Genomic DNA, 55,578 nt, shown 5'->3' with positions numbered 1-55,578 from the left:
TGCTGGTGGATGCCGCCACCGTGCTTGACGTCGTGGCGATCGCGCTCACACTGCAGCTGGAGTCCTGCGTCGGCGTCGGCGCCGGTTGAGCGTTGGCGACCGGTGTGACGATCGCGGCGGACCCAAACGCGAGCAGGCCGCCTGCAAACATGCCGTACAGGCCGCGTCGAACGGTCGTTGCGGACAGGTTCATCGAATCACTCCTTCGGTCTGCGGCCACGTGGCCGCTCCACGAAGGCGTAGCCGCTGCCGGGGGCAGGCTAAACAAACCCCAGCTCAGCTCGTGCTGGCCAGCGCAAACGGCAGCACCTCGGTCGCCCCAGCGGCCCTGACCACCCGCGACGCCATCGTCAGCGTCCAGCCCGTGTCGGTCACGTCGTCCACCAGCAGCACCGGGCCCGTGACCCCGGACAGGTCGGGCGGCTCCCACGCACCGTCCAGCGCAGCTACGCGGTAGGCCGAGTTCGCCGCGGTCACCGGCCGGCGCCCGGGCGCGTAGCGCAGCACTCCCAGATCGGTCAGCCGGCCGAGGCGGGCGAGCTCGCGGGCCAGCGAGGCGATCAGCAAGGGGTGGGTGTCCGAATCCAGCGCCATCACCGCGGTCGGGCGGGTCTGCCAGTTCCACGAGGCCAGCACCTGCACCGCCGCGTCGACGACTTCGGCGGGCACCTGCGCATCGGGTTCGTCGAGCAAGCGGCGCAACCGCGCACCCCATCCGAGATCGGTCAGCCGCCCCAGCACCCGCCCGATTTCCGGGCCGTCGCCGATTCGGCCCTTCAGATCCAGCCCGAGCCTGCTCAACGCCGTGGGCCACTGCTTGCGCGGCGTGAGCTCCACCCCGGGCCGCATGAGCCGCGCCTTGACGTCCTGTTCGGCCGTGGCGTCGACGACGGTGTCGTAGCGCGCGCCCGTGCAGTTGTCGCAGCGGCCGCAGCGTTCGTCGCGGGCAAGTTCGGGATCGTCGAGTTGGGCCCGCAGGAACGCCATCCGGCAGCCGTCGGTGGCCTGGTAGTCGAGCATCGCCTGCTGTTCGCGTTTGCGCGCCTCGTCGAGCTTTCGGTAGCGCGCTTCGTCGTAGGTCCACTCCTGCCCGGTGCCCAGCCAGCCGCCCTTGACGCGGCGCACCGCACCGTCGACGTCGAGCACTTTCAACACCATTTCCAGCCGGGTCCGGTTGAGGTCGACGAGTGGCTCCAGGGCCGCGCTCGACAGCGGCCGATCCGCATCGAGTTCCCGGATAACCTTGCGCACCAATGCTTCCGGCGGAAACGCCACGGATGCGAAGTACCGCCAGACCTCCTGGTCCTCGCTCCCGGGCAGCAACACCACCTCGGCGCTCTCGGTGGACCGGCCAGCGCGCCCGACCTGTTGGTAGTAGGCGATGGGCGAGGACGGCGCGCCGAGATGCACGACGAACCCGAGGTCGGGTTTGTCAAAGCCCATGCCGAGCGCCGACGTGGCGATCAGCGCCTTGACCCGGTTGGCCAGCAGGTCCGCCTCGAGTTGTTCACGCTCTGCGGCCTCGGTCGAACCGGTGTAGGCCGCGACCGGATGCCCCTGTTCGCGCAGCAGTGCGGCGATGTCGTGGGCCTGGGCGACGGTGAGCGTGTAGACGATGCCCGAGCCGGGCAGCGAAGCCAAATGCGCGGCAAGCCAAGCCGCACGTTGCGCGGGGCTTCCCGCCTTGACCACCGAGAGCCGCAGGGACGCGCGGTCAAGGCCGCCGCGCAACACCAGCGTGTCACCCCCGCCGACGCCCAGCTGCGCCGCGACGTCCTCGACCACCCGGTCGTTGGCGGTCGCGGTGGTGGCCAGCACCGGGATGTCGGCGCCCAGTTCGGCGATCAGCGTGCGGATCCGCCGGTAGTCGGGCCGGAAGTCATGGCCCCAGTCCGATACGCAGTGCGCCTCGTCGACCACCACCAGCCCGGCGTCCTTGGCCAGTGCGGGCAGTACCGTGTCACGAAAGTCGGGGTTGTTCAACCGTTCCGGGCTTACCAGCAGGACGTCGAGTTCACCGGCGTGTACCCGGCGGTGGATGTCGTCCCACTCGGCGACGTTGCTCGAGTTGATGGTCGCGGCGTGGACACCCGCCCGGTCGGCGGCACCCACCTGGTTGCGCATCAGCGCCAGCAGCGGTGAGACGATCACCGTCGGGCCGTGGCCGGCGGCACGCAACAGCTTGGCGGCGATGAAGTACACCGCGGACTTACCCCAGCCGGTGCGCTGCACGACGAGCGCGCGCCGCCGGTGCACCACCAATGCCTCGATGGCCGTCCACTGGTCGTCGCGCAGCGCGGCGTGCGGCCCTGCCAGCTGCCCGAGGATCGCCTGGGCCTGCTCTCGCGTTGTCATCGCTTCATCGTGCAACTAGGCAACGACAAGCCAGATCGCGACGAAGTGGCAGACCGCGGCGGCCGCGGTGAACGCGTGGAAGAACTCGTGGTGCCCGAAGGTCTGCGGCCACGGATCGGGCCAGCGCACGCCGTAGACGACGGCGCCGACGTTGTAGAGCACCGCGCCCGCGACCAGAAGGGCGACCACCGCGAAACCTGCTCCGTCGAGCAGGGTTTCGGCGAACCAGATGGCGACGTAGCCGAGCATGAGGTACAGCGGCACGCCCACCCACCGAGGAGTCGACGGCCACACCATCTTGAGCGCAACGCCGCAGGCCGCCCCCGTCCAGACGATCGCCAACATCTTGGATCCCGCCAGCGGCGGCATCGCCACCAACGCCAGTGGTGTGTAGGTGGCGGCGATGAAGACGAACACCGTCGAATGGTCCAGCCGCATCATCCAGCGGTGCGCGCCGACCGAGACCCAGCGGACCCGGTGATAGGCGGCGCTCACGCTGAACATGGCGACGATGGCGGTGACGTAGACCAGCGCCGACCATCCGGCCCGCGGTGTGCCCGAACTCCACGCGACGGGCACCAGTGCGGCACCGGCGACGACGGCCAACGCCGCGAAGACGAGATGGATCCAGCCCCGCGCGCGCGGCGGCCCGGCGAGGGTGCCGGCCGAACTCGCTAGCCGGCGGTCGACGCTGCGTCTCCGCGTGGCTGCGCCGGGGCTGCCCCCAGTTCGCGCTTGATCTCCAGCGCGATGTCGATGAGCTGATCTTCCTGGCCGCCGATCAGCTTGCGCTGCCCGGCGCGGTGCAGCAGCTGATGTGCGGGCACGCCGTAACGCTCGGACTGGCGGATCGCGTGCTTGAGGAAGCTGGAGTACACCCCGGAGTAACCCATGATCAGCGCGTTGCGGTCGAGCAGGCACTCGGCGGGCATCGCGGGGGCCACCACCTCTTCGGCGGCGTCGGCGATATCGAAGAAGTCGATGCCGGTCTTCACACCGATCTTGTCGAACACCCCGATCAGCGCCTCGACCGGGGCGTTGCCCGCACCGGCGCCGAACCGGCGGCACGACCCGTCGATCTGCTTGGCACCCGCGCGCACGGCCTCGATCGAGTTGGCCACCCCGAGGCCGAGGTTCTCGTGACCATGAAAACCGACCTGCGCGTCGTCACCGAGTTCGGCGACCAAGGCCGCGACCCGATCCCGCACGCCCTCGAGCACCAGCGCGCCCGCGGAGTCGACGACGTACACGCACTGACAGCCGGCGTCGGCCATGATGCGGGCCTGCGCGGCCAGCTTCTCCGGCGGAATCGTGTGGCTCATCATCAAGAAGCCGACGGTCTCCAACCCGAGTTCGCGCGCAAGGCCGAAGTGCTGGATCGACACGTCGGCCTCGGTGCAGTGGGTGGCGACGCGGCAGATCGAACCGCCGTTGTTCTGCGCCTCCTTGATGTCCTCCTTGGTGCCGACACCGGGCAGCATCAGAAAGGCGATCTTGGATTCCTTGGCCGTCTCGGCGGCCACCTTGATCAGCTCCTGCTCCGGGGTCTTGGAGAACCCGTAGTTGAAGCTGGATCCGCCGAGACCGTCGCCATGGGTCACCTCGATGACCGGCACCCCCGCCGCGTCCAGCGCGGCGACGATCGCATGCACCTCGTCCTTGGTGAACTGGTGACGTTTGTGGTGGCTGCCGTCGCGCAGCGAGGTGTCCGTCATCCGGACATCCCAGATCGGATTGAAGTAGATCTCGTCGGTAACACTCATGCCTGACCTCCTGCCGTTGTGGCGAGGGATTCTTTCGCGATCTCCTCGCCCACCTTGGCCGCCGCGGCGGTCATGATGTCCAGGTTTCCAGCGTAGGGCGGCAGGTAGTCACCCGCACCCTCCACTTCGACGAACACGGTCACCAGATGGTTTCCGCCGTTGACCACCGACGGCTCGTCGAACTGCGGCTCGTTGAGCAGTCGGTATCCGGGCACGTAGGTCTGCACCTCGGCGACCACATCCTTGATCGACTCGGTGATGGCCGCGTGGTCGGCATCCTCGGGAATCGCGCAGAAGATGGTGTCGCGCATGATCATCGGCGGTTCGGCCGGGTTGAGGATGATGATGGCCTTGCCGCGCTGCGCGCCGCCGATCACCTCGACGCCGGCGCTGGTGGTCTTGGTGAACTCGTCGATGTTGGCCCGTGTGCCGGGGCCCGCGGACGCCGACGACACCGACGCGACGATCTCGGCGTAGGGCACGCCGACCACCCGCGATACCGCATAGACCATCGGGATGGTCGCCTGCCCCCCGCAGGTCACCATGTTCACGTTGGGCGCATCGAGGTGCTCACGCAGATTGGCCGGCGGGATCACGCCCGGCCCGATCGCCGCCGGGGTCAGGTCGATCGCGCGGATACCGGCCTCGGCGTATTTCGGCGCCGCATCGCGGTGCACGTAGGCGCTGGTGGCCTCGAAGACCATGTCAGGTTTCTCGCTCTGGGCCAGCAGCCAGTCCACACCTTCATGCGAGGTTTCCAGCCCGAGCTTGCGGGCGCGCGCCAGACCCTCGCTCTGCGGGTCGATGCCGATCATCCACCGCGGTTCCAACCACTCCGAGCGCAGCAGCTTGTAGAGCAGATCGGTGCTGATGTTGCCCGATCCGACGATCGCGACAGAGGCCTTGTTCGGCATTAGTAGCTCCTCGACTATTCGAAATTCAAACGCACCGAGCCGAGCCCGGCGAAATCTGCGACGTATTCGGCGCCGGGGGTGGCGTCGAACGCCTTCGTGCACGAACCCGGCAGCACGATGTCACCCGCCTTGAGACGGACACCGAAGCCCTCCACCTTGCGGGCCAGCCAGGCCACCGCGGTCACCGGGTTGCCCAGCACGGCGTCGCTGCGGCCCTTCGCTACCACCTCGCCGTTGCGGGTCAGCACCGCATCGATGTTGCAGATGTCGATGTCGGAGGGTGCGACGCGGTTCTCCCCGAGCACCCAGCCCGCGGAGGACGCGTTGTCGGCGATCGTGTCGCAGAGCTTGATCTTCCAGTCGCTGATCCGGGTGTCGATCAACTCGATGGCAGGAGCGAACGCGGCCGTCGCGGCCAGCACGTCCGCCTCGGTGCAGTCGGCGCCCGGCAGGTCCTCGGCCAGGATGAAACCCACCTCCACCTCGACGCGCGGATAGAGGTAGTCGGCGGATTTCACGGGCGTGTGCTCGAACACCGCCATCTGGTCGAGCAGGTGTCCGTAGTCGGGTTCGTCGACGTTCATCATCTGCTGCATGGCCTTCGACGACAGGCCGACCTTGTGGCCGATGACCTTCGCCCCTGCCGCGACCCGCTGCCGGATGTTGATCAACTGGATCTCGTAGGCGTCAACGACGTCGATGTCCGGGTGGCGGTCGGTCAACGGTGCGATCGGCACCCGGCTGCGCTCGGCGTCGGCCAGCTCAACGGCCAGTTGCTCACGAACCTCGGAACTGAGCATCTACGTGAAGTCCCCTCGTTTCGTCGACCGGCGCAGTTGTGGGTCGGCCGGGCAATTCTATAACGTGTTCTACATGACCGGACAGGAGTACGACGTCGTCGTGGTGGGCAGCGGCGCCGCCGGCATGGTCGCCGCCCTTACCGCCGCTCACCAGGGACTCTCGACGATAGTCGTTGAGAAGGCGCCGCACTACGGTGGTTCCACTGCGCGGTCAGGCGGGGGCGTGTGGATCCCGAACAACGAGGTACTCAAGCGCGACGGGGTCAAGGACACCCCCGAGGCCGCCCGCACCTACCTGCACAACATCATCGGCGACGTCGTCCCCGCCGAGAAGATCGACACCTACCTCGCGCGCGGCCCGGAGATGCTGTCGTTCGTCCTCAAGAACTCGCCGCTGAAGCTGTGCTGGGTGCCCGGCTACTCCGACTACTACCCGGAGACCCCAGGCGGTAAGCCCACCGGGCGCTCCGTGGAGCCCAAGCCGTTCAACGCCAACAAGCTGGGCCCCGACCTGCCCGGCCTGGAGCCGCCCTACGGCAAGGTGCCGATGAACATGGTCGTCATGCAGCAGGACTATGTCCGGCTCAACCAGCTCAAGCGCCACCCGCGCGGGGTGATCCGCAGCCTCAAGGTCGGGGTTCGCGCCACCTGGGGCAAGGTCACCGGCAAGAACCTGGTCGGCATGGGCCGCGCGCTGATCGCGCCGCTGCGCATCGCGCTGCGCAAGGCCGACGTTCCGGTGCGCCTGAACACCGCGCTGACCGACCTCTACGTCGAGGACGGCCGGGTTTGTGGAATCTATGTCCGGGACACCAACGCCCCGGAATCCACTGAGCCCGAACTGATCCGGGCCCGTCGCGGCGTGATCCTCGGCTCGGGTGGCTTCGAGCACAACGAGCAGATGCGGGTGAAGTACCAGCGGGCGCCGATCAGCACCGAGTGGACGGTGGGCGCGGTGGCCAACACCGGCGACGGCATCCTGGCTGCCGAAAAGCTCGGCGCCGCACTGGACATCATGGAAGACGCTTGGTGGGGTCCGACGGTGCCGCTGGTCGGTGCGCCGTGGTTCGCGCTGTCGGAGCGCAACTCGCCGGGCTCGATCATCGTGAACATGGCGGGTAAGCGGTTCATGAACGAATCGATGCCGTATGTCGAGGCCTGCCACCACATGTACGGCGGGCAGTACGGGCAGGGGCCGGGGCCGGGCGAGAACATCCCGGCGTGGCTGGTGTTCGACCAGCAGTACCGCGACCGCTACATTTTCGCCGGCTTGCAGCCGGGACAACGCATCCCGAGCAAGTGGCTGGAATCCGGAGTCATCATCAAGGCCGACACCCTCGAAGAACTCGCAGCCACGGCGGGCCTGCCCGCCGACGCGTTCAAGGCCACGGTCGAGCGGTTCAACGGGTTCGCCCGCTCCGGTGTCGACGAGGATTTCCACCGCGGCGAAAGCGCCTACGACCGCTACTACGGCGACCCCACCAACAAGCCCAACCCCAACCTCGGTGAGATCAGCCACGGTCCGTACTACGCAGCCAAGCTGGTGCCAGGCGATCTGGGCACCAAGGGCGGTATCCGCACCGACGTGCACGGGCGCGCACTGCGCGACGACGGCTCGGTGATCGAAGGGCTATATGCTGCAGGCAATGTCAGCGCACCGGTGATGGGACACACCTATCCCGGCCCGGGCGGCACCATCGGTCCGGCGATGACGTTCGGATACCTGGCAGCACTACAAATAGCGGGGAAGAACTGATGCCGATCAATCTCGACGAGGCGCTGGGCGCCGAACTGCCCGCCGCTGAGTTCTCTTGGTCCAGCAGCGATGTCCAGCTCTACCATCTCGGCCTCGGCGCCGGGCTGGATCCGATGGACAAGCGCGAATTGCGGTATCTGGTCGACGACACCCCGCAGGTGCTGCCGACGTTCGGCAACGTCGCACAGAGCTTTCACATGACCGAACCCCCGAGCGTGCAGTTCCCCGGGATCGACATCGAGCTGTCCAAGGTGCTGCACGCCAGCGAGGCGGTGTCGGCGCCGGGCCCGATTCCCGCGTCGGGCACCGGTCGTGCGGTCACCCGGTTCACCGACATCTGGGACAAGGGCAAGGCCGCGGTGATCTGGTCGGAGACGACGGTGACCGCGCCGGACGGCACGCTGCTGTGGACGCAGAAACGGTCGATCTTCGCCCGCGGCGAGGGGGGTTTCGGTGGCGAGCGTGGGCCCTCGACTTCCTCCGAGCCGCCGCAGCGGGCAGCCGACTTCGAACTGGCAATTTCGACGTCACCGCAACAGGCCTTGCTCTACCGCATGTGCGGGGACCGCAACCCGCTGCACTCCGATCCCGATTTCGCGGCGGCTGCAGGCTTTCCGCGCCCGATCCTGCACGGGTTGTGCACCTACGGCATGACGTGCAAGGCGATGGTGGACACCCTGCTCGACGGTGACACCGCGCGCGTCGCAAGCTACGGTGCGCGCTTCGCCGGTGTGGTGTTTCCCGGCGAAACGTTGCAGGCGCGCATCTGGAAAGAGGGTGACCGTTTCATTGCGGTGGTCACCGCGCCGGAGCGTGACGACGCGGTGGCGCTGGCCGGGGTGGAGTTGATTCCGGCCTGACGTCGCCGGATCGACTTTGCCAGCAAAACACCATTCGCAGGTCGGCTTAGGTATACCCCGCTGCCCTTACGATGTGCGGCGTTGCTGAACATGCACGCCCATAACGCATCTCACGTTCGGGCGGGCTGACGACTTTCCACAATCACCTGGCAATTTGTTAGGTTCGGGTTTGGAAAAACCGTCCCCACGGGTAGGGGATGCCGAAAGTCGGACGACCAGGAGTGCATCACCTTGAACAAGATGACCAAGATATCGCTATCGGCAACCGCCACTTTCGCCGCGGCCGGAGTCATCGGCGTTTTCGCCGCGCCGGTCGCAGCCGCGGACGTCGAAGCCGAAGCCACCACACAGACGCAGACTCAGCCGCAGATCCAGGTTCAGACATTGACGCTCGGAAACCAGGGGAAGCTGGTTGACGGAAACGTTGTTCAGGGCTGGACCGTCGATAACCTTCAGCCGAGCAGCGACCCGATTCCTTACACCGTGCAGGGGACGCTGTGGGAGGTCACCGCCAACGATCAAGCGATCCAAGGCACCGTGATCCCGATCGTGTCGAACCTCAACGCCCGCGCCAGCGACGGCCAGACGTACCGCGCCTTGTTCGGTGTCGCCACCCCGCAGGGGGTCAACCCGGCCGCGCTTCCGCAGGGTGAACAGACCACCGGCAAGGTGTATTTCGACGTCACCGGCGCCGAGCCGAACAGCATCGTCTACAACGCGGGCGGCCAGGACCTGATCGTCTGGGTCCAGGCGCCGAAGTCGACATCCAGCGGTGCCGCGTCGACGTCGTATCCGTCGACTCAAAGCCCCACCCAGGCCGCACCGGCGGCCGAGGGCACGTCGGCCGCGCCGGCCGCGATGGGGACCGAAGCGCCCGAGGGCAGCCAGGGCACCCCGCTGCCGGAAGGCACACCGGCCGAGGGCACACCCGCCGCAGCGCCGGCTGAGGGTGCGCCGGCTCCCGCCACCGCGGAAGGGACTCCGCAGCCCGCAGGCAGCCAGGGAACTCCGGTCCCCGCGGGTGATCAGGCGCCGACACCGACGACCTACACGCCGGCCCCGACGCCCTGAACCGCTGTCACGAGTGCGATGACCACCAGGCGTACAACTGCGGGAAGGTCGGCCCCTGCGGGCCGCTCTCGACGGCGCTGACCACAAGTCGATCGTCGTCGGTCCAGACCACCGTGGGCTGACCTTCCCGAAGCCCGCAGAACAACGTGCCGCTCACCCGGTCCGGCGTGGCGTTGCGCCGCCACGGGCCCGGTGACTGGATGTTGCCGGGGCACACCACCCGGTTGGCGGACTGCAGCGCCTTTCCAAACGCGGCGTCAAGCGCAGCCTTGTCGGCGACCAACGTGTAGACGCCCGACAGCGGACCGTCCGGATCGATGTTGTTGGTGCAGTTGACCTGTGCCAGAACGCTTTCCGGGGCGTTGACGGCTTCACATGAGCCGGCTGGGTAGCCGCGTGGCAGCATCTGCATAAGGCGGGCGTCATGGTCAAGACGTGGCGCCGGCTCCGGTGACGTGGTGGTCGGGGACAACGTCGTCGGCAACGTCGTCGGCGGCGCGGCAGGCGGCTCGGCGGCGGAACGCTCGCCGTCTGTTGTCGGCCGCAACAACCAGAACACCAGCCCGCCGATCGCGACCACGGCGACGACTACGGTCAGCGCAACCGGCACCAGTTTGGGCACCGAACGCGGTTGCACCGGCCGGGGGTTCACGGTGAGCGGGGCGTCGAAGCGGCGCGGCCAGTCGCCGTCGGCGTCCGGCGGCTTGGCGGACGGATCCGGTGGCTGCGGCGAACTCACGGGTCCGAGGGTAGTGGCCGCGCCACGCCCGGTGGCGGGGTCAGCCCAGGATCAGACCCGATGTCGGCACGCCGGTGCCTGCGGTGACAAGCACGTGCTCGACGTTCGGCACCGGGTTGACCGACGTGCCGCGCAGCTGCCGCACCCCTTCGGCGATGCCGTTCATGCCGTGGATGTACGCCTCACCCAATTGGCCGCCGTGAGTGTTGATCGGCAGCCGTCCGCCGATCTCGATGGCGCCGTCGGCGATGAAGTCCTTGGCGTCGCCTTGATCGCAGAAGCCGAGCTCCTCCAACTGAATCAGCGTGAACGGCGTGAAATGGTCGTAGAGGATCGCGGTCTGGATGTCGGTCGGCTTGAGACCGGACTGCTCCCACAGCTGCCTACCCACCAACCCCATTTCCGGCAGGCCGAGCTCGGGCCGGTAGTAGCTGACCATTGAATATTGGTCTGCACTGGAACCCTGGGAGGCCGCCTCGATGATCGCGGGCCGGTGTTTGAGGTCTTTGGCCCGCTCGGCGGAGGTGATGACCAGCGCCACCCCACCATCGGTTTCCTGGCAGCAGTCCAGCAGCCGCAGCGGTTCGGCGATCCACCGCGAATTCTGGTGGTCCTCGATGGTGATCGGCTTCTGGTAGAAGTACGCCTTCGGGTTGTTGGCCGCGTGCTTGCGGTCCGCGACCGAAACCGCACCGAAGTCTCTGCTGGTGGCACCGGACTGATGCATATACCGCCTGGCGATCATCGCCACCTGCGCTGCGGGTGTGGACAGCCCGTGCGGATAGGAGAACGAGTTGTCCACACCGGTGGAGTCGGCGTTCTCGACCAGCCGCATCTGCACCTGACCGAAGCGGGTACCCGAGCGCTCGTTGAAAGCCCGGTACGCCACAACGCAATCCGCGACGCCGGTCGCGACCGCGATCGCGGCCTGCTGGACGGTGGCGCAGGCCGCTCCGCCGCCATGGTGGATCTTGGAGAAGAACTTCAGCTCCGGGATGCCGATCGCGCGCGCGATGGCTACCTCGGTGTTGGAGTCCATCGTGAAGGTGACCATGCCGTCGACGTCGGCCGGGGTCAGGCCGGCGTCGGCGAGCGCGTCGAGAACGGCTTCCGAGGCGAGCCGAAGCTCGCTGCGACCCGAGTCCTTGGAGAAGTCGGTGGCGCCGATCCCGACGATCGCCGCCTTGCCGGACAGCGCGCTCTTGCTCATGCTCGGCTCCCCGCTCGCTCCGGTCCTCGCTCGTTCCTCGCTGCGATCCTCACTCCCGGTCGCCTTCGCGGCATCAGTTACCTCCGATGGTGAGCGTCGCGTTGGCGATGACATGGTCGCCAAGGCTGTTGCTGCCAGTGATTTTCAGCGTGATGAGCCCGTCGTCGACGGCGGTGACCTCACCTCTGAACGTCACGGTGTCGTAGGCGTACCACGGCACCCCGAGACGTAGACCGATCGACTTGATGACCGCGGTGGGGCCCGCCCAGTCGGTGATGTAGCGCTGCACCAGGCCGGTGTCGGTGAGGATGTTGACGAAGATGTCCTTTGACCCTTTGGCCTGCGCCTTGTCGCGGTCGTGGTGGACGTCCTGATAGTCCCGGGTCGCGATCGCCGTCGACACGATGAACGTCGGATCGCCGTACAGCGCCAGTTCGGGCAGCTTGGCGCCTACTTCGACAGTCGGTGTGCTCACACTGTTCGTCATTCGTCAGGCTCCCATGCGTACAGTGTCCAGGCCGGGCCTGAATCGCCTTCGGGAAAGTCGATAAACGTTGCGCGGACCGGCATTCCGATCTCCACCGCGGCGGGGTCGACATTGCGCAGCTGCCCGAGCATCCGAACGCCCTCTTCGAGTTCGACGAGCGCGACGACGAACGGCAGGGTACGGCCGGGCACCTTCGGGGCGTGGTGCACCACGAAACTGAACACGGCGCCCTTGCCGCTGGCCACCACATAGTCGGTGGGCTGCTGTTTGTCCTGCCACAGCGCCGGCACCGGCGGATGCTGCAGCGTGCCGTCGGGACGCTTCTGGATGCGTAGTTCGTGCGCGTTGACCCCGTCCCAGAAGAACTTGGTGTCCCGCGACGACGCCGGCCGCATCATCGAGTCGGCGTCCAGATCGTCGGGCACCTGGCTAGCCGCACCACCTTGATCGTCGGCAGGCCTGAACTTCATGATGCGCCACATCATCTCGGCGATATCCTCATCGCCCACCTGCCAGGTGATCTTCTGCGTGATGAAGAACCCCTCGCCGAGCGCGGTGTTCTTCGGACCGATGACGTCGGTCAGTTCGGCGGTGACGCTGACCTGTTCGCCGACCCGCAGATACCGGTGATACGTCTGTTCGCAGTTGGTCGCGACCACCCCGATATAGCCTGCGTCGTCGAACAACTCGATGATCTTGCCGAGCGGGTCGTCGTCGGGGCGCACACCGCCGAGACCCATCATCGTCCACACCTGGATCATCGCGGGCGGGGCGACGGTGCCGGGATGACCGGCCGCCTTCGCCGCGGCCTCGTCGACGTAGATCGGGTTCTTGTCGCCCATCGCGTCGAGCCAGTGCTCGATCATCGGCTGGTTGACGGGATGGCGGCCCACCCGCGGCTTGCTCTTGCCTTCGGCCTTGACCCGCTCGGCGGCGGCCTTGATGTCGTCGACGCTCATCGGTGCCCTCTGCTCTTCGCGCAAGCGCTCATCGGCGTCCTCTGCTCTTCGCGCAAGCGCTCATCGGCGTCCTCTGCTCTTCGCGCAAGCGCTCATCGCGGCACCCTCGGAACCTTCAGGCCCGCGGCCGCGATCATCTCCCGCATCACCTCGTTGACACCTCCACCGAACGTGATCACCAGGTTCCGTTTGGTCTGGCTGTCGAGCCATTCCAGCAGCTCCGCCGTCTCCGGATCTGCCGGGTTGCCGTACCTTCCGACGATCTCCTCGGCCAGCCGGCCCGCGTACTGGATCCGTTCGGTGCCAAACACTTTGGTCGCCGCAGCGTCGGCGACGTCGATGGTCTCACCGGATGCGGCGACCTGCCAGTTCAACAGCTCGTTGATGCGCCACATGGCCTTGAGTTCACCCAGCGAACGCTTGACGTCGTCGTGGTCGAGCGGGGCGGCCCCGTTGCCGCCCGGCTTGGAAGCCCACGCGTGCACGTGGTCGTAGAGCGACGCGAAGCGGCCCGCCGGACCCAACATCACCCGCTCGTTGTTGAGCTGGGTGGTGATCAGCTTCCAGCCACCGTTCTCCTCGCCGACGAGCATGTCCGCGGGGACCCGCACGTCGTTGTAGTAGGTGGCGTTGGTGTGGTGGGCACCGTCGGACAGGATCATCGGCGTCCACGAGTAGCCGGGATCCTTGGTGTCGACGATGAGGATCGAAATACCCTTGTGCTTGACCGCTTCTGGATCCGTTCGGCAGGCCAGCCAGACGTAGTCGGCGTCGTGCCCGCCGGTGGTGAAGACCTTCTGCCCGTTGACGATGTACTCGTCGCCGTGTCGCACTGCGCTGGTGCGCAGCGACGCCAGGTCGGTGCCTGCTTCCGGTTCGGTGTAGCCGATCGCGAAATGCACCTCGCCCGCGAGGATTCCGGGCAGGAACTTCTTCTTCTGCGCATCGGTCCCGTACTGCTGCAGCGTGGGTCCCACGGTCTGCAGTGTGACGGCAGGCAGGGGCACGTCGGCGCGCTGCGCCTCGTTGACGAAGATCGACTGCTCGATGGGCCCGAAGCCCAGGCCGCCGAACTCCTTGGGCCAGCCGACGCCGAGCTTGCCGTCCGAGCCCATCCGCTTGATGACCGCCCGGTACGCCTTGCCGTGGCGGTCCTTCTCCATCTCCTTGGCCTCTTCGGGGGAGATGAGGTTCGAGAAGTACTCCCGCAGTTCTGCTTGCAGCTGCTTTTGTTCGGGCGTCAGCTCGATGAACATTCCTGCCTCCCGTCGTTCCCTGGCGTCCGGCCGTGGCCCGTTCGCTCGCCCAGTGCTGCTCCCACCAAGTCGAGGCGGTGTGACGGACCGCCGACCAGACGGGTGAGGTCCTTGATCGTGGAGTAGTAGCGATCCATCGGGTAGGTGATGTCCATACCCATACCTCCGTGCAGGTGATGACACAGCTGCATCACCGGGGGCGCCTGCGAGGCCAGCCAGTAGCCCAGGATGTCGAGATCCTCGTCGGCTTGCGGATCATCGGGGCGGCCTTCTGCGAGCCGCCACGCCACCGACGTCGCGACCAACGTCAAAGTGCGAGAGGCGATGTAGACCTCGGCGAGCTGCGCTGCCACCGTCTGAAACGTCGACAACGGCTTGCCGAACTGCTCGCGGTTGGCGACGTAGTCGGCGGTGAGCCGCAGCGCACCGGCGACCAGGCCGGCGGCGTAGGCGCCGATCGCTGCCAACGCCAACTGGTTGACCCGGCGCGGCAGCGCGCCCTCGAGCACCCCGTCGACCTGCGCATCGGTGAACGTGACCGTGTACTCGTCGCCGCCGTTGGAGGCCGGGGTTTTGGTCACCTGGACACCGTCGGCCTTGGGGGACACCACGGCGACGCCGGTGTCGGCGGTCACCAGCATCCAATCTGCTTGTCCCGCATAGGGAACGGCGACCTTGGTGCCGCTGAGCCGGTAGCCGTCGGCGGAGTGCGAAAGGACGGTCGCGGGCCGGTCGGGCAGCGGCGCGCCGGGTTCGTTGAGCGCGGCTGTCAGCACCGCACCCTTGGCCACCCCGGCAAGGTAACGGTCCTGCTGCTCGTCGGAGGCCAGGTCCCGCAGCGTCAACAGGCCCAGACCCAGCGTGGCCAGCGCGGGACTGATGGTGCCGTGACGGCCGACCTCGGTCAGCGCCGTGGCCACCTCGGGTAGCCCGACGCCGTCACCGCCGAGGCGTTCGGGCACCGCAAGGGCGGTGACTCCCCCGGCAACCAGCGCGTCCCAGCTGTTGTCCCGATCGAGCACGGACGTCACCACGTCGGCGACAGCCTGCTGCTCCGGGTTGGGCGTGAAATCCACCCGTCCTCCTTATTGCAAACGACGCGCCCCGCGCGGGTGATCCGGTTTCGTGCCGATCAGTGCTTGACGGGGCACTTACCGGTGTAGTCAACCTGCCAGTGTTTGATGCCGTTGAGCCACCCCGACTTCAGCCGCTCGGGCTCGCCGATCGACTTGAGGTCGGGCATGTGGTCGGCGATCGCGTTGAAGATCAAGTTGATGGTCATCCGCGCCAGGTTGGTGCCGATGCAGTAGTGCGCACCGGTGCCGCCGAACCCGACGTGCGGGTTGGGGTCGCGCAGGATGTTAAAGGTGTGCGGATCCTCGAAGACGTCTTCGTCGAAGTTGGCCGACCGGTAGGACATCACCACCCGCTCGCCCTTCTTGATCTTCACCCCGCCCAGCTCGACATCCTCGAGGGCGGTGCGCTGGAACGCCGAAACCGGGGTCGCCCAGCGCACGATCTCGTCGGCGGCGGTCGACGGACGTTCTTTCTTGTACAGCTCCCACTGGTCGGGGTTCTGCGAGAACGCGATCATGCCGTGGGTGATCGAGTTGCGGGTGGTCTCGTTGCCCGCCACCGCCAGCATCACCACGAAGAAGCCGAACTCGTCGTCGGTGAGCTTCTCGCCGTCGATGTCGGCCTCGATCAGCTTGGTGACGATGTCCTCGGTCGGGTTCTTGGCGCGCTCCTCGGCCATCTTCATCGCGTACTGGATCAGCTCGACCGATGACATCGCGGGATCGACGTCGGCGTACTCCGGGTCCTCACCGGCGGTCATCTCGTTGGACCAGCGGAAGATCTTGTCGCGGTCCTCCTGCGGGACACCGAGCAGCTCGGCGATGGCCTGCAGCGGCAGCTCGCAGGACACCTGTTCGACGAAGTCGCCGCTTTCCTGTGCGGCCGCGGTCTCGGCGATCTTCTGCGCGCGGGCGCGCAGTTCGTCCTCGAGGCGCCCGATCGCCCTGGGGGTGAAGCCACGGGAAATGATCTTGCGCAGCCGGGTGTGCTGCGGCGCGTCCATGTTGAGCAGCACGTTGCGCTGCAGGTCGATGGCCTCCCGCGTCATGTCCTGCGGCCAGACCGGGATGGCGCCGTCCGGCGAGCTGCCGAAGATCTCGTTGCGCAGAGACACTTCCTTGACGTCGGCGTGCTTGGTGACCAGCCAGTACCCTTTGTCCCCGAAGCCGCCCGTACCCCCGGGGACGTCGACCCAGTGGATGGGGTCGGACTTGCGCAGTTCGGCGAGCTCGGCGACCGGCAGACCCTTGAGGTTCAGGTCGGCATCGAGGGGATCGAATCCCTTGGGCAGGTTCGGACCAGACATCCGGTGGGCTCCTTTGCAACACTTCTGCAACGTGTTCTAGTGCCAGTAAAACATGCCTTCTGCGCAGATGAAAGGCAGGTAAGCATCCTCGCTTGTCAGGGTAATGAAACGTGTTCTAGCCTGACGTAATGGGTAACCCTGTCATTGTTGAAGCCACTCGCAGTCCCATCGGTAAGCGGAACGGATGGTTGTCCGGCCTGCACGCCACGGAGTTGTTGGGTGCCACTCAGAAGGCTCTCGTCGAGAAGGCCGGGATCCAAGCCGGCGACGTCGAGCAGGTAATCGGCGGCTGCGTCACCCAGTTCGGTGAGCAGTCCAACAACATCACCCGGGTGAGCTGGCTGGTAGCGGGCCTGCCCGACCACGTCGGCGCGATGACGGTGGACTGCCAGTGCGGCAGCGGGCAGCAGGCCAACGGGTTGATCGCGGGCCTCATCGCGGCGGGCGCCATCGACATCGGCATCGCCTGCGGCGTCGAGGCGATGAGCCGGGTGGGGCTGGGCGCCAACGCCGGACCCGACCGCAGCATTCTGCGGCCGGCGTCCTGGGACATCGATCTGCCCGATCAGTTCACCGCCGCCGAGCGCATCGCCAAGCGCCGCGGCATCACCCGCGAGGACATCGACGAGTTCGGCTTCCAATCGCAGGCCAAGGCCAAGCAGGCGTGGGCGGAGGGTCGTTTCGACCGCGAGATCAGCGGCATCGAGGCGCCGGTGCTCGACGAACAGAAGCAGCCGACCAGCGAGCGGCACGTCGTCACCCGCGACCAGGGGCTCCGCGACACCACCCTGGAGGGCCTCGCCGCGCTCAAGCCGGTGATCGAGGGCGGTATCCACACCGCGGGTACCTCGTCGCAGATCTCCGACGGTGCGGCCGCGGTGCTGTTGATGGACGAGGACAAGGCGCGCGCGCTCGGCCTGAAGCCGCGGGCGCGGATCGTCAGCCAGGCCCTGGTCGGCGCCGAGCCGTACTACCACCTCGACGGCCCGGTGCAGTCGACGGCCAAGGTGCTGGAAAAGGCCGGCATGAAGATGGGTGACATCGACATCACCGAGATCAACGAGGCGTTCGCCTCGGTCGTGCTGTCGTGGGCCCGGGTGCACAACCCCGACATGGACAAGGTCAACGTCAACGGCGGGGCCATCGCGCTGGGGCACCCCGTGGGCAGCACCGGTAGCCGGCTGATCACCACCGCGCTGCACGAGCTCGAGCGCACCGACAAGAGCACGGCGCTGATCACGATGTGCGCTGGCGGCGCGCTGTCCACCGGCACGATCATCGAACGGATCTAGCCGGCCCAGTGTCGGGTTTGTGTCACGCAACCAGCGTTACCACCGTGGCATAACCCAACGTTGGGTCAGCCGCGTGCGATGCGCGGACGGATCCGCGCTCGAATGTGGTGGATTCTGCCGTCGGCGGCCGGGATCAGAAACGTCTCGTCGACGTCGGCGACGACGCGGCGGCCCGCCAGCGTCGCCTTGGTGACGACGGTGAACGTCGCGTGCACGTGATCGCCGTCGACGCGGAACTCGCGGTCGGTGGTTGCGTCGATGACGCGGTACTGCGGTCCGCGGTTCAGGCTGCGGCGCAAATGATTTCCGGAGAACCCGGTTTTGAGCCCCACCTCGATGCGGACGCAGGCCGGCGCGAACGGCACCTGCTCGGCGCGATGGCTGGCGAGCGCCTCGATGTATGCATCAGCGGCCGCGATACGGTCGGTGTCCGACACGATGTCCATTGCCCGAGCATAGGATGACCGCCATGGCAAAGTCGCGCCCCCGGTTCATGGACACCAAGCCCGCGGACTTCTTCATCAAGTGGATGGCGAAGGTCAACACCTACATGTACCGCCGCAGCGACGGTGAAGGCTTCGGCAGCGACTTTCAGGGCATCCCGGTGGCGCTGCTGACCACGACCGGCCGCAAGACCGGTCAGCCGCGGATCAGCCCGTTGTATTTTCACCGCGACGGCGACGTGGTCGTCGTGGCCGCGTCCAAGGGCGGCAGCGACAAGCACCCGATGTGGTACCTCAACATCAAGGCCAACCCGAAGGTGCAGGTGCAGATCAAAAAAGAAGTGCTGGATCTGACCGCACGCGATGCCACCGACGAGGAACGCGCCAAATACTGGCCGAGGCTGGTCGAGATGTATCCGACCTACGAGGACTACCAGTCCTGGACCGATCGGGTGATCCCGCTCGTGATCTGCGAACCCTAGCGCCTGGCCGGTTGGCCTGGCCGGCAGGATCCGCAACTCACGGCCGCTCGCGCTGATCATGAAATACTTTGCGCGCGCCCATATCTGGATCTACCGGCGCACCGGGGCGCCATCCCACTGGTGCTGTGCGAACCCGGTTGACCCGGTCCCCGGTTTGTGGATTTGCCCGGTTGCCGACCGCCACCGGACGTAGTGTGAACCGCACCACCGGGTTACACCTACGGAGCGTCGATATGCAGGCTGCCTCCACGCGGCGAATCCTCCGCGTCGTCTTCACGGCGATCATCGCCGCGGTCCTCTTCTTCGTTTCCGCGCTGCCGGCGTGGGCTGCCGAGTCGATGACGTTGACCTTCGTCCGCCACGGGCAGTCGCAGGCCAACGCCGACGACCGCATCGACACGTCGGTACCGGGGCCAGGGCTGACCACGCTGGGCCAGCAGCAGGCGGCGGATATCGCAATAGCCCTGGCCGACAGGGACTTCGACGGTATCTATGCGTCCAACATGGTGCGCACCCAGCAGACCGCTGCGCCGCTGGCGGCCATGCTGGGCCAACCGGTGGTGGTCTTGCCGGGTCTGCGCGAGATCAACGCGGGAATCTTCGAAGGCTCACCGGAGTCCGGCGGTCTGGGCCGGCTGGGGTATGCCGTGTCGCCGGCGCTGTGGACGCTGGGCGCCCGGTTCGTGCCGGTGTTGGGCGCCCCGGACGGCAACGCGTTCGACGCCCGGGTGGACAACGCGATCCGGACGATCTACGACAGCGGCGACCGCAACGCCGTGGCATTCGCGCACGGCGCCACGATCATGTTCTGGGTGATGATGAACGTCGACAATCCGGACCTGGGACTGATGCTGCGTCGCCCGTTGGGTAACACCGGGGTCGTCGTCGTCACCGGCAACCCCGACGACGGCTGGGTGCTCACCGAGTGGGACGGCGTGGCGGTCTCTGCGAATCCGCCGCTGCTGACCAAGTTGTTCGTCGACGTCCGCGACCTCGTCACAGCACCGCAGACCGCGCTGTACAACATCGGGCAGGCGTTCGCGAGCGGGGACATCGCAGCGCTGGCGAACGCGGTGCGAGACGGGGTGATCGACGTCGTCAAGGCCGTCGTCGAGTTCGTACCCAACGTGGTCCGCGACGTCGTCGACGAGTTCAGCAGGTCGTCCGCGCGCACCGTCGACGAGCCGGTGAACATCAATGCCACCGATGACAGCTCGCCTACTGAACTGGTCGACGGGACGGGCGAACCCGATCCGGCGCCCACCGCCGAGACAGCCGAGACCGCCGACGAGCCCGAAACCGCGTCGCTGCTCACCAAGGTCAAGAAGCGCGCCGGGGCAACGGATCTGACAAGCGGCAACAAGGTGAACCCGGGCGACACCATCGAAACCACCGGCACCGACGCCGATGCGGATGCCGATGCCGATGCCGTGGCCGCGCCCGGCGATCTCAAGGGTGTGGTCACCTCGCTCACCGACCGCCTCCGTGCCACCCTGGCTCCCGACAAGCCCGAGGCGGCCGATACCGACACCGGCGCGGAGCAGCAGCCCGCGGCCTGACCCGCAGCGGTCACGCGCCACGGGGCTCGGCGGCTCGGTTCCGCGTCGAAAGCAGGTTCACCGCGGCGGCCACCGACAGCAGGGCGACGCCGACGCCGATGGTCACCGGGCTCAGATAGAGCAGCAGCGCGGCGGCGGGTGCGCACAGCGCCCGCTCCGGCCAACCCGCCGGCCCGAACATCCACCGGCCGGTGACCACTGCCAGCGCGGCCACCGCCAGCGCGGCCACCGCCGCCGTCCACACCATGTCAGACAACGACCGCAACCCGAGCAGGCCCTCACCGTTACCGGTCAGCACGAACGCGAACGGCACCAGAAACGCCGGCAGCGTGTACTTCCAGGTCTGCATCATCGTGGGTATCACCCGGCCGCCGGTGATGGCCGACGCCGCGACCGCGGCCAGCGCCGTCGGCGGTGTCACCTCGGAGAGCACAGCGAAGTAGAAGACGAACATCGCCACCGCAGGCGCGGCGACGCCGAGGTCCTGCAACGCGGGTCCGACGATCACCCAGCTGATCACGAACGACGCGGTGACCGGGACCGCAAGGCCCAGCACCGACACCGCGAGCGCGGCAAAGATCGCCGTGAAAATCAGGACGGCAGTGGGGTTTTCCGAGATCGCTCGGGCGGTGTTGACGAGGATGGAGTTCAGCTGCAGGCCGAGTCCGGTCCGGGTGATCATCGCGGCGATGAGCCCGGCCGCGGCGCACACCGCCGCCACCGCGAGCACGCTGCGCACCCCGGCGGCCAGCGCGCGGTAGAGCCGCACCGGGGTCATCCGGTGGTCGCGGTCCAGATACGACAGCACGATCTGCACGGCGGTGGCGTAGACGACGGCGCGCATCGCCGACATGTCCAGCGCGAGGAACACGACGATCATCGCCAGCGAGATCAGGTGATAACCGAACCTGCCCAGCAGGCGCAGGGTCGATTCGGCCTCGGTGTCGACTTCGCCTGTGCCGTAACGCCGGGCGTCGATCTCCACCGCGCACAGGATGCCGAGGTAGTACAGGATCGTCGGCACGATCGCCCAGATCAGCACGGTCAGGTAGGGCACGCCGAGGTACTCGGCGATGATGAACGCCGCGGCGCCCAGTGTCGGTGGCGACAGGATCGCGCCGATACCTGCGGCGGCCAGCATTCCGCCCGCGTTCTCGGCAGGGTAACCGGCCCGGCGCAGCACCGGCCACGTCACCGATCCCAGGCTGACCGTCGTCGCGGTTCCCGACCCCGAGACGCTGCCCATCAGAAATCCCGCCAGCGTCACCGTCCGTCCCGGCGCGGCGCGGGAACGGCGGAATGCGGAGAAGGACAGGTCGATGAAGAACTTGCTGGCGCCGGTCGCCTCGAGCACCGCTCCGTAGATGGTGAACAACACGATGTAGGTGGCCGCGACGTCCAACGGCACTCCGTAAAGGCCCGTCGACTGCAGGAACGATGCGCTGACGATCTGGTCCCAGTCGACCCCGGCGTGCGCGATCGCCGCGCTCTGCGGCAGATAACCGCCGTAGTACGCGTACCCCAGCGCCAGCACGGACACGATCGGCAGCGCCGCACCCGTGGTGCGCCGGCAGGCCTCCAGGACGAGGAGCACGACGAGTGACCCGACGAGCACGTCGACCACACCGGGCGTGCTCTGGCGGCTCAGGAACTCATCGAATCCGCCACCGCCGTCGCCGATCTGGAAGGGCAGGATGGGATACAGACAGGCCACCAGCGCCACCAACGCCAACAGCCAGTCCAGCAGCGTCGGATTGTCCCTCGGCGGGTCGGTGGTCTTCGTGCGGCGTAACCTCAGCCCCGACCGGTAACACAGGAGGGTCAGCGGCAGCACCGCCGCCAGGAACAGGATCAGCGAGACCTGATTGCCCTGCGCGAGCGGAAAGAACACCTGATACAGCGCGAAAAGCCCGATCAGAACACAGCCGAGGGCAACCAGATGGTGCACCCAGCCGGTCAGCGCGCGGGCCGGCTTGTCTTCCTCATATCCGGTCGGTTGTCCCGCCGCTTCGGCTGCGGCGGTCAGCTGGGCGCACCGAGCTCGTCGAGCGCCCGCTGCGCACCGGGATGCAGCGGCACCGGGCTGGTCTGTCGAGCGGTCTCGAGCGAGATGCCGTCGGCCGCCCGGTTGACCTTGACCAGCTCGGCCCTGTGGTCAAACAGCGCCTTGGTCAACACGCAGGCGGTGTTGCCGTCCATATCGTCTTTGACCAGAAGCACATTGGGCACCACGACGGTGTCGACGTCGGCAGCCGTCGCATACGTGCTGGCGGGGATGACGCCCTCTTCATAGATCGGGTTGAGCTCCCGGAGCTTGGGCAAAAGGTCGGTCACGTCGATGAACTTGACCTGGTCGCGTTGGCTCACAAACAGATCGGTGATGCCACCGGTGGGTAGCCCGCCCGACCAGAACATGGCATCGATCGAGCCGTCCTTCATCCCCTCCACCGTCTTGCCGAGTTCGGTGCGCTGGGCCGCCACGTCCTTGCCCGGGTCGAGTCCGGCGGCCTCGAGCATGCGGTTGGCGATGACCTCGGTGCCCGAGTTCGGCGACCCGGTGGACACCCGCTTGCCGCGCATGTCGGCGACCGTGTCGATGCCCGCGTCGGCGCGGGCGATGACCTGCGTGTAGTTGGGATACAGCCGCGTCAGCGCCGCGATCGGCTGCTTCTCGTCAAACGACGCCGTCCCGCTGACGGCGTCAGAGGCGGTGTCGGCCAGCGAGAACGCCACCTGATGGATGCCCGCGACGAGCTGCTGAATGTTCTGCACCGACGCGGAGGTCTCCGCGGCGGTGGCCTTCAACGTGCCGCCGGTCTGCTGGCTGATCGCTTCGGCGTACGCGCCGCCGAGCGCGTAGTAGACCCCGGTCGTGTTGCCGGTCGCGATGCTCAGCCGACTGTCGGCGGTGACCTGGCAGGACGTCGGTTCGGCAGCCGCCGGCCCGTCGTCGCCACCGCGCTGGCCACCACAACCGCCCGACACCAACAACATTGCGCCGAGAACGGCGCACCACCCGCGACGCGTCACTTGCCCATCATGAAGTGCCGGTCGGTGGTTCACCGGCGTTTCGCCCGAGTTCTCTACAAACCTAGGCCCCGTAGACGGGTACCGGCGGACGCGCCTTGGCCAGCAGGTCATTGACCACCGGGCCCAATTCGGCGGGATCCCACCGGGCGCCCTTGTCGGCCTGCGGTCCGTGCGCCCAGCCCTCGGCCACCCGGACGATGCCGCCCTCGACCTCGAACATCCGGCCGGTGACGTCCTTGGATTCGACGCTGCCGAGCCAAACCACCAGCGGCGAAACGTTTTCCGGCGCCATCGCGTCGAAGTCCTTGTCCTGGGTCGCCATCATGTCGGCGAACACGGTCTCGGTCATCCGGGTTCGCGCCGACGGGGCGATCGCGTTGACGGTGACGCCGTAGCGCCCCATCTCCGCGGAAGCGACCAACGTCAGGGCCGCGATCCCGGCCTTGGCGGCGCTGTAGTTCGCCTGCCCCACGCTGCCCTGCAGACCGGCGCCGGAACTGGTGTTGATGATGCGGGCATCGACCGTCTCGCCCGCCTTGGACTTGGTCCGCCAGTACGACCCGGCGTGGCGCATCGTGGCGAAGTGGCCCTTGAGGTGTACGGCGACGACGGCGTCGAACTCCTCTTCGCTGGTGTTGGCGAACATCCGGTCGCGCACGATGCCGGCGTTGTTGACCAGCACATCGAGCCCGCCGAACGCGTCGACCGCCGACTGGATCAGGCCCTCGGCTTGCGCCCAGTCGGCCACGTTGGCCCCGTTCGCGACGGCTTCGCCTCCGGCGGCAGTGATCTCGTCGACGACACCTTGTGCGGCGCTGCCGCCGCCCGCGGGCGAGCCGTCCAGGCCGACGCCGATGTCGTTGACCACGACCCGCGCGCCCTCGGCGGCGAACGCCAGCGCATGCGCCCGTCCGATCCCGCCACCTGCACCCGTCACGATGACCACGCGGCCGTCGAGCAGTCCCATATCCGTTGTCTCCTTTATTGTTTGATGTCAGCTGTGGTGGTGGACAGATAGTGCGGCGGCTCGCCGCCGCCGTGCACCTCCAGCGACGCCCCGCTGATGTACGACGCGGCGTCGGATGCGAGGAACGCCGCGGCCCACCCGACGTCAGCCGGAGTGGCCAACCTGCCCAGCGGCACGTTCTTCGAGATCGCGGCGATGGAATCCGCGTCGCCGTAGAACAATTCAGACTGTTCGGTCTCGACCATCCCGACGACCACGGAGTTGACCCGCACCTTCGGGGCCCATTCCACCGCGAGCGTGCTGGTGATGCTCTCCATGCCCGCCTTGGCCGCGCCGTAGGCGACGGTGCCGGGCGTCGGACGTCTGCCGCTGACGCTGGCCACGTTGATGATCGAGCCGCCGCGCGCCTGACCCTGCATGACGGCGTTCGCGTGGGTCGAGACTGAAAGCGGCCCAAGCAGATTGAGCTCGACGATCTTGGTACTGAACTTCGCCGACGCCTCCGCGGCGGGCACGTACGGCGACCCGCCCGCGTTGTTGACCACCACGTCGAGGCGGCCGTGGCGATCGGCGATGGCCTTGATCAGGGCAGCCACTGAGTCGTCGTCGCGCACGTCGCAGCTGTGGAACTCGTAGGGTGAACCCTCCACTGGCCTGCGCGCGCAGGTGACGACGGTGGCGCCCTGGGCGGCGAAGACGGCGCTGATGCCTGCGCCGACGCCGCGGACGCCGCCGGTCACCAGCACGACCCTGTCGTGAAGTCCGAGGTTTATCTCTGGGCGGTCGGTCACTGTGCTAGCGTACCAAGCAAGTGCTTGCTTTCCTACCGTACCCAGGAAGTGCTCGGGAGCTTTGATGACCATCACTCATACGATTACCGAACCGGGCATCGTCTCGGTCACCGTCGACTATCCGCCGGTCAACGCGATCCCCTCGCGTGGCTGGTTCGAACTCGCCGACGCCGTCACCAAGGCCGGCCAGGACCCGACGACGCACGTCGTGATCCTGCGCGCCGAGGGGCGCGGGTTCAACGCCGGCGTGGACATCAAGGAGATGCAGCGCACTCAGGGCTTCACCGCGCTGATCGACGCCAACCGCGGCTGCTTCGCCGCCTTCAAGGCCGTCTACGAATGCGCGGTTCCCGTGGTGGCCGCCGTCAACGGCTTCTGCGTCGGCGGCGGCATCGGCCTGGTGGGCAACGCCGACGTCATCGTCGCCTCCGACGACGCGACGTTCGGCCTGCCGGAGGTGGAGCGCGGCGCGTTGGGCGCGGCCACCCACCTGTCGCGGCTGGTGCCCCAGCACATGATGCGCCGGCTGTTCTTCACCGCGGCCACCGTCACCGCCGACACGCTGCACCACTTCGGCTCGGTGCACGAGGTGGTGCCGCGCGCCGAACTCGACGAAGCCGCGCTGCGCGTGGCCCGCGACATCGCCGCCAAGGACACCCGGGTGATCCGCGCCGCCAAGGAGGCGCTGAACTTCATCGACGTCCAGCCGGTGAACGCGAGATATCGCATGGAGCAGGGCTTTACGTTCGAGCTGAACCTCGCCGGTGTGTCCGACGAGCATCGTGACGCGTTCGCCGGTACTGACAAGGGATCGAAATGACCGACAAGAGAACAACTCTGGACCAGGCTGTGTCCTCGGTCGAGAGCGGGATGACCATCGGAATAGGAGGCTGGGGGTCGCGGCGCAAGCCGATGGCGTTTGTGCGGGCACTGCTGCGCACCGGAGTCACCGACCTGACCGTGGTCAGCTACGGCGGCCCCGACCTGGGGTTGCTGTGCTCGGCGGGCAAGGTGCGGCGCGCGTACTACGGCTTCGTGTCGTTGGACTCGCCGCCGTTCTACGACCCGTGGTTCGCCAAGGCCCGCAAGTCGGGCTCGATCGAGGCACGCGAGATGGACGAGGGCATGCTGCGGTGCGGGCTGCAGGCGGCCGCCCAGCGGTTGCCGTTCCTGCCGATCCGGGCAGGGCTGGGCAGTGACGTGCGGGCGTTCTGGGGTGACGAACTCAAGACCGTGAAGTCGCCCTACCCGACCGGCGACGGCTATGAGGAGCTCATCGCGATGCCCGCGCTGACGCTGGATGCCGCGTTCGTGCACATGAACCTCGGTGACGCACAAGGCAATGCCGCCTACACCGGCATCGACCCGTATTTCGACGACCTGTATCTGATGGCCGCCGAGAAGCGGTTCCTCTCGGTCGAACGGGTGGTGTCCACCGAGGAACTGGTCAAGGCCGTGCCGCCCCAGGCGCTTCTGGTCAACCGGATGATGGTCGACAGCGTGGTGGAAGCCCCCAACGGCGCCCACTTCACCACCGCCGAACCCGATTACCGCCGCGACGAGAAGTTCCAGCGGCACTACGCCGAGGCCGCCGCATCCGATGAGTCGTGGCAGCAGTTCACCCAGACGTATCTGTCCGGCAGCGAGGCCGACTACCAGGCCGCGGTGCGCAAGTTCGCGGAGTCGGTCAAGGAGGCAGGAAAGTGATGTCCGTGAGCCGTCCCGAAGTGTGCGCGGTGGCGTGCGCGGACCTGTTCCGCGACGCCGGCGAGATCATGGTGAGCCCGATGACGACGATGGCGTCGATCGGCGCGCGGCTGGCGCGGCTGACGTTCTCCCCCGACATCCTGCTCACCGACGGCGAGGCCCGCCTGCTGGCCGACACCCCCGCGATCGGCGCCGCGGGCGCCATCGAGGGCTGGATGCCGTTCGGCCGCGTCTTCGAAACGCTGACCTGGGGTCGTCGCCATGTGGTGATGGGCGCCAACCAGATCGACCGCTACGGCAACCAGAACCTGTCGGCGTTCGGGCCGCTGCAGCAACCCACCCGACAGATGTTCGGCGTGCGCGGCGCGCCCGGCAACACCATCAACCACGCCACCAGCTACTGGGTGGGCAACCATTCCACGCGGGTCTTCGGCGACACCGTCGACGTGGTGTCTGGCATCGGTTGGGACAAGGTGGATCCGGACAACCCCGCCTACCGGTTCGTCAACGTGTACCGGGTGGTGACCAACCTCGGCGTTTTCGACTTCAACGGGCCCGATCACCAGATGCGAGCGGTATCGCTGCATCCCGGCATCAGGCCCGATGAGGTGGCCGAAAACACCGCCTTTGAGGTGCACGACCTGGACAAAGCCGAGCAGACCCGGTTGCCATCCGAACGCGAGCTGGAGATCCTGCGCACGGCGATCGACCCGAAAGGCCTGCGGGACAAGGAGATAAGGTGACTCCGTCGAGTAAGCTGCGCACGCCGCTGACCGAACTCATCGGCATCGAGCATCCGGTCGTGCAGACCGGTATGGGCTGGGTGGCCGGTGCGCGGCTGGTGTCGGCGACCTCCAACGCGGGCGGTCTCGGCATCCTGGCGTCGGCGACCATGACCCTCGAGGAATTGCAGGCCGCGGTCACGAAGGTGAAGAGCTCGACCGACAAGCCGTTCGGCATCAACATCCGCGCCGACGCGGGCGACGCGAACGAGCGCATCGACCTGCTGATCCGCGAGGGCGTCCGGGTGGCATCCTTCGCGCTCGCCCCCAAACCGGACCTGATCGCCAAGCTCAAAGAGGCAGGCGTGGTGGTGATTCCGTCGGTCGGGCTGGCCAAGCATGCCAAGAAGGTCGCCGGCTGGGGCGCGGACGCCGTGATCGTGCAGGGCGGCGAAGGCGGCGGGCACACCGGCCCGATCGCGACGACGCTGCTGCTGCCATCCGTTCTCGACGCGGTGGACATTCCGGTGGTGGCCGCGGGCGGCTTCTTCGACGGGCGCGGGCTTGCGGCGGCGCTGTCCTACGGGGCGGCAGGCGTTGCGATGGGAACCCGGTTCCTGCTCACGGCGGACTCCACGGTGCCCGATGCGGTCAAACGGCGCTACCTGGAGTCGGGGCTGGACGGCACCGTTGTCTCCACGCGCGTCGACGGCATGCCGCACCGCGTGCTGCGCACCGGTCTCGTCGAGAAGCTCGAGAGCGGCTCACGGCTTCGGGGCTTCACCGCGGCAGTGCGCAACGCCCAGAAGTTCAAGAAGATGTCCGGGATGACGTGGCGGTCGATGGTCAAAGACGGCCTGGCGATGCGGCACGGCAAGGAGTTGACGTGGTCGCAGGTCGTGATGGCGGCCAACACCCCGATGCTGCTGAAGGCCGGCCTGGTGGAAGGCAACACCGACGCGGGCGTGTTGGCGTCCGGGCAGGTCGCGGGCATCCTGGACGACCTCCCGTCGTGCGCCGAGCTGGTCGCATCGATTGTCGACGAGGCGGTCGAACACCTGCGGTCGGCCGCCGCCTTCATCGGGTAGTTTCCTGCCGCGCGGCGACGTTGTCGGCTCACGCCTCGTCGCGGACCGCGGCGTCGCGCACCGCGCGCTGAACTCCGCGCTGGCCGATGTCGGATCAGGGACATCCCGTGAGCGCGCTGGCGGTGATGTTCATCGCGATGGGCGTTGCCGACATCGTCCGGCGCCTGTCGCGGCCAAGAGCATCATCCGGTTCCCCGAGATCAACGCCCAGAAGGCCCGGGCTGGACTCGCGCAGTAGAGCGATTCGGCGACTTCTGCTGCCGCCCCTTCCTACACTCACCGCATGAAGACGAAGGCAGCGGTTTTGTGGGAGTTCGGCGCGGGCTGGAGCATCGAGGAGCTCGACTTGGATCCGCCCCAGTCGGGCGAGGTGCTGGTGGCGTGGGAAGCCACTGGGCTCTGCCATTCCGACGAACACGTCCAACGAGGTGATCTGCCTGGGCCGCTGCCGCTCGTCGGCGGCCACGAGGGCGCGGGCGTCGTGCAGGAGGTCGGCCCGGACGTGCCTGGTTTGGCGCCCGGCGACCATGTGGTCGCATCGTTCCTGCCGGCGTGCGGTCGCTGCCGGTGGTGTTCCACGGGCCAGCAGAACCTGTGCGATCTCGGCGCGATGATCATGACCGGCACCCAATTGGACGGCACCTACCGTCGTCATCTCAACGGCACGGATGTCGGGGCGATGGCGCTCGTCGGCACCTTCTCCCAATACGGCACGGTGCCCGAGGCCTCCGTCGTCAAGATCGACGACGACATTCCGCTGTCGCGGGCCTGTCTGCTGGGCTGCGGGGTGACGACGGGCTGGGGATCGGCGGTCAACACCGCCAAGGTGCGCCCGGGCGACACCGTGGTGGTCATCGGATGCGGGGGGATCGGCAGCGGCGCGATCCAGGGTGCGCGGCTGGCCGGTGCGGACAGGATCATCGTCGTCGATCTCGTGGAGAGCAAGCGGGACAAGGCTTTTCTGTTCGGCGCCACCCACTTCGCGACGTCGACAGCCGAAGCGATGCAGCTCGTCGGTGACCTCACCCGCGGCGTGATGGCCGACTCGGTGCTGCTGACCATGGGGTTGCTGGAAGGCCCGATGATCGAGGACGCGCTCAACCTCGTGCGCAAGGGCGGTGCGGTGGTGATGACCGCGATCGCGGCGATGACCGACATGACACCGACCCTGCCGATGATGATGTTCACGCTCTTCCAGAAGCGTCTGCTCGGCAGCCTCTACGGCGAGGCCAACCCGCGCGCCGACATTCCCCGGCTGCTCGACCTCTACCGCGACGGCAAGCTGCTGCTCGACGAGACGGTGACCCACGAGTACAAGCTCGACGAGATCACCGACGCCTACGACGATATGCTCGCCGGCCGCAACATCCGCGGCGTCGTCATCCACGATCATTCTTGACCGGCTCGCGGAAGGGGCCGTCGCGCTGGGCGTCTCATCTGCGGTCGGTGCTGCGCGCTGAGATCGACACCGTCCGTCATCGCAAGCTGGACCTCAATCCCGCCGACCTGACCCGGTTCACCTTTCCGCTGGTGCTGCGGCTGGTGGGGGTGCTGGCCTTTGGCGCGGTGCCGCTGCTGGTCATCCGCTCCGGCGTGAACACCGACGACGTGGTGGTGCCGCTGCTGGGTTCGGTTGCGCTGACGGCCGTGGGCACGGCGGTGGTGACGTGGGCGATCGCCACCGCGGTCTCAGGACTGGTGCTCGTGGTGTTCTACCGGACCAGTCCGACGGAATCGTCGCGGCTGGTGGTGCGCACCGTCGTGGACTCGTTCGATCGGGTCAGCGACACCACCGCCAGGCTGGCGACACTGGCCCTGCTTGCGGGCGTCGTGGCGCTGGCGATCGGGCTGCCGACACGTCGTGACGCGGACTTAGCGCATTCGGTGCTCGACGACCTGCTCGCCGCGCAGATCGGGGTGCTGTTGGCCGCCCTGGGCTTCGCTTTCCTCGCGGAGACCGTGCGCTGCGCAGCGGATCTCGTCGACAAGCAATCGCTGTTGCTGGCGTGGCCGTGGGCGCTGGGGATCGGCTGGTTCAGTTGGGTTATCGCAACCACCCTCGGACCGTTCGAGACCACCCGACTGCTCGAGACGTTGCTCAACGACTGGCTGCCCGCCACGGTGAACGGAACGCCGCGGGCGCAGGTGATCGCCGACTTGCTACCCGCGGGCGCCAACTGGTGGGCGGCGTTGGCGCCGCTACCGGTGATCGCCGTGATCTGGGCACTGGAGGCCCAGCGGCACAACGGGTTCGCCCAGTTGGGCCAGCTCATCGCTGCCGAGCGTTGAAGTCCCCTACCCCGCGAGCAGGTCAGCTGATCAGAGCCGCTCGATGATGGTGACGTTGGCGGTGCCGCCGCCCTCGCACATGGTCTGAAGGCCGTAGCGACCGCCGGTGCGCTCCAACGTGTTCAGCATGGTGGCGAACAGCTTGGCGCCGGTAGCGCCGAGCGGGTGGCCGAGCGCGATCGCGCCGCCGCTGGGGTTGACCTTGGCCGGGTCGGCGCCGGTTTCCTTCAGCCACGCCATCACCACCGGTGCGAACGCCTCGTTGATCTCGACGGTGTCGATGTCGTCGATCGACAGGCCCGTCTTCTTCAGCGCGTACTCGGTGGCCGGGATCGGTCCGGTCAGCATGAACACCGGATCGGCGCCGCGGGCGCTGATGTGGTGGATGCGGGCGCGGGGCTTCAGATTATGTGCCTGTACTGCGCTTTCCGAGGCCAGCAGCACCGCGCTGGCGCCGTCGGAGATCTGGCTGGCCATCGCGGCGGTCAACCGGCCGCCTTCGGTGAGCGTCTTGAGCCCGGCCATCTTCTCCAGCGACGTGTCCCGCGGCCCCTCGTCGGTGACGAACGTGCCGCCGTCCACCTCGACCGGAATGATCTCGTTCTCGAAGTGGCCGGCGCGGATCGCCTCCTGCGCGCGCTGGTGGCTAGTCAGCGAGAACTGCTCCATCTCCTCGCGCGAGATACCCCACTTCTCCGCGATCAGTTCCGCGCCGCGGAACTGCGAGATCTCCTGGTCGCCGTAGCGGTGCAGCCAGCTCTTGGATTCGTTGGTTGGCGAGGTGAAGCCGAACTGCTCGGCTACGGTCATCGCCGAGGAGATCGGGATCTGGCTCATGTTCTGCATGCCGCCTGCGACGATCAGATCGGCGGTACCGGACATGATGGCCTGGGCGCCAAAGGAAATCGCTTGCTGGCTGGACCCGCACTGGCGGTCGACGGTGACCCCGGGGACCTCTTCGGGGTAGCCCGCGGCCAGCCACGACAACCGGGCGATGTTGCCGGCCTGCGGGCCGATCGCGTCCAGACAGCCCGCGATGACGTCGTCGACGGCACCCGGGTCGACGTCGTTGCGGTCGAACAGCCCGCGCCACCCGATCGCGCCGAGGTCGACGGGGTGCACCGCGGCCAACGACCCGTTGCGCTTACCGATGGCGGTGCGGACGGCGTCGATGACGTAGGCCTGTGACGTTGGAGTCATGATCTCCTCATTTCTTCGTGATGCCACCGAGAACGATAGCGAGGTATTGCCGGCCGACTTCCTCGGCCGTGAGCGGTCCGCCGGGCTGATACCAGCGGACCGAAACCCAGGTGGTGTCGCGGATGAACCGGTACACCAGGTCGACGTCGATGTCGGGGCGGAAATAGCCCTGCTCGACGCCGTCGTTGAGCAGATCCAGCCACATTCTGCGCTGCTCTTTGTTGCGCTCGTCGACGTAGGAGAACCGCTCCTGCCCGGACAGCCGCTTGGCTTCGTCCTGGTAGATGACGACCTGGGCGTGCCGGTGCTCGATCGCTTCGAACGAAGCCATGAACAGGCCCTTGAGCCGCTCGAGCGGGTTGGGCTCGGTGTCGACGATCTCCTGGTAGCGGGTGAACAGCCAGTCCAGGAAGCTGCGCAGCACCTCGTCGACCATCTCCTCCTTCGAGGAGAAGTGGTGGTAGAGGCTGCCGGACAAGATGCCCGCGCTGTCGGCGATGTCGCGCACCGTGGTGGCGCGCAGACCGCGCTCGGCGAACATCGCCGCGGCGAGCTCGAGAAGCTCGTCGCGTCGGCTCACCGGTTGACTGCTCATGGGTGCTGGCTCGACACCGAGATCACTTCTCCAGTCAGGTAACTGGAGTACTCGCTGGCCAAGAACGCGATGGTGGCCGCGACTTCCCACGGTTCGGCGGCCCGACCGAACGCCTCGCCCTGCGAGAGCCGGTCCAGCAGGTCCGAGCTGCTGGTCTTCTCGAGGAACTTGTGCCGCGCGATGCTGGGCGACACCGCGTTGATCCGCACCCCGTATTCGACGGCCTCGATGGCGCTGCACCGCGTCAACGCCATCACCCCGGCCTTGGCCGCCGCGTAGTGTGACTGGGAATGCTGTGCGCGCCAACCAAGTACGCTGGCGTTGTTGACGATCACGCCGCCATGGCCGGCATCGCGAAAGTAGCGCAGCGCCGCGCGTGTCGCGCGCATCACCGACGTCAGCGTCACGTTGAAAACGCGGTCCCACTCCTCGTCGGTCATGTCGATCACCGGCGTCTGCCCGCCGAGGCCGGCGTTGTTCACCAGCACGTCCAGCCGTCCCATCCGGGCGGTCGTGGAGGAGATCAGCGCGTCGACCTGGGCGGTGGAGGTGACATCACACACCACGCTCTCGACCCGGCCCAGGCCGAGCTCGCTGAGCTGGTCGCGGGTTTCGCCCAATCGGCGTTCGTGGTGGTCGGAGATGACGACGTCGGCACCTTCGGCCAGCGCTCGGCGTGCGACCGACGAACCGATGCCGGTGCCTGCGGCCGCCGTCACGACGACGACCTTGCCAGCGAGAAGGCCGTGTCCCTCAATCTCTTTCGGGGCTTCTGACAGGTTCACGAAGGCCTGGCCTCCCTCGGTAGGCCGAGCACCCGCTCGGCGATGATGTTGCGCTGGATTTCGTTGGAGCCGCCGTAGATGGTGTCGGCTCGGGAGAACAGGTACAGCCGCTGCCATTCGTCGAAGTCACCGTCGGTCAGCGTCAGCGCGTCGCGACCGAGCACGTCCATGGCGATCTCGCCGAGCTCGCGATGCCAGTTGGCCCACAACAACTTCGACACATTATCTTGCCCTGGCTGCTCGACGTCCATGGTCGCCAGCGCGTAAGACCGCATGGTCCGCAAGCCCACCCACGACCGGGTCAGCCGCTCACGGATCAGCGGATCATCGGCTGCACCAGTCTGTTTCGCCAAGTCCGCGACACCGGAGAGTTCACGGGCGTATTCGATCTGCTGGCCGAGCGTCGACACGCCGCGCTCGAACGTCAGCGTTCCCATCGCCACCCGCCAGCCGTCGCCGGGCTCGCCGACCACCAGCGACGCGTCGGTGCGGGCGTCGTCGAAGAACACCTCGTTGAACTCCGAGTCGCCGGTGAGCTGCACGATCGGGCGGATCTGCACACCGGGCTGATCCAGCGGCACCAGCAGATACGACAGCCCCGCATGCCGTTTGGAGCCCTTCTCGGTGCGCGCGACCACAAAGCACCATTGCGCCCAGTGCGCCAGCGACGTCCACACCTTCTGCCCGTTGATGACCCACTGATCCCCGTCGAGTTCGGCGGTCGTCGACACGTTGGCGAGGTCGCTGCCCGCGCCCGGCTCCGAGTAGCCCTGGGACCACAGTTCGGTCACATCGAGGATCTTCGGCAGAAACCGTTGCTGCTGCTCGGGTGTGCCGTAGGCGATCAGCGTCGGCCCGAGCAGCTCCTCACCGAAGTGGTTGACCTTCGCGGGGGCGTTGGCGATCGCGTACTCCTCGTAGAACGCCACGCGGTGGGCCACCGACAGACCACGCCCGCCGTGTTCTTCCGGCCACCCCAGACAGGTCAGCCCGGCGGCGGCCAGATGCTGGTTCCACGCGTGTCGTTGCTCGAAGGCCTCGTGTTCGCGACCTGGGCCGCCGAGGCCCTTGAGCGCGGCATACTCGCCGACCAGGTTGGCCGTCAGCCAGTCGCGGACCTCGGCCCGGAACTCCTCGACCTCAATCACCCTTGTAGGCTAACCTACCAAGCACTTGCTTTGTTGAGGGAGCGTCGATGAGTTCGGATCCAAGGACCATTCCCCAGGTCTTGGACCACATTGCCGACCGATTTCGGGACCATCCCGCACTGGTCACCGGCGGTGCCGTCAATTCAGCCGGAGACGGCCGCACGTTCACGTTCACCCAACTGCGCGACGAGGTCCGCACCGCCGCGGCGGCGATGATCGACCTCGGCATCCAGGCCGGGGACCGGGTCGCGATCTGGTCGCCCAACACCTGGCACTGGGTGGTGGCCTGCCTGGCCACCCACTACGCGGGCGGCGTCGTGGTGCCGCTGAACACCCGCTACACCGCCAGCGAGGCGGCCGACGTGATCGAGCGCACCGGCGCACCGCTGCTGTTCGCCTCCGGGGAGTTTCTCGGTGTGGACAAGGCCGCCTCCGTCGACCGCAACGCGCTGCCTCAGTTGCGCCACATCGTGCGGGTGCCGATCGAGAAGGACGACGGCGACTGGGACGAGTTCATTGCACGGGGAACGGACCTGACGCGCGTCGACTCCCGCGCGGCGGCCGTCACGCCCGACGACGTCTCCGACATCCTGTTCACCTCCGGCACCACGGGGCGCAGCAAGGGCGCGCTGTGCGCACACCGGCAGTCGCTGGCCGCGCCCGCGGCGTGGGCCGAATGCGGCCAGCTCACCAGCGCCGACCGCTACCTCTGCATCAACCCGTTCTTCCACAACTTCGGTTACAAGGCCGGCATCCTGGCCTGCCTGCAGACCGGCGCGACGCTTATCCCCCAACTGACCTTCGACCCGGAGCAGGCGATGCAGGCCGTCGCGCAGCACCGCATCACCGTGCTGCCCGGCCCCCCGACGATTTACCAGATGCTGCTGGACCACCCACGCCGCGGTGACTACGACCTGACGTCGCTGCGGTTCGCGGTCACCGGCGCCGCGACGATCCCGGTGGTGCTGATCGAGCGCATGCAGAACGAGTTGGACATCGACATCGTACTGACCGCGTACGGGCTAACGGAGGCAAGCGGTTTCGGCACCATGTGCCGCGCCGACGACGACGCGGTCACCGTTGCGACCACCTGCGGGCGCCCGATCGCCGACTTCGAACTGCGCATCGACGCCCCCGACGAGCACGGCGCCGGCGAGGTGCTGCTGCGCGGCCCCAACGTCATGCTCGGCTATCTCGACGACCCGGAAGCCACCGCCGCGGCCATCGACGCCGAAGGTTGGCTGCACACCGGCGATGTGGGCCGCGTCGACGACCGGGGCAACCTGCAGATCACCGACCGTCTCAAGGACATGTACATCTGCGGCGGGTTCAATGTGTACCCCGCGGAAATCGAGCAGGTACTGGCCCGGCTGGACGGTGTCGCCGAGTCCGCGGTGATCGGTGTGCCCGACGAGCGGCTCGGTGAGGTGGGCAAGGCGTTCCTGGTCACCAAACCCGGTGCCGAACTGGACGAACAGACCGTAATCAACTACACGCGACAACATTTGGCCAACTTCAAGGTTCCGCGGTCGGTGGAGTTTCTCGACATCCTGCCACGCAACCCGGGTGGCAAGGTGGTCAAACCGCTTCTGAGGGAAAGAAACTGATGGATCTGAGTTTCGACGACGCGACGCGCGAATTCCGGGCCGAGGTGCGCGAGTTCCTTGCGGCGAACCGGGATTCGTTTCCGACCAAGTCCTACGACACCGCAGAGGGATTCGAACAACACCGGCGCTGGGACAAGGTGCTGTTCGACGCGGGCCTTTCGGTGATCACCTGGCCCCAGAAGTACGGTGGGCGCGACGCTTCCCTGCTGCAGTGGGTGGTGTACGAGGAGGAGTACTTCCGCGCGGGCGCCCCGGGTCGCGCCAGCGCCAACGGCACGTCGATGTTGGCCCCGACGTTGTTCGCGCACGGCACCGAGGAACAACTCGACCGCGTGCTGCCCAAGATGGCCAGCGGCGAGGAGATCTGGGCCCAGGCGTGGTCGGAACCCGAATCCGGAAGCGACCTCGCGTCGTTGCGCTCGACGGCGACCCGCACCGACGGCGGCTGGCTGCTCAACGGCCAGAAGATCTGGAGTTCGCGGGCACCGTTCGGGGAGCGCGCGTTCGGGCTGTTTCGCTCCGATCCGGAGGCTGAGCGGCACCGCGGCCTGACGTACTTCATGTTCGACCTCAAGGCCAAGGGCGTGACGGTGCGGCCCATCGCCCAACTCGGCGGCGACACCGGCTTCGGGGAGATCTTCCTCGACGACGTGTTCGTTCCCGACAACGATGTCATCGGCGATGTGCACGACGGATGGCGTGCAGCGATGAGCACGTCGAGCAACGAACGCGGCATGTCGCTGCGCAGCCCGGCCCGCTTCCTGGCGCCCGCCGAACGACTTGTCGCGCAATGGAAACAGAACCCCGACCCGGCCTACGCCGACCGGGTGGCCGACGCCTGGATCAAGGCCCAGGCCTACCGGCTGCACACCTTCGGCACTGTAACGCGGGTGACCGCGGGCGGCGAGTTGGGTGCGGAGTCCAGCGTGACCAAGGTGTTCTGGTCCGACCTCGACGTGGCCATCCATCAGACCGCGCTGGACATGCGCGGCGCTGACGGAGAGCTTTCCGACCCGTGGACAGACGGGCTGCTTTTCGCCCTCGGTGGTCCGATCTACGCAGGCACAAACGAGATTCAGCGCAACATCATCGCCGAGCGCCTGCTGGGTCTGCCCCGGAAGTAAGAGGAAAATTCGACTGTGTTTTTTGAGACTGACGAACAGCAGCGCGACTTCGCCGCCAGCATCGACGCCGCGCTGGGCGCCGCGGACCTACCCGGTGCGGTCCGGGCGTGGGCGGCCGGGGACACCACACCGGGCCGCAAGGTCTGGTCACAGCTGGCCGACCTCGGCGTCACCGCGCTGAACGTGCCGGAGAAGTACGACGGAATCGAGGCGCATCCCGTCGACCTGGTGGTCGCCGCTGAACGGCTCGGCCGTTGGTGTGTACCGGGTCCGGTCGCCGAATCGATCGCGGTGGCACCGGTCCTGCTCGCCGATGACGAGCGCGCCGCGGCCCTGGCGTCCGGCGAGCTGATCGCGACGGTGGCCCTGCCGCCGCACGCGCCGCGGGCCCTGGATGCAGAGGTCGCCGGGCTGATCTTGCTGGCAGCCGACGGGGAGGTGCGCGAGGGAACGGCAGGTACCCAGCACGAGTCCGTCGATCCGAGCCGAAAGTTGTTCGAGGCCAGCGCATCCGGTGAAGGCCGGCGGGCCGATGTGGCGCGCGCCTATGAATTCGGGGTGCTGGCCACGGCGGCCCAGCTGGTCGGCGCGGGGCAGGCGATGCTGGACATGTCGGTCGAATACGCCAAGCAGCGCAGCCAGTTCGGCAAGGTGATCGGCACCTATCAGGCCATCAAGCACAAGCTCGCCGACGTGCACATCGCCGTCGAGCTGGCGCGGCCGTTGGTGTACGGCGCGGCGCTGTCGCTGGCCGACGGGTCGCCGGACACCGCACGCGATGTCAGTGCCGCCAAGGTCGCCGCGTCCGATGCCGCGCTGCTGACCGCGCGTGCTGCGTTGCAGACCCACGGCGCGATCGGCTTCACCCAGGAGCACGACCTGTCGCTGTGGTTGCTGCGGGTGCAGGCGCTGCGCTCGGCGTGGGGTGATCCGACCGTGCACCGCAGACGGGTATTGGAGGCGTTGTGACCGAAGAACGTCAACTGCTTCGCGAGACCGTCGCGGCGCTGGTCGAGAAGCACGCGTCACCCGCGGCGGTGCGCGAGGCAATGGCCTCCGAGCGCGGCTTCGACGAGTCGCTGTGGCAGCTGTTGTGCGAGCAGGTCGGCGCGGCGGCGCTGGTGGTGCCCGAGGAGATGGGCGGGGCGGGCGGCGAGTTGGCCGACGCGGCCGTCGTCCTCGAGGAACTCGGCAAGGCGCTGGTGCCGACGCCGCTGCTGGGCACGACGCTCACCGAGCTGGCGCTGTTGGCCGCCGACCAGCCCGACGCCGAGGCGCTCGAGGGGCTGGCCGAGGGCACCCGGTTGGGCGCGGTCGTATTCGATCCCGGCTACGTGGTCAACGGCGACGTCGCCGACGTGGTGATCGCCGCCGACGGCGACCGGCTGACCCGCTGGACCAGCTTCACCGCGGAGCGCGTCGACACCATGGACCCCACGCGCCGGCTGGCACGGGTCGAGCCGCAGGACACCGCCGACGTCGGCGCCGATCCCGGCCTTGCCGGCACGGCCGCGATCCTGCTGGCCGCCGAGCAGATCGGCGCCGCGTCGCGATGCCTTGACCTGACCGTGCAGTACACCAAGGACCGGGTGCAGTTCGGCCGCCCGATCGGCAGCTTCCAGGCGCTCAAGCACCGGATGGCTGATCTGTTCGTCGCGGTGCAGTCGGCGCGCGCGGTCGTCGACGACGCGCTCGCCGAGCCGTCCGCGACATCGGCGGCGCTGGCGCGGGTCACCGCAAGCGAGGCGTTCTCCAAGGTCGCGGCCGAGGCGGTGCAGATGCACGGCGGCATCGCGATCACCTGGGAGCACGACATCCAGCTGTACTTCAAGCGCGCGCACGGCAGCGCGCAGTTGCTCGGACCACCGCGGGAGCACCTACGTCGTCTCGAACCCGAAGTGCTGTAAGCCTCAGACGCACAGCCACTTCCACGCCTCTGGCAGTTGGTCGTGCCGGTATGTCGCCAGCTGACCTTTCATCAGCAGCGCGGCCGCCACATTGACGCACCACTCCTCCCACCGCGGTGCCCCGACCATCGCCACCTTCTCGAAGTCTCGACGGTGCTTCAGATCGAACAGCGTGTTCTCCCATGCCGCTGCGAGAGTCCAACCCTCGAAGGTGTCGTCCATCACGAACATCACCTTCAACGTGCCGGATTGATCGAGCAGCGAGCGCACATGCGGGGCGAGGACGTCGCGGTAATCCCGCCGGGTCAGCTTTCCCCGCGCGCGGATGACGAGGACCTCGGCCGTGCTCGTCGCCTCGAATTCGATCATGACCGTGTGTAGGGCGCGAAAAGGTCGTCAGCGGCATCGCTCAGGTCTTCGGGGACCTCAATCCACACGATGATCGCGTTCCGCGTTTCCCGCAGGGTGAAGCCAAGGAATGGACAGCATTCCCGCTCGCCGCGGACGAATTCCCGAACGAGATCGGCCGCGCACGGGTCGTATCGGAGTTCGATATGTCGGCCGAGCCGACGGTAGCCGCGCAGGGCGGTGGAGTTCAGTTCATCGATCCACGCGAGGCGCTTGCGGTAGTCGGCCGCCGGCAGGTTACATGCGGGGGACGGTTCCATATCCTCGAGGATGACCCTTCACGTGGGTTGAGGTTCAAGAGAACGGGATGTTCTGATGGCTCGGACCGAACTGAAGATCGGGGAACTGGCGCGAGCAACCGCCACAACGCCGTCGACTATCCGGTACTACGAGGAAACCGGTCTGTTGCCACCACCGGCCCGGGTCGGCGGTCAACGACGTTACCGCCGCGACGCCGTCCGGCTGCTGACCTTCATCAGGCATTGCCGAGAGTTCGGATTTCCGATCGAACAGGTACGTACGCTGGCGACTTTGATGCAGGACACCGACCGTTCCTGCAGCGAGGCCCGCACGGTGGCCGAGGCGCATCTTGCTTCCATCCGCGACAAACTCATGGAACTGCACGCTCTTGAGCGGGACATCGCGGGGCTTCTCGACGCGGCCGACGTCGCCTGCGTCGGCGGATCGGGTGCCGACTGTGTCGTGCTCCGCGGCCTCGCCGAACCGGCGTGCAAGGATCACGGGTGATGAGCGGGAAGATTGCGCTGCGGGCCGGGATTCCGCCGTTCTATGTGATGGACGTGTGGCTGGCGGCCGCCGAGCGCCAGCGCAGCCACGGTGACCTGGTGAACCTGTCCGCGGGCCAGCCCAGCGCCGGGGCTCCCGCGGCCGTGCGGGCCGCCGCCAAGGACGCGCTCGACAACACCGTGCTCGGATACACCGTCGCGCTGGGCATCCCGGAGCTGCGGGAAGCCATCGCCGAGTCGTATCAGGGTCGGCACGGGCTGACCGTGGACCCCGGTGATGTGGTGATCACCACCGGCTCATCGGGTGGCTTTCTGTTGGCCTTCCTGGCCTGCTTCGACGTCGGCGACCGGGTGGCGATCGCCAGCCCGGGCTACCCCTGTTACCGCAACATCCTCTCGGCGTTGGGGTGTGAGGTCGTCGAGTTGGCCTGCGGCCCGCAGACCCGGTTCCAGCCGACCGCGCAGATGCTGGACGAGCTGGATCCGCCGGTGCAGGGCGTCATCGTCGCAAGCCCGGCCAACCCCACCGGAACCGTGATCCCGCCCGCGGAGTTGTCCGCGATCGCGTCGTGGTGTGCGTCGTCGGGTGTGCGGCTGATCAGCGACGAGGTGTACCACGGGCTGGTCTACGAAGGTGCCCCCGCCACCAGTTGCGCATGGGGGACGTCGCGGGACGCCGTTGTGGTGAACAGCTTTTCGAAGTACTTCGCGATGACCGGATGGCGGCTCGGCTGGCTGCTGGTGCCCAAGGAACTGCAGCGTGCGGTGGACTGTCTGACCGGCAACTTCACCATCTGCCCGCCGTCACTGGCCCAAGCCGCGGCCGTCGCGGCCTTCACGCCGGAGTCGATCGCCGAGGCCGATGCGCTGCTGGATCACTACGCCGCGAACCGTCGCCTGCTGCTCGACGGACTGCGCGGCATCGGCATCGACCGGCTGGCCCCGACCGACGGTGCCTTCTACGTGTACGCCGACGTATCGCATCTGACCACCGATTCGCTGTCGTTCTGCTCGAAGTTGTTGAACGACACCGGAGTTGCCATCGCACCGGGCATCGACTTCGACCCGGCACGCGGTGGTTCTTACGTACGGTTGTCGTTCGCCGGGCCGACCGGTGACATCGATGAGGCGTTGCGCCGCATCGGTTCCTGGCTGGGCTAGGCCCCGCCCCCACCACCTCAGAAGGGTGGGGGTTGGTAGTTGGCGGCGAGCCAGGCTTGGCGTTGGCGTTCTTCTTCGGCGATGAGTTCACTGCGTTGGCGGCGTTCGGCGGTGATGCGGTCGCGGCGGTCTTGTTCGCGGGTTTGTCGGCGCCGCGGCATCATCGCCAGCCGGTCGGGGTGGGGTGGGGGTGGTTGGGTGGGCAGGTTGAGCTGCCCGGTGGGCTGGGCCAGTGTGGGGAACATGGCCGCACCGTGGGGTGTGTTGCGGTAGGTGTGCCCGGTCGGGGAGGTCAGTACCACGGTGCCGTCGGGCATCTGTTGGTCGTGCCAGCCGCGGGGTCCGGTGAGAAACGTTTTGATCAGGTGGTGGGTGCGGCAGTAAAGCTTGGTGTTCGACGGGTGCGTCGGGCCGGCCGGCCAGGGCGCGGTGTGATCGACGTCGCAGCGCTGGGCGGGTCGATCACAACCGGGCCAGCGGCAGCTCAGATCGCGCCAGGCGATGAACTCCGTCGTCTTGGCGCTGGGCCGGTACCCGGGATCGGGCGCGGTGCCGGTGGGCACGGTCAGCGCTTTGAGCGTCGCGCTCGCGGCGAGTTCACGCACCGATTCGGCGGGCAGCACCCCGAAACCGGGCAGATAGCCCGGGGTGTGGGCGGTGCCCTGCAGGGTGGACTGTTCGGCCAGCACATGGATGACCGCGGCCGCGGCCGCATCGCGGGTGGTGCGCGCCCGACAATCGGGGGACCCGCATTTACACGCCAGCGTGGCCTCGCCTCTGCCCAACGGTCCGCAGGCATCGGCGCGGCGCTGGCGTTTGGTGCGCGGGTCGTTCTCACACACCGTGGCAGCCAGGGCATCCAGGCGCTGATCGACCGCTGCGGCATCCGCAGCGTGCAGGGTGCCCCACACAATGGCGATGCCCGCGGTGTCTGAGGGGTGGATCTCCACGCAGCGGTCCTCATCGACCTTGGGCGGGACCCGCACCGCGGCCGGATCGTATTTGGCGACCCACATATCGAGGCGGTCGCGCAGCTTGGGCGTCGACAGTTTCATCCATTGGTGCACCCGGCGCGCTAATGCCTCATCGAGGTCGCCGATCAGTGCGTCGTCGACGTTGTGGGTGCGGTGGATGATGGTGGCCACCATCCGGTAGTCGATCAACCCGGCGATCAACACTTTGGCGATACGGGGAAGACGCTCGCGCAGCGTTCTGGCCAGCCCGACCTGGGCGACCGCCCGGGCATGGCTGATGTTGTGGATCGGGGAGATCTCGGCGGCCACCGCGGCAACTACATCGGTGAAGTAGAACTTGGCCTCCTGATAGTCGCGCTCGCGGCGCGCGAACAACTCACCCACCGCGGCCAACCGCCGACCCAACGCCGCGGACTCCTCACGGGCCTTCTCACCCATGAAGTCGACCAACTCCGCATCCGACAACGTATCGAACATGTGTGCGACACTACCCTCGTCCACCGACACGTTGACTCACCAGAAATGCGCGCAGCCGATGGGGACGCGAGTGGCCGCCGAGGAGAAGACTCGCGATGCGCCATGCACGCAGACGCGCCTGGCAACCGGGTCAGCGCTTGAGGTTGGCGTACCAGTCGAGCAGCGCGGGGTCGTCGACAGCGCTGCGCTCAACCACCTTTGCCGGGTCGGCGCCGCCGAACAGCTTCTTGATCGGTACCTCGAGCTTCTTGCCCGTGCGGGTGTGCGGCACGCCCGGGGCGACGATGATCTCGTCGGGAACGTGCCGTGGTGACACCTCGGCGCGGATGGTGTTGTTGATGCGGTCCCGAAGCTCATCGGAGAGTTCGACGCCGTCGGCGAGCACCACGAACAGCGGCATCCAGTAGCCACCGTCGGACTGTTCGGCGCCGATGACCAATGCTTCGGCGATCTCCGGAATCCGTTCGACCGCCTGGTAGATGTCCGCGCTGCCCATTCGGATGCCGTGCCGGTTCAGCGTAGAGTCCGACCTGCCGTGCACGACCACGCTGCCGCGCTCGGTGACGGTGATCCAGTCGCCGTGCCGCCACACGCCGGGATACGTCTCGAAATATGCGCTGCGATAACGCGATCCGTCGGGATCGTTCCAGAACTTGACCGGCATCGACGGCATCGGCTTGGTGATCACCAGCTCACCGACCTCACCGCGCACCGGGTTGCCCGACTCATCCCAGGCGTCCAGCGCGCACCCGAGGTACGGCGCCGACAGCTCCCCCGGCCAGACCGGCACCGTGCGCACACCGCCGATGAACGCCGACACCACGTCGGTTCCGCCGCTGATCGACGACACCTGAACGTGCTCACCGACGTTGTCGCGCAACCACAGTGACGTCGACGGCGGCAGCGAGGAACCCGTGATGCCGACCGTGCGCAACGCCGAGAGATCGTGGTCGCTCCGGGGTACCGCACCGGCCTTCGCGCAGCCCAACACGTAGCCCGGGCTGGTGCCCAGCACGGTGGCGGTGACCCGCGCGGCGATATCCCACAGCGCGTCCGGGCTCGGCGAGCTGGGACTGCCCGCGTAACAGACGATCGTGGACCCCACCAGCAATCCGGCAACCTGGAAGTTCCACATCATCCAGCTCGGGCTGGTGAACCAGAAGAACGTATCGTCCGGACCGATATCTGACTGCAGCGCAACGGCTTTCAAGTGCTCCAACAGGACACCGCCGTGGCCGTGCACGATGCCCTTGGGCAGCCCGGTGGTGCCCGAGGAGAACAGGATCCACAGCGGATGGTCGAAATCCACGGCCGCAGTGGTCAGTTCCCGACTCTCGGCCGGGACACAAATCTCGGCAGCCAGCACCGTGGCGCGCAACGACGGCAGACCGGCCTGCATGGCCGAGACGTCGGCGCTCTTGTCGTGGAACTTCCCGCCGTAGTGGTAGCCGTCCGCGGTCACCAACACGGTGGGTTCGAGCTGGCCGAGCCGGTCCAGCGCCGCCTTGGCCGAGTAGTCCTGTCCGCACGCACTCCATACCGCGCCGATACTGGCGGTGGCCAGAAATGCGATGATCGCTTCCGGGATGTTCGGTAGGTATCCGACGACGCGATCGCCGGTGCTCACCCCGAGGTCACGCAGCCGCTGCGCAAAGGCAGCGGTGCGGCCCAGGAGTTCAGCCCAGGACACTTCCGTGGTCGCACCGTCCTCGGCCACGTCCAGGATGGCTGGTCGATCAGTGCGCGCGTTGCGGATCACCTGGTCGACGTAGTTCAGCTTGGCGCCCGGAAACCACTGCGCACCGGGCATCGTCTCCTCGACGAGCACCGTGCCGGGCCGGTCGCCGAGTTCGAAGTAGTCCCAAAGCGCCGCCCAGAACGCGGCCGGGTCCTCGACCGACCACTGCCACAACGACCGGTAGTCCTCGACGGGTGTGCCGATGCGCCCCTGCACGAAGCGGGCGAAGTCGGTGATCCGCGCCTGTGCGACGTCGTCTTCGGTCGGCGTCCACTGCGCAGCCACGGTCTCGGTCATCGGGCGCTCCAGCCACCGTCCATCGTGTACGACGCCCCCGTCACCATTCGCGCGTGCGGTGAGGCAAGCCAACCCACCAGGGAGGCAACCTCTTCCGGTTCGACCAGCTGTTTGATCGCGCTCTCCTTCAGCAGAATCTCTTCCACCACCTTATCCTCGGGAACCCCGTGGCGAGCCGACTGGTCGGCGATCTGTTTGGTGACCAGTGGCGTGCGCACGTAGCCCGGGTCGACGCAGTTGCTGGTGACGTTGTGCGGACCGCCTTCCAGGGCAGTCACTTTCGAAAGACCCTCCAGCCCGTGTTTGGCTGTGACGTAGCCGCTCTTGAACTCCGAGGCGCGCAGACCGTGCACCGACGAAATGTTGATGACCCGGCCGAACTTCTGGCCGTACATGTGCGGGAGCGCGGCACGGATCAGCAGGAACGGTGCCTCCACCATGAGCGCGAGGATGAACCGGAAGCGTTCGGGCGGAAAGTCCTCGATCGGGCTGACGTGCTGCACACCGGCGTTGTTGACCAGGATGTCGGTTTGCAGCTGCAGGTCCTCGAGGGCAGCGACGTCCGAAAGGTCGACGACCCAAGGCTTTCCATCGATATCGCGGGCGACGGCTTCCGCGGCATCGGAGTCGAGGTCTGCGACGGTGACCTGCGCTCCGCGAGCGGCGAGTTCACGCGCACAGGCGGCGCCGATGCCGCTCGCGCCGCCGGTGATCAGTGCGGTGCGTCCGGCGAGTTCGCTCATCGTCGCTCCGCCTTCGCAAGCTCGTCACGGTCGGCCTGATCGAGCGCCTCCAGGTCGATACCGTTGGTTTCTCTGGTGACAAGTGCGGCAATCAGGGTGATCACCGCGGCGCCGGCCAGGTACAAGGCGATCGGCACCGCGGAGTCGAACTTGTCCAGCAGCCACGTGGCGATTGCAGGCGCCAGCGATCCCGCCACGATCGAGGTGACCTGATAGCCGAGGGAGACACCGGAATACCGCATGCGGGTGGGGAACATCTCGGCCATGAGCGCCGGTTGAGGCGCATACATCAGGGCGTGGATCACCAGGCCGGCGATGATGGCACCCATGATGAGCAGATAGTTGGCGCTGTGCATCATCGGGAACGCAAAGAACCCCCAACTGCCGGCGCCGATCGCCCCGACGATGTACACCGGCCGGCGCCCGAAGCGGTCAGCCAACCGTCCCACTTGCGGGATGACCAGGAAGTGCACCGCATGTGCGGCCAGCAGCCACCACAGGATGTCGCTGGTGTCGGAGTGAACGTTGGTCTTGAGGTAGACGATCGAAAACGTCACGACGAGGTAGTACATGATGTTCTCGGCGAAGCGCAGCCCCATCGCGGTGAAAACACCACGCGGATAACGTTTCAGCACCTCGACCACGCCGTAGGAAGCCGCCTTGGCCCGCTCGACCTCCTGTTGGGCGGCCACGAAGATCGGCGCGTCGGACACCTTGGTGCGGATGTAGTAGCCGATGAGCACCACCACCGCCGACAGCCAGAACGCGATCCGCCAGCCCCAGGACAAGAAAGACGCCTCCGAGAGGGTTTGAGTCAGGATCAGCAGCACGACGGTGGCCAGCATGTTGCCCACGGGCACCGCCGCCTGGGGCCAGCTGGCCCAGAACGCGCGCTTGTCGTTCGGGCTGTGCTCGGCGACCAACAGCACCGCTCCGCCCCATTCGCCGCCGACCGCGAAGCCCTGCAGGAACCGCAGGACCACGAGAAGGATCGGCGCCCACACCCCGATCTGCGCGTAGGTCGGCAGGCAACCCATCAGGAAGGTGACGGCGCCGACGAGCAGGATCGCGAACTGGAGCAGTTTCTTGCGACCGTACTTGTCGCCGAAGTGCCCGAACACCACGCCGCCGAGGGGGCGCGCCACGAACCCGACGGCGTAGGTCAGTAGCGCGGCGATGAGCCCGCTGGCCTCGCTGGTGCCCTCGGCGAAGAAGATCTTGTTGAACACCAGCGTGGCGGCGGTGGCGTACAGAAAGAACTCGTACCACTCGACCACCGTGCCGGCCATCGAGGCGACCACCACCCGCTTGAGGCCGGTCGGGATCGGACCGGCTCCGGTTGGCTGCGGCTCGTCACTGATGCTCATCGGGCTCCTTCGAACTGTGACCATGGGCGCAGGCCCGCTGTGTGAGTATTCATGCAGGTCCCCACCGCCCGCAATAGCCAAACGCGCAGCACCGATCTGCAAAAATGCAGATATGACGGTTTCGCCGGGCCGACCCAGCGCCGATGACCTGCTGGTGTTGCTGGCCGTGGGCCGTTCGGGCCGCTACACCACCGCCGCCGAGGAACTCGGGCTCAACCACACCACCATTTCCCGGCGCATCGCCGCGCTCGAACAGGCGATCGGCGGGCGGCTGCTGGCGCGCGCCGCGGGCGGGTGGGAACTCACCGACCTCGGCCGCGAGGCGTTGTCGGCGGCCGAGGTGGTCGAATCGGCCGTCCGCTCGCTGACCGTCGACAGCGGCGGCGAACGGGCCTTGGAGGGCGTGGTACGAATCTCGGCCACCGACGGGTTCTCGGCTTACATCGCCGCACCCGCTGCCGCCCAGGTGCAACGCGAGCACCCCAAGATCGCCGTCGAGATCGTCGCCACCACCCGGCCGGCCACCCAGCAGCGCTCGGGCTTGGACGTCGAGGTGGTCGTCGGGGAACCGAAGGTGCATCGCGCCAGGGCGATTCAGCTCGGCGACTACTGCCTGGGGCTGTACGGCGCACGGGACTACCTGCACGAGCACGGCACGCCGACGAGCATCGCCGAGCTGTCCCGCTTTCCTCTCGTCTACTTCATCGACGCCATGCTGCAGGTCGACGACCTCGACGTCGCGACCAGCTTCGCCCCGGCCATGCGCGAATCAGTCACCTCCACGAACGTTTTCGTGCACGTCGAGGCGACGAGGGCCTGCGCGGGCCTTGGCCTGCTGCCGTGCTTCATGGCCGACCGCCACGACGACCTGATCCGGGTGCTGCCTGCCGCGGTGGCCGTTCAGTTGACCTACTGGCTCGTCACCCGCGCCGAGACGTTGCGCAGACCCGAGGTCGCGGCCGTGGTCGACGCGCTCCGCACGCAGATGGCCGCTCAGCGCGAGGTCCTCCTCGGCCGAGTTTGACGCCCCGAGGGGCTTGCGCTTCGCCGCGCGTCTTGCTGCAGTCGATCCATGCCGTTCTTCGACCATCCCAAGGGCCGGGTGTACTACCGGCACTGGCCCGCCGCTACGCCGCGTGCCGCGGTGATCTTTCTGCACGGGTTCGGCGAACACACCGGCCTCTATCACCGTTACGGTTTCGCGCTGAACGCGGCAGGCATCGACCTGTGGGCAGTGGACCAATTCGGCCACGGCCTCAGCCCCGGTCAGCGCGGCGACGTCGGCTCGATCGGCGAAAGCTCCGAGCTGGCCGACGCCCTGACGCAGTTCGCCGGGGACCGCCGACCGAGGTTACCGCTGATCGCCCAAGGCCATTCGTTCGGCTCCGTGGTGACGCTGTTCCGGCTGCTGAACCATCCCGACCGCTACCGGGCCGGCGTCATCTCCGGTGCGCCTCTGGTGCCGATCCCCGACATGCTGGACAGCGACACCTCTGTCGAGCTCAACCCCGGCTGGCTCTCCTCGGACCCCTTCTACCTGGACACGTTGGAAAGCGACCCGCTGGTGTTCGTCGACGCCGACGGGGTGGCGCTGACACGGGAGCTCGACAAGGCCTGGGACCGGTTCGGGTCCGATCTGCCCAAGCTGACGGTGCCGACGCTGGCGCTGCACGGCGTCAACGACCCGATCGCCCCGATCGGGCCGGTGCGGGCCTACGCCGAACAGATCGACGCACTTCAGCTCGTGGAGTTCGCCGGTGCCCGCCACGACGTTCTCAACGAGACCATGCACGCAGAAGTGGCCGCGACCGTGATCGACTTCATCGGCGAGCAGGCGCTACAGTGAGCCGGTGTTCGCAAAGGCGCTGATCACCGGGGCCGCCCTGGCGGTGACGGCGGTGTTCTCGGCGGTTCCGGCCGGCGCGCAGCCCGGCCCTCCCCCGTGTGAGCTCGCGCTGAGCTTCATCTGCAGCATGATTCCGATGGCGCCCGACCTCGACCACTCCATCGATCTCACCGAACAACAGCCGCCCGTCGACCCCAACGCACCGCTGCCCGAGTCACTGCCGCCGGTCGACCCCTGCGCCGCGGGCTGCATCTAGAGCCAGGTGTCCTCGGTGGTGGCGGTCAAAAACGCCTCCAAATCGTCGCGCCACTGCGCCGGCGTGGTCTTATCCGGCTCGATACCGGTGTACTGACCCCGATAGAACAGCAGCGGCCTCGGCTTGCGCTGCGGGGCATCAGACAGCGAGTGCACGGCGCCGAACACGACGTAGTGGTCGCCGCCGTCGTGCACCGAATGCACCGAACAGTCGATGTGCGCCAACGTCCCCTTGATCACCGGCGAGCCGAGTTCGGACAGATGCCAATCGATCCCGCCGAACTTGTCGGGCTCTTTTGAGCCGAACGTCGCAGAGACATCCTTCTGGCTTTCGTGCAGCACGTTCACGCAGAAGTGTCCGCTGGCCTCGATCGCCTGCCACGACCGCGACATCTTCGTCGGGCAGAACAACACCAGCGGCGGGTCAAGGGACAGCGCCGCGAACGACTGGCAGGCAAAGCCGACCGGTGCGTCCTCGTGCATGGTCGTGATCACGGTGATACCCGTGCAGAACTGCCCGAGCACACTGCGAAATGTGCGCGGGTCCAACGGCTCTGCAGACACTAGTTCTTGAAGCCGATGCTGAAGTCGTGGCCCCACAGGCTGACCGCGGTGCTCTCGCGCGCGACCCAGTCGTCGTCTTCGACTTGCAGCCCTTCACAACCGAATTCGACGTCGAAGCCGCCCGGCGTCTTCATGTAGAACGAGAGCATCTTGTCGTTGACGTGGCGGCCCAGCGTCGCCGACATCGGCACCTTACGCCGCAGCGCACGGTCCAGGCACAGTCCGACGTCGTCGCTGTTTCCCACCTCGACCATCAAATGCACGATGCCGCTGGGCGTTTCGCCGGGCATGAAGGCAAGGCTGTGATGGCGCGGGTTGACGCCGAAGAAGCGCAGCCACGCCGGTGGCCCGTCGGCGGGTCTTCCGACCAGCTGAGGTGGCAACCGCATCGAGTCGCGCAGCGTGAACCCGAGTACGTCGCGGTAGAAGTGCAGCGACTCCGCGTCGTCACGGGTGGTCAACACCACGTGCCCGAGGCCCTGCTCCTCGGTGACGAACTTGTGGCCGTACGGGCTGACGACCCGCCGGTGCTCGAGCGCCGCCCCGTGGAACACCTCCAGCGTGTTGCCGGACGGATCGTCGAAGATGATCATTTCGTCGACGCGACGGTCCGCCAGTTGGGCGGCGGTGGCCTCCTTGTAGGGGGTGCCCTCCACGTCGAGCCGGTTGCGGATCTCCTGCAGCCCAGCGGCGTTCGCGGTTTCCCACCCCGAGACCTGCAGCCGGTCGTGTTCGCCCGGCACGATGACGAGCCGGGCCGGGAAATCGTCCATCCGCAGGTAGAGGGCTCCCTCGACCTGACCCTTGCCCTCGACCATGCCGAGTACCTTCAGCCCGTACTCACGCCACGCCGCGACGTCGGTGGCCTCGATACGCAGATACCCCAGCGACCGGATACTCACGACCCGCCTCCTAGAAAATCCACTGTCAGCTTGTTGAACTCGTCGAACTTCTCCAGCTGCGCCCAGTGCCCGCACTGCCCGAAGACGTGCAACTGCACCCGCGGAATCTGTTTGAGGGCGACCAACGCGCCGTCGAGCGGGTTGACCCGGTCCTCACGGCCCCAAATCAGAAGTACGCGCTGACGCAGCTTGTACACCTCGCGCCACATCATGCCGAGCTCGAAGTCGGCTCCCGCAAAGGATTTACCCATCGCGCGCGCGGCGGCCAGCGACTCCGGCTGGCTGGCGATCGCGAACCGTTCGTCGATCAGCTCCGGCGTGATGAGGCTCTGGTCGTAGACCATGATGCGCAGGAACTTCTCCATGTTCTCGCGCGTGGGGTCTGCGGTGAACTTGCCGAGCAGCTTGACGCCCTCGGTCGGGTCGGGTGCGAACAGGTTCACGCTCAACCCACCCGGGCCCATCAGCACCAGCCGGCCCGCCCGCTTGGGGTTGTCGAGCGCGAACCGCACCGCGGTGCCACCGCCGAGCGAATTGCCCACCAGCGCAGCACGTTCGATCCCGAGGTGATCGAACAGGTTCAGCACCGCGGTGGCGCTGTAACGGTTGTACTGCTCGTGTTCGGTGTGCTTGTCGGAGTGCCCGTAGCCGGGCTGGTCCACGGCGAGCACGTGAAAGTGTTGGGCGAGTACGGCGATGTTGCGACCGAAGTTCGACCAACTCGACGCGCCGGGCCCGCCGCCGTGTAGCAGCACGACCGTCTCGCCGTTGCCGACGCCGGCCTCGTGATAGTGCAGCCGCATGTCCTCTCGAACCTGGGCGTAGCGCGACGTCGACTCGAAGGTGATCTCTTGCTGTTGGGCAGCTTCGGCGGCGAATGACGTCATCAGACCATCGTGTCCTGCGGCGGCAAGCCGAACTCGTTGTTCCCGAAAATCAGGTACGCGCGCTCCGGGTCGTTGGCCGCGTGCACCCGTCCGGCGTGGGCGTCACGCCAGAACCGTTGCACGGGAGCGTCGTTGTTCAGCGCGGTGGCACCGGAGGCCTCGAAGAGCCGGTCGATCGACGCGATCGCACGACCCGTCGCCCGCACCTGATCGCGGCGGGCCCTGGCACGCAGCTCGAACGGGATCTCCTGGCCGGCCTGCAGCAGCGCGTACTCGTCGCCGACGTTGCCCATCAGCTGACGCCACGCGGCGTCGATATCGCTGGCTGCTTCGGCGATGCGCACCTTGGCGAACGGATCGTCTTTGGCCTTCTCGCCGGCGAACGCCGCGCGCACCCGCTTGCCCTGATGTTCGACGTGGGCGTCGTAGGCGCCGTACGCCATCCCGACGATCGGTGCCGAGATAGTCGTCGGATGCACCGTGCCCCAAGGCATCTTGTACACCGGCGCGGTGTTCTTCTGCAGCCCGCCCGCGGTGTGGTCGTTCATCGACTTGTACGAAAGGAAGCGGTGCGTCGGCACGAACACGTCCTTGACCACCAGCGTGTTACTTCCGGTGCCGCGCAGACCCACCACGTGCCAGACGTCGTCGATCTTGTACTCGGTGCGCGGGATCAGGAAGCTGCCGAAGTCCACCGGACGGCCGTCCTTGATCACCGGTCCGCCGACGAACGTCCACGTCGCATGGTCACAACCGGACGACCAGTTCCACGAACCGTTGACCAGGTAGCCGCCGTCGACCACCTGGCCCGCACCCATCGGCGCGTACGACGACGAGATCCGGACGCTGGGATCGTCGCCCCAGACCTCTTCCTGGGCTTTCTGGTCGAACAGTGAGAGGTGCCAGTTGTGCACACCCACGATCGAGGCGACCCAACCGGTCGATCCGCACGCGGTGGCCAGTCGACGCACCGCCTCGTAGAACAGGGTGGGGTCGCACTGCAGGCCGCCCCACTGCTCGGGTTGCAGCAGCTTGAAGAAGCCGGCCTCGTTGAGTTCGTTGACCGTCTCGTCGGGTAGCCGGCGGAGGTCTTCGGTGGCCTGGGCGCGCTTCGCGATCAACGGCAGCAGGTCGTCGATGCCGGCTAGGACCGACTGCACGTCACGCTGTTCAATGGACGTCACTGGTTTTGCCTCCCGAGGATAAGGGCCTGGCGATGAGCACTTGCGCGAAGGACAGACCGCTAGAAGGAGATTAGAACACGTTACGATTCATGTCGAGTACAGCGATCCAGCAGCGGCTGGACCTGCACACATGCATTTCTGTAACCTGTTCTAGTTATGCGGTAGTTGTTGACCGAAGAAGGGTAGACGTTCGTGACCGATGAGCCGCTCGGCAGCCACGTGCTCGAGCTCGAAGTGGCCGAGGTGGTCGAGGAGACCGCTGACGCGCGGTCGCTGGTGTTTCGGGTGCCCGACGGCCCCGACGCCCCCGAGATCCCCGCCGAGCGGTTGCGCTATGCACCCGGGCAGTTCCTGACGCTGCGGGTGCCAAGCGAGCGCACCGGCTCGGTGGCGCGCTGCTACTCGCTGTGCAGCTCACCGTTCACCGGTGATCCGATGACGGTCACCGTCAAGCGCACCGCCGACGGCTACGCGTCCAACTGGCTGTGCGACCACGCCCACGCCGGCATGAAGATCCACGTGCTCGCCCCGTCGGGCACCTTCGTGCCCAAAACACTCGACAGTGACTTCCTGCTGCTCGCCGCGGGCAGCGGCATCACGCCGATGCTGTCGATCTGCAAGTCGGCGCTCGCCGAGGGCAGCGGCAGGGTGGTGTTGATCTACGCCAACCAGGACGAGAACTCGGTCATCTTCGGTGCGGCGCTGCGCGAGCTGGCCGCCAAGTACCCCGACCGGCTGACCGTCGTGCACTGGTTGGTCAGCGTGCAGGGGCTGCCGAGCGCGGCGGCGCTCGGCGGCCTGGTCGCGCCCTACCTCGGCCACGACGCCTACATCTGCGGACCCGGGCCGTTTATGGCCGCGGCCGAGGAGGCGCTCCAGAACGCAGGTGCCGAGACCAGTCGGATCCACATCGAGGTGTTCAAATCACTGGAGTCCGACCCGTTCAAAGCGGTGGTCGTCGACTACTCAGAGGACGACGACAGCGACGAAGGCCCCGCCACCGCGATCGTCACGCTCGACGGCGAAACACATGAAGTCACCTGGCCCCGCAACGCCAAACTGCTCGACGTGCTGCTGGACAAGGGCCTGGACGCGCCGTTCTCGTGCCGCGAGGGTCACTGCGGTGCCTGCGCGGTGCTCAAGAAGAACGGCGAGGTCGAGATGGAGGTCAACGACGTGCTCGAGCAGTCCGACCTCGACGAGGGCCTGATCCTGGGCTGCCAGGCCAAGCCGCGATCGGATTCGGTGGAAGTCACCTACGACGAGTAGCCGGCGGGCTAGCATTCGCCGCACCGAAGGGAGAATTGTGAAGCGCTTGAGCGGCTTACTCGGAGCGATCGCGGCGGCATGGCTGACGCTCGCGCTCGTCGCGCCGACGCCGGTCGCGACGGCGGCGATCGAAACAGCCAACGCCTCGATTCCCGTCGACCCGGCGACCTCGCTGGAGATGCAGGTCAGTGCCAACTGCATCGCAGCCGAGGGCACCTGCTTCTTCGACACCAGCGCCAACCTGCGCGGCCCGCACGGCATCACCGGTTTCCCCGGTGATCTGTGGGCCCGCCAGACCACCACGCTGCGCACGATGGACCGCAGCGTCTACGTGGATGCGAAGTCCACGGCGCCGGACACCCGGATGTTCAAATCGCTCACCGATGTCGAGTTCACCACCATCTATTTCGGTGGTGGACCACCGGAGCGGTTCCGCCTGCACGGTCAGAGTTGGCCGGTCGACTCGCGCACGGGTACACCGCGTACCGATGTGCCGTTGATCGTGTGCGCGCACATTCAGGTCGTCTACAGCGGGGTGAACATCACCTCACCGGATGCCTGCGCGCAGGCCGCCTTCAGCTGACCCCGGCCTGCGTGTGCCGCTAGCGCGGCAGGCCGAGCAGGCGCTCGCCGGCCAGCGTGAGCAGGATCTGCTCGGTGCCTCCGGCGATGGTCAGGCAGCGCGTGTTGAGGAAGTCGTGCACGGTGTTGTTCTCGACGACGCCGCCGCCTTCGGAAAGTTCCATCCGCAGTTCGGAAAGCGCCTGGCGGTAGCGCACGCCGATCAGCTTGCGCGCGCTGGCCTGCGGGCCCTGGTCCTGACCGCCCACCGCGAGTTCGGCGATCCTCTGGTCAAGCAGTGCACCGACCTGAGCGGCGACGATCAGCGCTCCGAGCCGATCCTGTTCGGCGGCATCGAAATCCAGCGTGGCCACCGTGTTGAGCAGTTCCTCCATCGGGTTGTCCAACGCGGTGCCGGCCGCCATCGCGACCCGCTCGTTGGCCAGCGTCGTGCGAGCCAGCCGCCAGCCGTCGTTGACCTTCCCGACGACCATCTCGTCGGGGACGAAGACCTCGTCGAAGAACACCTCGTTGAACAGTTCGTCGCCGGTGATCTCGCGCAGCGGCCGGATGACGATGCCCGGCGATGTCATGTCGACGAGAAAGTAGGTGATGCCCTTGTGTTTTGGCGCATCCGGATCGGTTCGGGCCAGGCACACACCCCAGTGCGCCTTCTGTGCCGCCGAGGTCCACACCTTCTGCCCGGTCAGCTTCCAACCTGAGCTCTTCGCGCCGCCCGCGGTCGCGCCCTCGGCCCGAACAGCTTTCGTCCGCAACGCCGCCAGGTCCGAACCCGCACCCGGCTCGCTGAAGAGCTGACACCAGATCAGCTCACCGCGCAGCGTGGCGGGCAGGAACCGCTCGACCTGTTCTGGGCTACCGTGCTCGAGAATAGTTGGTGCGGCCCACC

55 protein-coding genes and 1 pseudogene (2 of these 56 running past the window's edge) are annotated in these 55,578 nt (G+C 67.2%); 23 read left to right on the top strand and 33 right to left on the bottom strand.

Going from position 1 to position 55,578, the window contains the following annotated elements:
* From K3U96_RS03330 to K3U96_RS03305, 6 genes and pseudogenes are all read right to left on the bottom strand, one after another.
* On the bottom strand, positions 1 to 193 hold the beginning of the coding sequence (locus tag K3U96_RS03330) for a heme-binding protein (RefSeq protein WP_220692065.1). 218 nt of this gene lie to the left of the window's left edge; 193 of the gene's 411 nt are visible here — the first part of the coding sequence; it begins with the start codon at positions 191 to 193; its stop codon lies beyond the left edge, outside the window.
* Between the two features lie 83 nt (positions 194 to 276).
* Positions 277 to 2,355: a RecQ family ATP-dependent DNA helicase gene (locus K3U96_RS03325; protein WP_220692064.1), complete on the bottom strand. Its 2,079-nt coding sequence runs from the start codon at positions 2,353 to 2,355 to the stop codon at positions 277 to 279.
* 15 nt (positions 2,356 to 2,370) lie between these two features.
* Positions 2,371 to 3,096: pseudogene (trhA, locus tag K3U96_RS03320) on the bottom strand (PAQR family membrane homeostasis protein TrhA); the annotation flags it as partial.
* Positions 3,030 to 4,118, bottom strand: coding sequence for a 4-hydroxy-2-oxovalerate aldolase (gene dmpG, locus K3U96_RS03315; protein ID WP_069407580.1), 1,089 nt, complete (start codon positions 4,116 to 4,118; stop codon positions 3,030 to 3,032). The pseudogene trhA and the gene dmpG, both read right to left, overlap by 67 nt.
* Entirely contained in the window at positions 4,115 to 5,032 is a 918-nt protein-coding gene (locus K3U96_RS03310; protein WP_220692063.1) for an acetaldehyde dehydrogenase (acetylating), read from the bottom strand. Before K3U96_RS03310 ends, dmpG begins: the two co-directional genes overlap by 4 nt.
* A gap of 14 nt (positions 5,033 to 5,046) precedes the next feature.
* Entirely contained in the window at positions 5,047 to 5,832 is a 786-nt protein-coding gene (locus tag K3U96_RS03305) for a 2-keto-4-pentenoate hydratase (RefSeq protein WP_220692062.1), read from the bottom strand.
* A gap of 73 nt (positions 5,833 to 5,905) precedes the next feature.
* On the opposite strand from K3U96_RS03305, the gene kstD reads away from it, so the two are divergent.
* The 3 genes from kstD (at position 5,906) to K3U96_RS03290 (ending at position 9,519) form a co-directional block, all read left to right on the top strand.
* Entirely contained in the window at positions 5,906 to 7,588 is a 1,683-nt protein-coding gene (kstD, locus tag K3U96_RS03300; RefSeq protein WP_069407581.1) for a 3-oxosteroid 1-dehydrogenase, read from the top strand.
* On the top strand, positions 7,588 to 8,448 hold the full coding sequence (locus K3U96_RS03295) for an enoyl-CoA hydratase ChsH3 (protein WP_220692061.1): 861 nt from the start codon (positions 7,588 to 7,590) through the stop codon (positions 8,446 to 8,448). The genes kstD and K3U96_RS03295 overlap by 1 nt, the downstream gene beginning before the upstream one ends.
* Before the next feature lie 240 nt (positions 8,449 to 8,688).
* Positions 8,689 to 9,519 carry an MPT63 family protein gene (locus K3U96_RS03290; RefSeq protein ID WP_220692060.1) on the top strand — a complete coding sequence of 277 codons (831 nt, stop codon included), beginning with the start codon at positions 8,689 to 8,691 and terminating at the stop codon, positions 9,517 to 9,519.
* Positions 9,520 to 9,526: 7 nt separating this feature from the next.
* Here K3U96_RS03290 and K3U96_RS03285 read toward each other — a convergent pair whose 3' ends face one another.
* From K3U96_RS03285 to K3U96_RS03255, 7 genes are all read right to left on the bottom strand, one after another.
* Positions 9,527 to 10,258, bottom strand: coding sequence for a hypothetical protein (locus K3U96_RS03285; protein ID WP_220692059.1), 732 nt, complete (start codon positions 10,256 to 10,258; stop codon positions 9,527 to 9,529).
* A 40-nt stretch (positions 10,259 to 10,298) separates the two neighbouring features.
* Positions 10,299 to 11,468: a 17-hydroxy-3-oxo-4-pregnene-20-carboxyl-CoA lyase gene (gene ltp2, locus K3U96_RS03280; protein WP_220692058.1), complete on the bottom strand. Its 1,170-nt coding sequence runs from the start codon at positions 11,466 to 11,468 to the stop codon at positions 10,299 to 10,301.
* Positions 11,469 to 11,541: 73 nt separating this feature from the next.
* Positions 11,542 to 11,943: a MaoC family dehydratase gene (locus K3U96_RS03275; protein WP_069406169.1), complete on the bottom strand. Its 402-nt coding sequence runs from the start codon at positions 11,941 to 11,943 to the stop codon at positions 11,542 to 11,544.
* Positions 11,944 to 11,951: 8 nt separating this feature from the next.
* Complete coding sequence (locus tag K3U96_RS03270) at positions 11,952 to 12,914, bottom strand: bifunctional MaoC family dehydratase N-terminal/OB-fold nucleic acid binding domain-containing protein (RefSeq protein WP_220692057.1); 963 nt, start codon at positions 12,912 to 12,914, stop codon at positions 11,952 to 11,954.
* 92 nt (positions 12,915 to 13,006) lie between these two features.
* Positions 13,007 to 14,170, bottom strand: a complete 1,164-nt coding sequence (gene fadE29 / locus K3U96_RS03265; protein WP_220692056.1) for an acyl-CoA dehydrogenase FadE29 — start codon at positions 14,168 to 14,170, stop codon at positions 13,007 to 13,009.
* Positions 14,155 to 15,246, bottom strand: a complete 1,092-nt coding sequence (locus K3U96_RS03260) for an acyl-CoA dehydrogenase family protein (protein WP_220692055.1) — start codon at positions 15,244 to 15,246, stop codon at positions 14,155 to 14,157. The genes fadE29 and K3U96_RS03260 overlap by 16 nt, the downstream gene beginning before the upstream one ends.
* Positions 15,247 to 15,302: 56 nt before the next feature.
* Complete coding sequence (locus K3U96_RS03255; protein WP_069406164.1) at positions 15,303 to 16,553, bottom strand: cytochrome P450; 1,251 nt, start codon at positions 16,551 to 16,553, stop codon at positions 15,303 to 15,305.
* A gap of 128 nt (positions 16,554 to 16,681) precedes the next feature.
* On the opposite strand from K3U96_RS03255, the gene K3U96_RS03250 reads away from it, so the two are divergent.
* Positions 16,682 to 17,845, top strand: a complete 1,164-nt coding sequence (locus tag K3U96_RS03250) for a steroid 3-ketoacyl-CoA thiolase (RefSeq protein WP_069406163.1) — start codon at positions 16,682 to 16,684, stop codon at positions 17,843 to 17,845.
* Positions 17,846 to 17,910: 65 nt separating this feature from the next.
* Here K3U96_RS03250 and K3U96_RS03245 read toward each other — a convergent pair whose 3' ends face one another.
* Entirely contained in the window at positions 17,911 to 18,291 is a 381-nt protein-coding gene (locus K3U96_RS03245; protein ID WP_069406162.1) for a DUF8021 domain-containing protein, read from the bottom strand.
* 23 nt (positions 18,292 to 18,314) lie between these two features.
* Here K3U96_RS03245 and K3U96_RS03240 point away from each other — a divergent pair, with 23 nt between their 5' ends.
* Complete coding sequence (locus K3U96_RS03240) at positions 18,315 to 18,770, top strand: nitroreductase family deazaflavin-dependent oxidoreductase (protein WP_220692054.1); 456 nt, start codon at positions 18,315 to 18,317, stop codon at positions 18,768 to 18,770.
* Between the two features lie 233 nt (positions 18,771 to 19,003).
* Complete coding sequence (locus K3U96_RS03235; protein ID WP_220692053.1) at positions 19,004 to 20,329, top strand: histidine phosphatase family protein; 1,326 nt, start codon at positions 19,004 to 19,006, stop codon at positions 20,327 to 20,329.
* Positions 20,330 to 20,339: 10 nt separating this feature from the next.
* Here K3U96_RS03235 and K3U96_RS03230 read toward each other — a convergent pair whose 3' ends face one another.
* The 4 genes from K3U96_RS03230 to K3U96_RS03215 all read right to left on the bottom strand — a co-directional run bounded on the left by K3U96_RS03230 (position 20,340) and on the right by K3U96_RS03215 (position 25,117).
* Positions 20,340 to 22,277 carry a TRAP transporter permease gene (locus tag K3U96_RS03230; RefSeq protein WP_230982353.1) on the bottom strand — a complete coding sequence of 646 codons (1,938 nt, stop codon included), beginning with the start codon at positions 22,275 to 22,277 and terminating at the stop codon, positions 20,340 to 20,342.
* Between the two features lie 74 nt (positions 22,278 to 22,351).
* Entirely contained in the window at positions 22,352 to 23,323 is a 972-nt protein-coding gene (locus K3U96_RS03225) for a TAXI family TRAP transporter solute-binding subunit (protein WP_220693376.1), read from the bottom strand.
* Between the two features lie 97 nt (positions 23,324 to 23,420).
* Positions 23,421 to 24,326, bottom strand: coding sequence for an SDR family oxidoreductase (locus K3U96_RS03220; RefSeq protein ID WP_220692052.1), 906 nt, complete (start codon positions 24,324 to 24,326; stop codon positions 23,421 to 23,423).
* A 14-nt stretch (positions 24,327 to 24,340) separates the two neighbouring features.
* Positions 24,341 to 25,117, bottom strand: a complete 777-nt coding sequence (locus K3U96_RS03215) for an SDR family oxidoreductase (RefSeq protein WP_220692051.1) — start codon at positions 25,115 to 25,117, stop codon at positions 24,341 to 24,343.
* A gap of 64 nt (positions 25,118 to 25,181) precedes the next feature.
* On the opposite strand from K3U96_RS03215, the gene echA20 reads away from it, so the two are divergent.
* The 6 genes from echA20 (at position 25,182) to K3U96_RS03185 (ending at position 30,923) form a co-directional block, all read left to right on the top strand.
* Positions 25,182 to 25,937 (top strand): (7aS)-7a-methyl-1,5-dioxo-2,3,5,6,7,7a-hexahydro-1H-indene-carboxyl-CoA hydrolase, encoded by a 756-nt coding sequence (gene echA20, locus K3U96_RS03210; protein ID WP_069406156.1) that lies wholly within the window; start codon positions 25,182 to 25,184, stop codon positions 25,935 to 25,937.
* Positions 25,934 to 26,824 carry a cholesterol ring-cleaving hydrolase subunit IpdA gene (ipdA, locus tag K3U96_RS03205; RefSeq protein ID WP_220692050.1) on the top strand — a complete coding sequence of 297 codons (891 nt, stop codon included), beginning with the start codon at positions 25,934 to 25,936 and terminating at the stop codon, positions 26,822 to 26,824. The genes echA20 and ipdA overlap by 4 nt, the downstream gene beginning before the upstream one ends.
* Positions 26,821 to 27,567, top strand: a complete 747-nt coding sequence (gene ipdB / locus K3U96_RS03200; protein ID WP_069406154.1) for a cholesterol ring-cleaving hydrolase subunit IpdB — start codon at positions 26,821 to 26,823, stop codon at positions 27,565 to 27,567. The genes ipdA and ipdB overlap by 4 nt, the downstream gene beginning before the upstream one ends.
* Positions 27,564 to 28,634: a (3aS,4S,5R,7aS)-5-hydroxy-7a-methyl-1-oxo-octahydro-1H-indene-4-carboxyl-CoA dehydrogenase gene (gene ipdC / locus K3U96_RS03195; RefSeq protein ID WP_220692049.1), complete on the top strand. Its 1,071-nt coding sequence runs from the start codon at positions 27,564 to 27,566 to the stop codon at positions 28,632 to 28,634. Before ipdB ends, ipdC begins: the two co-directional genes overlap by 4 nt.
* 283 nt (positions 28,635 to 28,917) lie before the next feature.
* Positions 28,918 to 30,033, top strand: coding sequence for an NDMA-dependent alcohol dehydrogenase (locus tag K3U96_RS03190; RefSeq protein WP_069406152.1), 1,116 nt, complete (start codon positions 28,918 to 28,920; stop codon positions 30,031 to 30,033).
* Positions 30,030 to 30,923 (top strand): hypothetical protein, encoded by an 894-nt coding sequence (locus K3U96_RS03185; RefSeq protein ID WP_220692048.1) that lies wholly within the window; start codon positions 30,030 to 30,032, stop codon positions 30,921 to 30,923. Before K3U96_RS03190 ends, K3U96_RS03185 begins: the two co-directional genes overlap by 4 nt.
* A gap of 30 nt (positions 30,924 to 30,953) precedes the next feature.
* Here the strand turns inward: K3U96_RS03185 and fadA6 are convergent, their stop codons facing one another.
* The 4 genes from fadA6 to ipdE1 are packed head-to-tail and all read right to left on the bottom strand — an operon-like array spanning position 30,954 to position 34,651.
* A complete protein-coding gene (gene fadA6 / locus K3U96_RS03180; RefSeq protein WP_220692047.1) occupies positions 30,954 to 32,123 on the bottom strand; it encodes a steroid 3-ketoacyl-CoA thiolase FadA6 in 1,170 nt (389 codons plus the stop codon).
* Positions 32,124 to 32,130: 7 nt separating this feature from the next.
* Entirely contained in the window at positions 32,131 to 32,718 is a 588-nt protein-coding gene (kstR2, locus tag K3U96_RS03175) for a TetR family transcriptional regulator KstR2 (protein ID WP_069408144.1), read from the bottom strand.
* Entirely contained in the window at positions 32,715 to 33,503 is a 789-nt protein-coding gene (gene ipdF, locus K3U96_RS03170; RefSeq protein WP_069408145.1) for a (5R,7aS)-5-hydroxy-7a-methyl-1-oxo-2,3,5,6,7,7a-hexahydro-1H-indene-carboxyl-CoA reductase, read from the bottom strand. The genes kstR2 and ipdF overlap by 4 nt, the downstream gene beginning before the upstream one ends.
* Entirely contained in the window at positions 33,500 to 34,651 is a 1,152-nt protein-coding gene (gene ipdE1, locus K3U96_RS03165; RefSeq protein ID WP_220692046.1) for an acyl-CoA dehydrogenase IpdE1, read from the bottom strand. Before ipdE1 ends, ipdF begins: the two co-directional genes overlap by 4 nt.
* Before the next feature lie 47 nt (positions 34,652 to 34,698).
* Here ipdE1 and fadD3 point away from each other — a divergent pair, with 47 nt between their 5' ends.
* The 4 genes from fadD3 to ipdE2 are packed head-to-tail and all read left to right on the top strand — an operon-like array spanning position 34,699 to position 39,289.
* Positions 34,699 to 36,258 (top strand): 3-((3aS,4S,7aS)-7a-methyl-1,5-dioxo-octahydro-1H-inden-4-yl)propanoate--CoA ligase FadD3, encoded by a 1,560-nt coding sequence (gene fadD3, locus K3U96_RS03160; protein WP_220692045.1) that lies wholly within the window; start codon positions 34,699 to 34,701, stop codon positions 36,256 to 36,258.
* A complete protein-coding gene (locus K3U96_RS03155) occupies positions 36,258 to 37,382 on the top strand; it encodes an acyl-CoA dehydrogenase family protein (protein WP_220692044.1) in 1,125 nt (374 codons plus the stop codon). The genes fadD3 and K3U96_RS03155 overlap by 1 nt, the downstream gene beginning before the upstream one ends.
* A 15-nt stretch (positions 37,383 to 37,397) precedes the next feature.
* Positions 37,398 to 38,351, top strand: a complete 954-nt coding sequence (locus K3U96_RS03150; RefSeq protein ID WP_220692043.1) for an acyl-CoA dehydrogenase family protein — start codon at positions 37,398 to 37,400, stop codon at positions 38,349 to 38,351.
* Positions 38,348 to 39,289 carry an acyl-CoA dehydrogenase IpdE2 gene (gene ipdE2 / locus K3U96_RS03145; RefSeq protein WP_220692042.1) on the top strand — a complete coding sequence of 314 codons (942 nt, stop codon included), beginning with the start codon at positions 38,348 to 38,350 and terminating at the stop codon, positions 39,287 to 39,289. The genes K3U96_RS03150 and ipdE2 overlap by 4 nt, the downstream gene beginning before the upstream one ends.
* A gap of 3 nt (positions 39,290 to 39,292) precedes the next feature.
* Here the strand turns inward: ipdE2 and K3U96_RS03140 are convergent, their stop codons facing one another.
* Both K3U96_RS03140 and K3U96_RS03135 read right to left on the bottom strand, forming a co-directional pair.
* Positions 39,293 to 39,658 carry a SpoIIAA family protein gene (locus K3U96_RS03140; RefSeq protein ID WP_220692041.1) on the bottom strand — a complete coding sequence of 122 codons (366 nt, stop codon included), beginning with the start codon at positions 39,656 to 39,658 and terminating at the stop codon, positions 39,293 to 39,295.
* On the bottom strand, positions 39,655 to 39,957 hold the full coding sequence (locus K3U96_RS03135; RefSeq protein ID WP_230982351.1) for a hypothetical protein: 303 nt from the start codon (positions 39,955 to 39,957) through the stop codon (positions 39,655 to 39,657). Before K3U96_RS03135 ends, K3U96_RS03140 begins: the two co-directional genes overlap by 4 nt.
* A 55-nt stretch (positions 39,958 to 40,012) precedes the next feature.
* Between K3U96_RS03135 and K3U96_RS03130 the strand changes: the two genes are divergently transcribed.
* Positions 40,013 to 40,444 (top strand): MerR family transcriptional regulator, encoded by a 432-nt coding sequence (locus K3U96_RS03130; protein ID WP_220692040.1) that lies wholly within the window; start codon positions 40,013 to 40,015, stop codon positions 40,442 to 40,444.
* Positions 40,444 to 41,604 (top strand): pyridoxal phosphate-dependent aminotransferase, encoded by a 1,161-nt coding sequence (locus K3U96_RS03125; protein ID WP_220692039.1) that lies wholly within the window; start codon positions 40,444 to 40,446, stop codon positions 41,602 to 41,604. Before K3U96_RS03130 ends, K3U96_RS03125 begins: the two co-directional genes overlap by 1 nt.
* 17 nt (positions 41,605 to 41,621) lie before the next feature.
* Here the strand turns inward: K3U96_RS03125 and K3U96_RS03120 are convergent, their stop codons facing one another.
* The 4 genes from K3U96_RS03120 to K3U96_RS03105 all read right to left on the bottom strand — a co-directional run bounded on the left by K3U96_RS03120 (position 41,622) and on the right by K3U96_RS03105 (position 47,200).
* Positions 41,622 to 43,055 carry an HNH endonuclease signature motif containing protein gene (locus K3U96_RS03120; protein ID WP_220692038.1) on the bottom strand — a complete coding sequence of 478 codons (1,434 nt, stop codon included), beginning with the start codon at positions 43,053 to 43,055 and terminating at the stop codon, positions 41,622 to 41,624.
* Positions 43,056 to 43,185: 130 nt separating this feature from the next.
* The gene (locus K3U96_RS03115) at positions 43,186 to 45,090 is read right to left on the bottom strand and encodes an acetoacetate--CoA ligase (protein ID WP_220692037.1); all 1,905 of its coding nucleotides are present in this window, start codon (positions 45,088 to 45,090) and stop codon (positions 43,186 to 43,188) included.
* Positions 45,087 to 45,833 carry a 3-hydroxybutyrate dehydrogenase gene (locus K3U96_RS03110; protein ID WP_220692036.1) on the bottom strand — a complete coding sequence of 249 codons (747 nt, stop codon included), beginning with the start codon at positions 45,831 to 45,833 and terminating at the stop codon, positions 45,087 to 45,089. The genes K3U96_RS03115 and K3U96_RS03110 overlap by 4 nt, the downstream gene beginning before the upstream one ends.
* Positions 45,830 to 47,200: an MFS transporter gene (locus tag K3U96_RS03105; RefSeq protein WP_069407658.1), complete on the bottom strand. Its 1,371-nt coding sequence runs from the start codon at positions 47,198 to 47,200 to the stop codon at positions 45,830 to 45,832. The genes K3U96_RS03110 and K3U96_RS03105 overlap by 4 nt, the downstream gene beginning before the upstream one ends.
* 112 nt (positions 47,201 to 47,312) lie before the next feature.
* Between K3U96_RS03105 and K3U96_RS03100 the strand changes: the two genes are divergently transcribed.
* Genes K3U96_RS03100 through K3U96_RS03090 form a run of 3 tightly spaced genes read left to right on the top strand, consistent with a single transcriptional unit; the run spans position 47,313 to position 49,302 of the window.
* The gene (locus tag K3U96_RS03100) at positions 47,313 to 48,224 is read left to right on the top strand and encodes a LysR family transcriptional regulator (protein WP_220692035.1); all 912 of its coding nucleotides are present in this window, start codon (positions 47,313 to 47,315) and stop codon (positions 48,222 to 48,224) included.
* 48 nt (positions 48,225 to 48,272) lie between these two features.
* Positions 48,273 to 49,046 carry an alpha/beta fold hydrolase gene (locus tag K3U96_RS03095; protein WP_220692034.1) on the top strand — a complete coding sequence of 258 codons (774 nt, stop codon included), beginning with the start codon at positions 48,273 to 48,275 and terminating at the stop codon, positions 49,044 to 49,046.
* Positions 49,047 to 49,050: 4 nt separating this feature from the next.
* Positions 49,051 to 49,302, top strand: coding sequence for a fibronectin-binding protein (locus K3U96_RS03090; protein ID WP_220692033.1), 252 nt, complete (start codon positions 49,051 to 49,053; stop codon positions 49,300 to 49,302).
* On the opposite strand, the gene hsaB is transcribed toward K3U96_RS03090, so the two are convergent.
* Genes hsaB through hsaA form a run of 4 tightly spaced genes read right to left on the bottom strand, consistent with a single transcriptional unit; the run spans position 49,299 to position 52,838 of the window.
* The gene (gene hsaB, locus K3U96_RS03085) at positions 49,299 to 49,865 is read right to left on the bottom strand and encodes a 3-hydroxy-9,10-secoandrosta-1,3,5(10)-triene-9,17-dione monooxygenase reductase subunit (protein ID WP_069407705.1); all 567 of its coding nucleotides are present in this window, start codon (positions 49,863 to 49,865) and stop codon (positions 49,299 to 49,301) included. The two genes, K3U96_RS03090 and hsaB, sit on opposite strands and share 4 nt — an antisense overlap.
* Positions 49,865 to 50,767 (bottom strand): iron-dependent extradiol dioxygenase HsaC, encoded by a 903-nt coding sequence (gene hsaC, locus K3U96_RS03080; RefSeq protein ID WP_220692032.1) that lies wholly within the window; start codon positions 50,765 to 50,767, stop codon positions 49,865 to 49,867. The genes hsaB and hsaC overlap by 1 nt, the downstream gene beginning before the upstream one ends.
* Positions 50,764 to 51,654 (bottom strand): 4,5:9,10-diseco-3-hydroxy-5,9,17-trioxoandrosta-1(10),2-diene-4-oate hydrolase, encoded by an 891-nt coding sequence (hsaD, locus tag K3U96_RS03075; RefSeq protein WP_220692031.1) that lies wholly within the window; start codon positions 51,652 to 51,654, stop codon positions 50,764 to 50,766. Before hsaD ends, hsaC begins: the two co-directional genes overlap by 4 nt.
* Positions 51,654 to 52,838, bottom strand: coding sequence for a 3-hydroxy-9,10-secoandrosta-1,3,5(10)-triene-9,17-dione monooxygenase oxygenase subunit (gene hsaA / locus K3U96_RS03070; RefSeq protein WP_069407708.1), 1,185 nt, complete (start codon positions 52,836 to 52,838; stop codon positions 51,654 to 51,656). The genes hsaD and hsaA overlap by 1 nt, the downstream gene beginning before the upstream one ends.
* A gap of 192 nt (positions 52,839 to 53,030) precedes the next feature.
* Here hsaA and K3U96_RS03065 point away from each other — a divergent pair, with 192 nt between their 5' ends.
* Positions 53,031 to 54,107, top strand: a complete 1,077-nt coding sequence (locus K3U96_RS03065; protein ID WP_069407709.1) for a ferredoxin--NADP reductase — start codon at positions 53,031 to 53,033, stop codon at positions 54,105 to 54,107.
* A 34-nt stretch (positions 54,108 to 54,141) separates the two neighbouring features.
* The gene (locus tag K3U96_RS03060) at positions 54,142 to 54,690 is read left to right on the top strand and encodes a hypothetical protein (RefSeq protein ID WP_205871154.1); all 549 of its coding nucleotides are present in this window, start codon (positions 54,142 to 54,144) and stop codon (positions 54,688 to 54,690) included.
* Positions 54,691 to 54,709: 19 nt separating this feature from the next.
* Here the strand turns inward: K3U96_RS03060 and K3U96_RS03055 are convergent, their stop codons facing one another.
* A protein-coding gene (locus K3U96_RS03055; RefSeq protein ID WP_220692030.1) for an acyl-CoA dehydrogenase family protein crosses the window boundary here: on the bottom strand, positions 54,710 to 55,578 show its final stretch. 1,279 nt of this gene lie beyond the right edge of the window; only the last 869 of its 2,148 coding nucleotides appear in the window; its start codon lies beyond the right edge, outside the window; it ends in the stop codon at positions 54,710 to 54,712.

It is taken from the genome of Mycolicibacterium holsaticum DSM 44478 = JCM 12374, assembly GCF_019645835.1.
GTDB lineage: Bacteria > Actinomycetota > Actinomycetes > Mycobacteriales > Mycobacteriaceae > Mycobacterium > Mycobacterium holsaticum.
Note: the sequence above shows the minus strand (reverse complement) of the source record. Positions and strands in the feature narration are given on the sequence as shown.

Bases quoted from the DNA above. Each gene is read 5' to 3' on its own strand.
- fadD3 (WP_220692045.1), top strand. From the start codon at position 34,699: ATGAGTTCGGATCCAAGGACCATTCCCCAGGTCTTGGACCACATTGCC.
- K3U96_RS03115 (WP_220692037.1), bottom strand. From the start codon at position 45,090: ATGACCGAGACCGTGGCTGCGCAGTGGACGCCGACCGAAGACGACGTC.
- ltp2 (WP_220692058.1), bottom strand. From the start codon at position 11,468: ATGAGCAAGAGCGCGCTGTCCGGCAAGGCGGCGATCGTCGGGATCGGC.
- echA20 (WP_069406156.1), top strand. From the start codon at position 25,182: ATGACCATCACTCATACGATTACCGAACCGGGCATCGTCTCGGTCACC.
- K3U96_RS03190 (WP_069406152.1), top strand. From the start codon at position 28,918: ATGAAGACGAAGGCAGCGGTTTTGTGGGAGTTCGGCGCGGGCTGGAGC.
- dmpG (WP_069407580.1), bottom strand. From the start codon at position 4,118: ATGAGTGTTACCGACGAGATCTACTTCAATCCGATCTGGGATGTCCGG.
- ipdA (WP_220692050.1), top strand. From the start codon at position 25,934: ATGACCGACAAGAGAACAACTCTGGACCAGGCTGTGTCCTCGGTCGAG.
- K3U96_RS03105 (WP_069407658.1), bottom strand. From the start codon at position 47,200: ATGAGCATCAGTGACGAGCCGCAGCCAACCGGAGCCGGTCCGATCCCG.
- fadE29 (WP_220692056.1), bottom strand. From the start codon at position 14,170: ATGTTCATCGAGCTGACGCCCGAACAAAAGCAGCTGCAAGCAGAACTG.
- hsaD (WP_220692031.1), bottom strand. From the start codon at position 51,654: ATGACGTCATTCGCCGCCGAAGCTGCCCAACAGCAAGAGATCACCTTC.
- K3U96_RS03270 (WP_220692057.1), bottom strand. From the start codon at position 12,914: ATGAGCGTCGACGACATCAAGGCCGCCGCCGAGCGGGTCAAGGCCGAA.
- K3U96_RS03130 (WP_220692040.1), top strand. From the start codon at position 40,013: ATGGCTCGGACCGAACTGAAGATCGGGGAACTGGCGCGAGCAACCGCC.
- K3U96_RS03255 (WP_069406164.1), bottom strand. From the start codon at position 16,553: ATGTCTGGTCCGAACCTGCCCAAGGGATTCGATCCCCTCGATGCCGAC.
- K3U96_RS03220 (WP_220692052.1), bottom strand. From the start codon at position 24,326: ATGGGACTGCTCGACGGCCGCGTGGTCATCGTGACGGGTGCAGGTGGC.
- K3U96_RS03295 (WP_220692061.1), top strand. From the start codon at position 7,588: ATGCCGATCAATCTCGACGAGGCGCTGGGCGCCGAACTGCCCGCCGCT.
- K3U96_RS03225 (WP_220693376.1), bottom strand. From the start codon at position 23,323: ATGTTGTTGGTGTCGGGCGGTTGTGGTGGCCAGCGCGGTGGCGACGAC.
- K3U96_RS03110 (WP_220692036.1), bottom strand. From the start codon at position 45,833: ATGAGCGAACTCGCCGGACGCACCGCACTGATCACCGGCGGCGCGAGC.
- K3U96_RS03120 (WP_220692038.1), bottom strand. From the start codon at position 43,055: ATGTTCGATACGTTGTCGGATGCGGAGTTGGTCGACTTCATGGGTGAG.
- K3U96_RS03325 (WP_220692064.1), bottom strand. From the start codon at position 2,355: ATGACAACGCGAGAGCAGGCCCAGGCGATCCTCGGGCAGCTGGCAGGG.
- K3U96_RS03290 (WP_220692060.1), top strand. From the start codon at position 8,689: ATGACCAAGATATCGCTATCGGCAACCGCCACTTTCGCCGCGGCCGGA.
- K3U96_RS03305 (WP_220692062.1), bottom strand. From the start codon at position 5,832: ATGCTCAGTTCCGAGGTTCGTGAGCAACTGGCCGTTGAGCTGGCCGAC.
- K3U96_RS03100 (WP_220692035.1), top strand. From the start codon at position 47,313: ATGACGGTTTCGCCGGGCCGACCCAGCGCCGATGACCTGCTGGTGTTG.
- K3U96_RS03240 (WP_220692054.1), top strand. From the start codon at position 18,315: ATGGCAAAGTCGCGCCCCCGGTTCATGGACACCAAGCCCGCGGACTTC.
- kstR2 (WP_069408144.1), bottom strand. From the start codon at position 32,718: ATGAGCAGTCAACCGGTGAGCCGACGCGACGAGCTTCTCGAGCTCGCC.
- K3U96_RS03245 (WP_069406162.1), bottom strand. From the start codon at position 18,291: ATGGACATCGTGTCGGACACCGACCGTATCGCGGCCGCTGATGCATAC.
- K3U96_RS03235 (WP_220692053.1), top strand. From the start codon at position 19,004: ATGCAGGCTGCCTCCACGCGGCGAATCCTCCGCGTCGTCTTCACGGCG.
- kstD (WP_069407581.1), top strand. From the start codon at position 5,906: ATGACCGGACAGGAGTACGACGTCGTCGTGGTGGGCAGCGGCGCCGCC.
- K3U96_RS03310 (WP_220692063.1), bottom strand. From the start codon at position 5,032: ATGCCGAACAAGGCCTCTGTCGCGATCGTCGGATCGGGCAACATCAGC.
- K3U96_RS03155 (WP_220692044.1), top strand. From the start codon at position 36,258: ATGGATCTGAGTTTCGACGACGCGACGCGCGAATTCCGGGCCGAGGTG.
- fadA6 (WP_220692047.1), bottom strand. From the start codon at position 32,123: ATGACTCCAACGTCACAGGCCTACGTCATCGACGCCGTCCGCACCGCC.
- K3U96_RS03250 (WP_069406163.1), top strand. From the start codon at position 16,682: ATGGGTAACCCTGTCATTGTTGAAGCCACTCGCAGTCCCATCGGTAAG.
- K3U96_RS03125 (WP_220692039.1), top strand. From the start codon at position 40,444: ATGAGCGGGAAGATTGCGCTGCGGGCCGGGATTCCGCCGTTCTATGTG.
- K3U96_RS03135 (WP_230982351.1), bottom strand. From the start codon at position 39,957: ATGGAACCGTCCCCCGCATGTAACCTGCCGGCGGCCGACTACCGCAAG.
- K3U96_RS03140 (WP_220692041.1), bottom strand. From the start codon at position 39,658: ATGATCGAATTCGAGGCGACGAGCACGGCCGAGGTCCTCGTCATCCGC.
- K3U96_RS03095 (WP_220692034.1), top strand. From the start codon at position 48,273: ATGCCGTTCTTCGACCATCCCAAGGGCCGGGTGTACTACCGGCACTGG.